The sequence below is a fragment of the Azospirillum fermentarium genome (assembly GCF_025961205.1).
Taxonomy (GTDB): Bacteria; Pseudomonadota; Alphaproteobacteria; order Azospirillales; family Azospirillaceae; genus Azospirillum; species Azospirillum fermentarium.
On record NZ_JAOQNH010000001.1, the window covers coordinates 1757368 to 1812974 of the forward strand.

58 protein-coding genes (2 of these 58 only partly in view) are annotated in these 55607 nt (G+C 68.5%); 34 read left to right on the plus strand and 24 right to left on the minus strand.

Going from position 1 to position 55607, the window contains the following annotated elements:
• A protein-coding gene (locus tag M2352_RS08415) for an ATP-binding protein (RefSeq protein WP_264665320.1) crosses the window boundary here: on the minus strand, positions 1–151 show its 5' end (the start). The gene continues 1202 nt to the left of window position 1, outside the view; the window shows 151 of its 1353 coding nt (coding positions 1–151); the start codon lies at positions 149–151; the stop codon falls past the left edge of the window.
• 53 nt (positions 152–204) lie between these two features.
• Positions 205–909, minus strand: coding sequence for a response regulator (locus M2352_RS08420; protein WP_264664047.1), 705 nt, complete (start codon positions 907–909; stop codon positions 205–207).
• A gap of 110 nt (positions 910–1019) precedes the next feature.
• Between M2352_RS08420 and hpt the strand changes: the two genes are divergently transcribed.
• From hpt to M2352_RS08445, 5 genes are all read left to right on the plus strand, one after another.
• Entirely contained in the window at positions 1020–1559 is a 540-nt protein-coding gene (hpt, locus tag M2352_RS08425) for a hypoxanthine phosphoribosyltransferase (RefSeq protein ID WP_264664048.1), read from the plus strand.
• A gap of 140 nt (positions 1560–1699) precedes the next feature.
• Positions 1700–2227: a hypothetical protein gene (locus tag M2352_RS08430; RefSeq protein WP_264664049.1), complete on the plus strand. Its 528-nt coding sequence runs from the start codon at positions 1700–1702 to the stop codon at positions 2225–2227.
• A gap of 57 nt (positions 2228–2284) precedes the next feature.
• On the plus strand, positions 2285–2629 hold the full coding sequence (locus tag M2352_RS08435) for an HPF/RaiA family ribosome-associated protein (RefSeq protein ID WP_264664050.1): 345 nt from the start codon (positions 2285–2287) through the stop codon (positions 2627–2629).
• 181 nt (positions 2630–2810) lie between these two features.
• A complete protein-coding gene (locus tag M2352_RS08440) occupies positions 2811–3383 on the plus strand; it encodes an ANTAR domain-containing response regulator (RefSeq protein ID WP_264664051.1) in 573 nt (190 codons plus the stop codon).
• A gap of 107 nt (positions 3384–3490) precedes the next feature.
• Positions 3491–3811, plus strand: coding sequence for an STAS domain-containing protein (locus M2352_RS08445; protein ID WP_264664052.1), 321 nt, complete (start codon positions 3491–3493; stop codon positions 3809–3811).
• Between the two features lie 7 nt (positions 3812–3818).
• Here the strand turns inward: M2352_RS08445 and mutL are convergent, their stop codons facing one another.
• The 12 genes from mutL to M2352_RS08505 form a co-directional block, all read right to left on the minus strand.
• Complete coding sequence (gene mutL, locus M2352_RS08450; protein ID WP_264664053.1) at positions 3819–5678, minus strand: DNA mismatch repair endonuclease MutL; 1860 nt, start codon at positions 5676–5678, stop codon at positions 3819–3821.
• A gap of 19 nt (positions 5679–5697) precedes the next feature.
• Complete coding sequence (pgi, locus tag M2352_RS08455) at positions 5698–7359, minus strand: glucose-6-phosphate isomerase (protein ID WP_264664054.1); 1662 nt, start codon at positions 7357–7359, stop codon at positions 5698–5700.
• Between the two features lie 171 nt (positions 7360–7530).
• Positions 7531–8895 carry a M16 family metallopeptidase gene (locus M2352_RS08460; protein ID WP_264665321.1) on the minus strand — a complete coding sequence of 455 codons (1365 nt, stop codon included), beginning with the start codon at positions 8893–8895 and terminating at the stop codon, positions 7531–7533.
• Positions 8896–8902: 7 nt separating this feature from the next.
• A complete protein-coding gene (locus tag M2352_RS08465; protein WP_264664055.1) occupies positions 8903–10357 on the minus strand; it encodes a M16 family metallopeptidase in 1455 nt (484 codons plus the stop codon).
• Between the two features lie 100 nt (positions 10358–10457).
• Entirely contained in the window at positions 10458–11048 is a 591-nt protein-coding gene (locus M2352_RS08470; protein ID WP_264664056.1) for a DUF3035 domain-containing protein, read from the minus strand.
• Positions 11049–11106: 58 nt separating this feature from the next.
• Positions 11107–11607 (minus strand): signal peptidase II, encoded by a 501-nt coding sequence (gene lspA, locus M2352_RS08475; RefSeq protein WP_264664057.1) that lies wholly within the window; start codon positions 11605–11607, stop codon positions 11107–11109.
• A gap of 3 nt (positions 11608–11610) precedes the next feature.
• On the minus strand, positions 11611–14457 hold the full coding sequence (gene ileS / locus M2352_RS08480) for an isoleucine--tRNA ligase (protein WP_264664058.1): 2847 nt from the start codon (positions 14455–14457) through the stop codon (positions 11611–11613).
• Positions 14458–14676: 219 nt separating this feature from the next.
• Positions 14677–15378 carry an orotate phosphoribosyltransferase gene (locus M2352_RS08485; protein WP_264664059.1) on the minus strand — a complete coding sequence of 234 codons (702 nt, stop codon included), beginning with the start codon at positions 15376–15378 and terminating at the stop codon, positions 14677–14679.
• Positions 15379–15491: 113 nt separating this feature from the next.
• Positions 15492–15677, minus strand: coding sequence for a hypothetical protein (locus M2352_RS08490; protein WP_264664060.1), 186 nt, complete (start codon positions 15675–15677; stop codon positions 15492–15494).
• Positions 15678–15715: 38 nt separating this feature from the next.
• Positions 15716–16198 carry a DUF29 domain-containing protein gene (locus M2352_RS08495; RefSeq protein WP_264664061.1) on the minus strand — a complete coding sequence of 161 codons (483 nt, stop codon included), beginning with the start codon at positions 16196–16198 and terminating at the stop codon, positions 15716–15718.
• Positions 16199–16251: 53 nt separating this feature from the next.
• Positions 16252–17217, minus strand: a complete 966-nt coding sequence (locus tag M2352_RS08500; RefSeq protein ID WP_264664062.1) for a bifunctional riboflavin kinase/FAD synthetase — start codon at positions 17215–17217, stop codon at positions 16252–16254.
• Between the two features lie 151 nt (positions 17218–17368).
• Positions 17369–17818, minus strand: coding sequence for a MaoC family dehydratase (locus M2352_RS08505; protein ID WP_264664063.1), 450 nt, complete (start codon positions 17816–17818; stop codon positions 17369–17371).
• A gap of 471 nt (positions 17819–18289) precedes the next feature.
• On the opposite strand from M2352_RS08505, the gene M2352_RS08510 reads away from it, so the two are divergent.
• Complete coding sequence (locus tag M2352_RS08510) at positions 18290–19237, plus strand: alpha/beta hydrolase (RefSeq protein WP_264664064.1); 948 nt, start codon at positions 18290–18292, stop codon at positions 19235–19237.
• A 111-nt stretch (positions 19238–19348) separates the two neighbouring features.
• Positions 19349–19801 carry a bacteriohemerythrin gene (locus M2352_RS08515; protein WP_264664065.1) on the plus strand — a complete coding sequence of 151 codons (453 nt, stop codon included), beginning with the start codon at positions 19349–19351 and terminating at the stop codon, positions 19799–19801.
• Positions 19802–19859: 58 nt separating this feature from the next.
• On the opposite strand, the gene M2352_RS08520 is transcribed toward M2352_RS08515, so the two are convergent.
• Together M2352_RS08520 and M2352_RS08525 are read right to left on the minus strand one after the other, a co-directional pair.
• Entirely contained in the window at positions 19860–20090 is a 231-nt protein-coding gene (locus M2352_RS08520) for an FmdB family zinc ribbon protein (protein ID WP_264664066.1), read from the minus strand.
• Between the two features lie 79 nt (positions 20091–20169).
• Positions 20170–20580: a winged helix-turn-helix transcriptional regulator gene (locus M2352_RS08525; protein WP_264664067.1), complete on the minus strand. Its 411-nt coding sequence runs from the start codon at positions 20578–20580 to the stop codon at positions 20170–20172.
• Positions 20581–20711: 131 nt separating this feature from the next.
• Between M2352_RS08525 and M2352_RS08530 the strand changes: the two genes are divergently transcribed.
• From M2352_RS08530 to M2352_RS08545, 4 genes are all read left to right on the plus strand, one after another.
• Positions 20712–21731: a zinc-binding alcohol dehydrogenase family protein gene (locus M2352_RS08530; RefSeq protein ID WP_264664068.1), complete on the plus strand. Its 1020-nt coding sequence runs from the start codon at positions 20712–20714 to the stop codon at positions 21729–21731.
• Positions 21732–22227: 496 nt separating this feature from the next.
• Positions 22228–22695: a DUF721 domain-containing protein gene (locus tag M2352_RS08535; protein WP_264664069.1), complete on the plus strand. Its 468-nt coding sequence runs from the start codon at positions 22228–22230 to the stop codon at positions 22693–22695.
• 74 nt (positions 22696–22769) lie between these two features.
• The gene (locus M2352_RS08540) at positions 22770–23387 is read left to right on the plus strand and encodes a DsbA family protein (RefSeq protein ID WP_264664070.1); all 618 of its coding nucleotides are present in this window, start codon (positions 22770–22772) and stop codon (positions 23385–23387) included.
• Between the two features lie 47 nt (positions 23388–23434).
• Positions 23435–26899 carry a chromosome segregation SMC family protein gene (locus M2352_RS08545; RefSeq protein WP_264664071.1) on the plus strand — a complete coding sequence of 1155 codons (3465 nt, stop codon included), beginning with the start codon at positions 23435–23437 and terminating at the stop codon, positions 26897–26899.
• A 79-nt stretch (positions 26900–26978) separates the two neighbouring features.
• Here M2352_RS08545 and M2352_RS08550 read toward each other — a convergent pair whose 3' ends face one another.
• The 4 genes from M2352_RS08550 to pdeM all read right to left on the minus strand — a co-directional run bounded on the left by M2352_RS08550 (position 26979) and on the right by pdeM (position 32086).
• On the minus strand, positions 26979–27473 hold the full coding sequence (locus tag M2352_RS08550; RefSeq protein WP_264664072.1) for a copper chaperone PCu(A)C: 495 nt from the start codon (positions 27471–27473) through the stop codon (positions 26979–26981).
• 279 nt (positions 27474–27752) lie between these two features.
• Entirely contained in the window at positions 27753–28124 is a 372-nt protein-coding gene (locus tag M2352_RS08555) for a DUF2946 family protein (RefSeq protein WP_264664073.1), read from the minus strand.
• An 85-nt stretch (positions 28125–28209) separates the two neighbouring features.
• Entirely contained in the window at positions 28210–31293 is a 3084-nt protein-coding gene (locus tag M2352_RS08560; protein WP_264664074.1) for a transglycosylase domain-containing protein, read from the minus strand.
• Positions 31294–31381: 88 nt separating this feature from the next.
• On the minus strand, positions 31382–32086 hold the full coding sequence (pdeM, locus tag M2352_RS08565; RefSeq protein ID WP_264664075.1) for a ligase-associated DNA damage response endonuclease PdeM: 705 nt from the start codon (positions 32084–32086) through the stop codon (positions 31382–31384).
• Between the two features lie 114 nt (positions 32087–32200).
• On the opposite strand from pdeM, the gene M2352_RS08570 reads away from it, so the two are divergent.
• A complete protein-coding gene (locus M2352_RS08570; RefSeq protein ID WP_264664076.1) occupies positions 32201–32587 on the plus strand; it encodes a 2Fe-2S iron-sulfur cluster-binding protein in 387 nt (128 codons plus the stop codon).
• Between the two features lie 197 nt (positions 32588–32784).
• Here M2352_RS08570 and fliG read toward each other — a convergent pair whose 3' ends face one another.
• Positions 32785–33807, minus strand: coding sequence for a flagellar motor switch protein FliG (fliG, locus tag M2352_RS08575; protein WP_264664077.1), 1023 nt, complete (start codon positions 33805–33807; stop codon positions 32785–32787).
• Between the two features lie 137 nt (positions 33808–33944).
• On the minus strand, positions 33945–36404 hold the full coding sequence (locus tag M2352_RS08580) for a ligase-associated DNA damage response DEXH box helicase (protein ID WP_264664078.1): 2460 nt from the start codon (positions 36402–36404) through the stop codon (positions 33945–33947).
• 113 nt (positions 36405–36517) lie between these two features.
• Here M2352_RS08580 and M2352_RS08585 point away from each other — a divergent pair, with 113 nt between their 5' ends.
• From M2352_RS08585 to M2352_RS08605, 5 genes are all read left to right on the plus strand, one after another.
• On the plus strand, positions 36518–36940 hold the full coding sequence (locus M2352_RS08585; protein WP_264664079.1) for a hypothetical protein: 423 nt from the start codon (positions 36518–36520) through the stop codon (positions 36938–36940).
• Positions 36941–37075: 135 nt separating this feature from the next.
• On the plus strand, positions 37076–37882 hold the full coding sequence (locus tag M2352_RS08590; protein ID WP_264664080.1) for a rhomboid family intramembrane serine protease: 807 nt from the start codon (positions 37076–37078) through the stop codon (positions 37880–37882).
• A 93-nt stretch (positions 37883–37975) separates the two neighbouring features.
• Positions 37976–38860 (plus strand): S-methyl-5'-thioadenosine phosphorylase, encoded by an 885-nt coding sequence (locus tag M2352_RS08595; RefSeq protein WP_264664081.1) that lies wholly within the window; start codon positions 37976–37978, stop codon positions 38858–38860.
• Between the two features lie 66 nt (positions 38861–38926).
• On the plus strand, positions 38927–39124 hold the full coding sequence (locus M2352_RS08600) for a DUF6898 family protein (RefSeq protein WP_264664082.1): 198 nt from the start codon (positions 38927–38929) through the stop codon (positions 39122–39124).
• 63 nt (positions 39125–39187) lie between these two features.
• Entirely contained in the window at positions 39188–39544 is a 357-nt protein-coding gene (locus tag M2352_RS08605) for a hypothetical protein (RefSeq protein ID WP_264664083.1), read from the plus strand.
• 211 nt (positions 39545–39755) lie between these two features.
• Here M2352_RS08605 and M2352_RS08610 read toward each other — a convergent pair whose 3' ends face one another.
• Positions 39756–40193 (minus strand): MucR family transcriptional regulator, encoded by a 438-nt coding sequence (locus tag M2352_RS08610; RefSeq protein WP_264664084.1) that lies wholly within the window; start codon positions 40191–40193, stop codon positions 39756–39758.
• Positions 40194–40813: 620 nt separating this feature from the next.
• Here M2352_RS08610 and rpiB point away from each other — a divergent pair.
• From rpiB to M2352_RS08665, 11 genes are all read left to right on the plus strand, one after another.
• Entirely contained in the window at positions 40814–41251 is a 438-nt protein-coding gene (gene rpiB, locus M2352_RS08615) for a ribose 5-phosphate isomerase B (protein ID WP_264664085.1), read from the plus strand.
• A gap of 32 nt (positions 41252–41283) precedes the next feature.
• Positions 41284–42573 carry a serine hydroxymethyltransferase gene (gene glyA / locus M2352_RS08620; RefSeq protein WP_264664086.1) on the plus strand — a complete coding sequence of 430 codons (1290 nt, stop codon included), beginning with the start codon at positions 41284–41286 and terminating at the stop codon, positions 42571–42573.
• 65 nt (positions 42574–42638) lie between these two features.
• The gene (gene nrdR / locus M2352_RS08625; protein WP_264664087.1) at positions 42639–43103 is read left to right on the plus strand and encodes a transcriptional regulator NrdR; all 465 of its coding nucleotides are present in this window, start codon (positions 42639–42641) and stop codon (positions 43101–43103) included.
• Between the two features lie 5 nt (positions 43104–43108).
• Positions 43109–44236: a bifunctional diaminohydroxyphosphoribosylaminopyrimidine deaminase/5-amino-6-(5-phosphoribosylamino)uracil reductase RibD gene (gene ribD / locus M2352_RS08630; RefSeq protein ID WP_264664088.1), complete on the plus strand. Its 1128-nt coding sequence runs from the start codon at positions 43109–43111 to the stop codon at positions 44234–44236.
• A gap of 197 nt (positions 44237–44433) precedes the next feature.
• Positions 44434–45021: a riboflavin synthase gene (locus tag M2352_RS08635; RefSeq protein ID WP_264664089.1), complete on the plus strand. Its 588-nt coding sequence runs from the start codon at positions 44434–44436 to the stop codon at positions 45019–45021.
• The gene (ribB, locus tag M2352_RS08640) at positions 45018–46160 is read left to right on the plus strand and encodes a 3,4-dihydroxy-2-butanone-4-phosphate synthase (RefSeq protein WP_264664090.1); all 1143 of its coding nucleotides are present in this window, start codon (positions 45018–45020) and stop codon (positions 46158–46160) included. The genes M2352_RS08635 and ribB overlap by 4 nt, the downstream gene beginning before the upstream one ends.
• A gap of 35 nt (positions 46161–46195) precedes the next feature.
• Positions 46196–46660 (plus strand): 6,7-dimethyl-8-ribityllumazine synthase, encoded by a 465-nt coding sequence (locus M2352_RS08645; RefSeq protein ID WP_264664091.1) that lies wholly within the window; start codon positions 46196–46198, stop codon positions 46658–46660.
• 54 nt (positions 46661–46714) lie between these two features.
• Positions 46715–47281 (plus strand): transcription antitermination factor NusB, encoded by a 567-nt coding sequence (gene nusB / locus M2352_RS08650; protein WP_264664092.1) that lies wholly within the window; start codon positions 46715–46717, stop codon positions 47279–47281.
• Positions 47274–48278, plus strand: a complete 1005-nt coding sequence (gene thiL / locus M2352_RS08655) for a thiamine-phosphate kinase (protein ID WP_264664093.1) — start codon at positions 47274–47276, stop codon at positions 48276–48278. The genes nusB and thiL overlap by 8 nt, the downstream gene beginning before the upstream one ends.
• Before the next feature lie 69 nt (positions 48279–48347).
• Positions 48348–48809, plus strand: coding sequence for a hypothetical protein (locus tag M2352_RS08660; protein WP_264664094.1), 462 nt, complete (start codon positions 48348–48350; stop codon positions 48807–48809).
• Between the two features lie 185 nt (positions 48810–48994).
• Positions 48995–51109, plus strand: a complete 2115-nt coding sequence (locus M2352_RS08665; RefSeq protein ID WP_264664095.1) for a sodium-translocating pyrophosphatase — start codon at positions 48995–48997, stop codon at positions 51107–51109.
• 91 nt (positions 51110–51200) lie between these two features.
• On the opposite strand, the gene M2352_RS08670 is transcribed toward M2352_RS08665, so the two are convergent.
• Positions 51201–51668, minus strand: coding sequence for an outer membrane protein assembly factor BamE (locus M2352_RS08670; RefSeq protein ID WP_264664096.1), 468 nt, complete (start codon positions 51666–51668; stop codon positions 51201–51203).
• Between the two features lie 141 nt (positions 51669–51809).
• Here M2352_RS08670 and M2352_RS08675 point away from each other — a divergent pair, with 141 nt between their 5' ends.
• From M2352_RS08675 to M2352_RS08700, 6 genes are all read left to right on the plus strand, one after another.
• Positions 51810–52370 (plus strand): ubiquinol-cytochrome C chaperone family protein, encoded by a 561-nt coding sequence (locus M2352_RS08675; protein WP_264664097.1) that lies wholly within the window; start codon positions 51810–51812, stop codon positions 52368–52370.
• Between the two features lie 88 nt (positions 52371–52458).
• Positions 52459–53037: a YceD family protein gene (locus M2352_RS08680; RefSeq protein ID WP_264664098.1), complete on the plus strand. Its 579-nt coding sequence runs from the start codon at positions 52459–52461 to the stop codon at positions 53035–53037.
• A gap of 105 nt (positions 53038–53142) precedes the next feature.
• Positions 53143–53325, plus strand: a complete 183-nt coding sequence (rpmF, locus tag M2352_RS08685) for a 50S ribosomal protein L32 (protein WP_264664099.1) — start codon at positions 53143–53145, stop codon at positions 53323–53325.
• 106 nt (positions 53326–53431) lie between these two features.
• Positions 53432–54487, plus strand: a complete 1056-nt coding sequence (plsX, locus tag M2352_RS08690; protein ID WP_264664100.1) for a phosphate acyltransferase PlsX — start codon at positions 53432–53434, stop codon at positions 54485–54487.
• Between the two features lie 2 nt (positions 54488–54489).
• On the plus strand, positions 54490–55464 hold the full coding sequence (locus M2352_RS08695) for a beta-ketoacyl-ACP synthase III (protein ID WP_319802025.1): 975 nt from the start codon (positions 54490–54492) through the stop codon (positions 55462–55464).
• Between the two features lie 109 nt (positions 55465–55573).
• Positions 55574–55607 carry the start of an integration host factor subunit alpha gene (locus M2352_RS08700; protein ID WP_264664101.1) on the plus strand. The gene runs 311 nt beyond the window's last position, so only the first 34 of its 345 coding nucleotides appear in the window; it begins with the start codon at positions 55574–55576; the stop codon falls past the right edge of the window.

Genomic DNA, 55607 nt, shown 5'->3' on the forward strand with positions numbered 1-55607 from the left:
TCATGGTGTCCCAGTGGCGGTCGTAGAAGATCCACGTCGCCACCGCCTGCGCCAGGATCACCGGCGTCACGATGATCAGCAGCGAGCGGGCGAACAGCGTGCGCGGCAGGAACCGCTTGATGCGCGACGGCGCCCGCCCGGCCCGCACCATGAGGGGGGACGAGGGCAGGGGAGACGGCGCGGGCGTGGACGGCGGGATGGCGTTCATCCGTCGGGCCTCAGCACATAGCCCTCGCCGCGCACGGTCTGGAGATAGCGGGGTTCGCGCGGGTCGGTTTCGATCTTGCGGCGCAGGCGGGTCACCTGCACGTCGATGGAGCGGGCGTTGCCCACGTCGCGGCTGCGCTCGGCCAGTTCCTCGCGGGTGAAGGTCACGCCGGGAGACGCGGCGAGGATGCGCATCAGGCTGGCCTCCGCCGTGGTCAGGCGGATCACCTCCTCGCCCGAGCGCAGCTCGTCCCGTTCGGGAATGTAGAGCAGGGGGCCGAGGCGCAGGGCCGTGGGGGCTGCCGGCGGCGGCGGCGGTTCCGCCGGGCGCGCCTGGCGCCGCAGGATGGAGTTGATGCGCAGCAGCAGCTCGCGCGGCTGGAACGGCTTGGACAGATAGTCGTCGGCCCCGGCCTCCAGCCCGGCGATGCGGTCGTCCGCCTCCCCCCGCGCGGTCAGCAGCAGGATGGGCACATCGCTGGTGCGGCGCAGCGAGGCCGTCAGGTCCAGCCCGTTTTCCCCCGGCATCATGATGTCCAGGACGATCAGGTCGAATTCCAGCCCCTCCAGCCGGGCGCGGGCGTCGGCGGCGTCCTTGGCGGCGGTGACGAGGAAGCCGTTGCTGCTGAGATACCGCCGCAGCAGTTCGCGCAGCCGGGTGTCGTCATCGACGACGAGGATGTGGGGCTGTTCGTCGGTCATGCCCCCTCTATACCGCGCCAGGCCCCCCGCTGTCACCGGAGGCGAGCCGGTTGACACGTGCGGCACCTTGGGCGGAGAAGGGGGCATCGACCGTTTCAGGAGTGTTTCCCATGCCGCCGTCCGCTCTGCCCGGTGCCGTCACCCCGCTCATTCCCGCCGATGCCCTGGCCGAACGGGTGACGGCCATGGGGCGCGAGATCGCCGCCGCCATGCCCGGCGACGTCACCATGGTGGTCCTGCTGAAGGGCGGGTTCGTCTTCGCCGCCGACCTGCTGCGCGCGCTGGGCGTGGCCGGGGTGGATGCGCGGGTGGAGTTCATCCGCCTGTCCAGCTACGGCAGCGGCAAGGAAAGCTCCGGCACCGTGGTGCTGATCGGCCCCATGCCCGAGGGGCTGGAGGGGCGCCGGGTGCTGATCGTGGACGACATCGCCGACAGCGGCCGCACCCTGTCCTATGTCCGCCAGCTCATGCTCGACGCCGGGGCGGCGGAGGTGCGCATCGCGGCGTTGCTGGACAAGCCCTCGCGCCGGGTGATTCCGGTGCCGGTGGATTTCATCGGCTTCTCGGTCGAGGACCGTTTCGTGGTCGGCTACGGCATCGATTACGCCGAGGGATACCGCTACCTGCCGTTTATCGGCGTGGTGGAATGATCGCGCCGCATGGGGTGGCGGAATGACGCATGGCGGAGGCCGCGGAAGGGGTATAGGCTTCTTTTTCAAGAACATACGACAACGCCGACGGGCATCGGACCCCACGGGAACGCCGGCCCAGAGACACGAAGGAGGTGTCCATGTCGGCAGTGATCCGTTCGGCTGAAACCGTTGTGGTGGATACCGCTGCGATGGGCACTCTGTCCACCCCGTCCGGGGTGGCGGGGCAGGGTGGTGGCGCGGATGGTGTCGAACCGTCCGTCAGCACGCGCTGCCCCGAATGCGGGGCGCTTCATCATCAGGGCCGGTGGCGCTGGGGCCTTCCGTACATCAGCGCCGAACAGCGGGTATGCCCCGCGTGCGTCCGAATGGCCGATGGAACCCCCGCCGGAATGCTGGTCGTTCCGTCCGACGCGGTGGGTGGTGACGGGGACAGCATCCTGTTCCTGATTCGCCACGCCGCCGGGGCCGAACGCCGGGACGATCCGATGCGCCGCATCATCGGCGTGACGGAAGACGCGGGGCAGGGCATCATGGTCACGGCCACCGATGCCGGCCTGCCCGCAGAACTGGGCCGCCGTCTGGCAGCGGCCCTGGGGGGTGTTGTCACCTCAGACGCGCCGGACCCTCTGGGGTTCGTCCGGGTTTTCTGGCACCGTCCCCTCTGATCCGGTGGCTCATGCGCGGGCGCCGGGTCCGTCAAGAACGATAAGGGAGAGCGCACTATGACCTTTCCTCTCCAGATTGCCTTCCGCAACATGGACTTTACCGAATCGCTGGACACCAAGGTCCGCGAGAAAGCGGCCCATCTCGACCGTATATTCGGTCCGCTCACCCGTTGCGACGTGGTGATCGAGGCGCCGCACCATCATCACGAGGCCCAGCATGGCCGCCGCTATCACGTGCGCATCGCGCTGAACACCGCCGTCGGCGAGATCGTCGTCCGCGGCGATGACGCCCACGCCAACGAAGATCCGCGCACCGCCGTGCGCAAGGCGTTCGAAGCCGCCCATGGACAGCTCGAACAGCTTATCAAACGCCGCCCCACCCGCGAGGCCGCGGCGCACTGAGGAGGGCTTGAGAGAGGCCGCACCGGCCCGGCGCCATCCCGCCGGGCCGGTGCTGTTTTTGCGTTGCCGCAATTCCGCAGCTTTTTTCGCTGTCGAAGCGATTGACGGCACGGTTGATTGACCGCACGGTGTCTTGGGCTGATAGGGTCTCATCGGCTGCCGCAGAGGGAGACGACCGACCGTGCGCATCCTGGTCATCGACGAGGATAACGACCGCTCCCACGTGCTGGGGGCGGCGCTGGCCGATGCCGGCCACACCATCGTCGCGGCCATCAGCCGGAACGACGACGTGCGCGGCAGCGTCACCCGGCACCAGCCCGACATGATCATCGTCGATCTGGAAAGCCCGTACCGCGATTTCGTCGAGGATCTGATGCGGATCCACGAGGAAAACCCGCGCCCGGTGGCGATGTTCGTGTCCCGCGACGACCCCGCCGTGGTCGCCCGCGCCATCGAGGCGGGCGTGTCCATCTATGTGGCCGAGGGGCTGGACGGGGCGCTGGTGCGGTCGGTCCTGCGCATCGCCATGCAGCATTACCGCGCGTACGCCCGCCTGAACGACGAACTGGAGCGCACCCGCACCGCGCTGAAGGAGCGCAAGCTGCTGGAGCGGGCCAAGGGCGTGCTGATGGCCAACAAGGGGCTGAGCGAGGATGAGGCGTACAAGCTGTTGCGCCGCATGGCCATGGACCAGAACCGCAAGATCGCCGACGTGGCCCAGACCATCCTGTCGGTGGCGGATCTGTTGAAGTAACCGTTTCGCCGTACGCCGGATGAAACTGTTTCGGTTACATTTTGATAAAATTGCTGTAAAAATTCCTCTTTATGCTGCTTTGCGTCATAGCGATGAGGGGGGATCCGATGATGGACAGCACCACTCCGTTCACGGTTTCGGTCACACAGGATGCCGTGCGCACGCTGTGCGCCTTGGGTGGGCGGATGACGCACGCCAGCTACGAACTGTTCCGTCCGGTTCTGGACGCGGCGGACACGGCGGACGGCGGCCCGGTGGTCCTGGATCTGGAGCGTCTTTCGTTTCTCGATTCCAGCGGCCTGGGGATGCTGCTGATCCTCAGCGACACCGTGCGGCGGCGGGGCCGCCCGCTGCATCTGGTCAACATCCCCCCGCGGGTCCAGCGGGTGCTGGTGCAGACCAACACCCATCGGCTGCTGGCGGGTTGAGCGGCCGCTACCGCCGCCCGAACAGCCGTTCGATGTCCGGCAGCTTCAGTTCCACATAGGTCGGGCGCCCGTGGTTGCACTGGCCGGAATGGGGGGTGGCCTCCATCTGGCGCAGGAGCGCGTTCATCTCGTCGATGGACAGCGGACGGCCCGCGCGCACCGACCCGTGACAGGCCATGGTGGCGCACACCTCCTCCAGCCGCTCCTTCAGGGACGCGGCGTTGCCCAGTTCCGCCAGTTCGTCGGCCAGGTCGCGGATCAGCCCCTTGACGTCGGTCTTGCCCAGCAGGGCCGGCACCTCGCGCACCAGCAGCGAGCCGGGGCCGAAGCCTTCCACCACCAGACCCAGGTCGGCCAGTTCCTCCGCGCGGGCCAGCACGCGGGCAGCCGACGGTTCGTCCAGTTCCACCACATCAGGGATCAGCAGCCCCTGGCGCTTCACGCCGCCCTCGACCAGGGCGGCCTTCATGCGTTCATAGACCAGCCGTTCGTGGGCGGCGTGCTGGTCCACGATGATGATGCCGGTGGCGGTCTGGGCCACGATGTAGGTGTTGTGAAGCTGCGCCCGCGCCGCCCCCAGCGGGAAATCGACGCTTCCGCCGGCGGCCATGGAGGGGGCCATGGGTTCGGTGACCCGCGCCGCCGGAGGGGCGGATTCCAGCCCGGCCAGGGGGGCCTGGAAACCCACCGTGCGCTCCGCCAGCCCGCGGGGCAGGGTGGATGAGCCGCCGCCGTACGATCCGCCGCCGCCGGTCCAGCGGTTGCCCCACAGGGGGCCGGGCACCGGCTGGGACGTGTCGGACGGGCCGGCACCCTCGGCGCGCAGGGCCCCCAGCGTCGCCACGCCCACGGTGGTGGAGGCGCGGTGCCCGGCTTCCGCCAGCGCGTGTTTGAGCGCGCCGACGATCAGGCCGCGCACCAGCCCGGAATCGCGGAACCGCACCTCGGCCTTGGCGGGGTGGACGTTCACGTCCACCTCCATGGGGTCGATGGTCAGGAACAGCGCCAGCAGCGGGTGGCGGTCGCGGGGCAGGAAATCGGCGTAGGCCGCGCGCACCGCCCCCACCATCAGCTTGTCGCGCACCGGCCGCCCGTTGACGAACAGGTGCTGGTGCCGGGCGGTGGGGCGGTGCAGCGTGGGCAGGCCGATCCAGCCGGCCAGCGCCACCCCCGCGCGCGCGGCGTCCACCGGCACGGCGTTGTCCTGGAAATCCCGGCCCATCAGCGCCCCCAGCCGGACCAGCCGCGCCTGCGCCTCGTCGCCCGAAGCCGCCGCCAGCCGCACGACGGAACGCTGGTCGTCGGCCAGGGAGAAGGCCACGGTGGGATGGGCCATGGCCAGCCGCTCCACCGTTTCCTGGATGTGGTCCAGTTCGGTGCGGGCGGTTTTCAGGAACTTCAGCCGGGCGGGCACGGCGGCGAACAGGTCGCGCACCTCCACCCGCGTGCCCAGCGCCAGGGCCGCCGGCTGCGGCGCGCCCTTGCGCCCGGCGTCCACGGTCAGGCTCCAGGCGGAATCGGCGCCGCGCGGGCGGCTGGTCAGCGTCAGCCGGCTGACGGCGCCGATGGACGGCAGCGCCTCCCCCCGGAAGCCCAGGTGGCGGATGTCCAGCAGGTCGTCGGAGGGCAGCTTGGAGGTGGCGTGCCGTTCCACCGCCAGCGCCAGCTCGTCCGGCCCCATGCCGCACCCGTCGTCGGTGATGGACAGCAACGTCCGGCCGCCGTCGCGCACAACCACGTCGATGCGCCCGGCCCCGGCGTCGAGCGCGTTTTCCACCAGCTCCTTGACCGCGGCGGCGGGGCGTTCGACCACCTCCCCCGCGGCGATGCGGTTGACCAGCGTTTCCGGCAGCAGGCGGATGGGCATGATGTGAGTCGTGACTGCGTTACGAACGATGCGACCGGACCCAGCGGATCAGGCCGTTGGTGGAGCTGTCGTGCCGCCCGGCGGGGATCGGCCCGTCGTGCAGTTCGGGCAGGATGGTGTTGGCAAGCTGCTTGCCCAACTCGACGCCCCACTGGTCGAAGGAGTTGATGTTCCACACGATGCCCTGGACGAACACCTTGTGCTCGTACAGTGCCACCAGCGCCCCCAGCGTGGCGGGGTCCAGTTGGGAGAAGGCGATGCTGTTGGTCGGGCGGTTGCCGGTGAACACCCGGTGCGCCTCCACCGCCGCGATCACCTCGGGCGTCTTGCCGGCGCGGGTCATCTCGTCGCGCACCTCGTCCAGCGTCTTGCCGCGCATCAGCGCTTCCGGCTGGGCCAGGAAATTGGACAGCAGGATGCGGTGATGGTCGCCCAGCGGCGTGGCGGGCAGTGGGTTGTGGGTGCGGGCCGGGGCGATGAAATCGCACGGGATCAGGTGCGTGCCCTGGTGGATCAACTGGTAGAAGGCGTGCTGGCCGTTGGTGCCCGGTTCGCCGAACACGATGGGGCCGGTGGCGTAATCCACCGGGTTGCCGTCGCGGTCCACGCTCTTGCCGTTGGATTCCATGTCCAACTGCTGGAGATAGGCGGGGAAGCGGTGCAGGTACTGGTCATAGGGCAGCACCGCGTGCGCCGTGGCCCCCCAGAAATTGCCGTACCACACCCCCAGCAGGCCGAGGAGCACGGGCATGTTGGCGTTCAGCGGGGCGGTGCGGAAATGCTGGTCCATGGCATGGGCGCCGGCCAGCATCTCCTCGAACCGTTCCATGCCGATGGCCAGGGCGATGGGCAGGCCGATGGCCGACCACAGGCTGTAGCGGCCCCCCACCCAGTCCCAGAAGCCGAACATGTTGTCGGGGTCGATGCCGAACGCCGTCACCTCCGCCGTGTTGGTGGAGACGGCGACGAAATGACGGGCGATGTGGCGGTCGTCCCCCGCCGCGTCCATGAACCAGCGGCGCGCCGTATGGGCATTGGCCAGGGTTTCCTGGGTGGTGAAGGTCTTGGACGCGATGACGAACAGGGTGGTTTCCGGGTCCATCCACTCCAGCGTCTCGGCCATGTGGGTGCCGTCCACGTTGGAGACGAAATGCACGCCGATCTGCGGGTGGAGATAGGGGCGCAACGCCTCCGTCGCCATCACCGGCCCCAGGTCGGACCCGCCGATGCCGATGTTCACCACGTCGGTGATCGGCTGGCCGGTGTAGCCGGTCCACGCCCCCTCGCGCACCGCCTTGGTGAAGCGGCCCATGCGCTTGAGCACGGCGCGCACGTCGGGCATCACGTCGTGGCCGCCCACGGTCACCGACGCCCCCGCGGGTGCCCGCAATGCGGTGTGCAGCACGGCGCGGTTCTCGGTGGTGTTGATGGGCTCGCCCGTGAACATGCGGTCGCGCCACTCCTCCACCCCCTGCTGCCGGGCGAGCGCGCACAGCAGGTCCAGGGTTTCATCGGTGATGCGGTTCTTGGAATAGTCGAGCGTCAGCCCGGCGGCGGTGAGCGAGAAGCGGCTGAAACGGTCGTGGTCGGCGGCGAACAGGTCGCGCAGGGAGGTGCCGGCCAGGGCCTCGCGGTGACGGGACAGGGATTGCCAGGCGGCGGATTGGGTCAGCATGGACATGACAGGATCACCGGATGTGGCAGGTTCACCGAAAGGCGGAACGGGTGCCCGGACGGGCGCGGAGGGCAAAGGTAACACCAGTGGCTGTGGGGTGCATACCCGGCGGTTGGCCGCAGGGTATGCACCCCCACCGTAGGGCCGGCTTTACCGCATGGCCGGCTTTCCCTGGTGTCAGCTTCCGCCTGCGATGGTGCGGGTGGCGGTCACCCCGTCGGGGCGCCCCACCAGCACGGTCAGCAGCGTGTCGGGGTTCAGCAGCCGCTTGGCCACCCGTGCCACGTCGGCGCGGGTGACGCCGTTGATGAAGCCGTTGCGCCGGTCGAGATAGTCGATGCCCAGCCCATCCTTCTTCACCTGCAGCAGGATGCGCGCGATGGCGGAGGTGGAGGAGAACTGCAACGGGAACGAGCCGGTCAGATAGGTCTTGGCGTCGGCCAGTTCCTCGTCGGTCACGCCGCCCTCGGCCATGCGGCGCCATTCGGCGCGCATGATGTCCAGCGCCTGGCCCGCGGTGGCGTTGCGGGTGGACCCCGACGCGGTGACGAGCGCCGCGTGGTCCAGCGGGTACAGCCCGCTGTAGACGCCGTAGCTCAGGCCGCGCTTCTCCCGCACCTCCTCCATCAGCCGCGAGGAGAAGCTGCCGCCGCCCAGCACGTAGTTCATCACCGTGGCGGCGTACCAGTCGGGATCGCTGCGCTTGACCCCCGGCTGGCCCATGATGATGACGGTCTGGGCGGTGGGGCGCGGGGCGACCAGGGTCTGGCCGGCCCCTTGGGCGGTGACGTCGGGCAGCGGCGGCGTGGCGGCCTTGGCCGGCAGGGTGCCGAACAGGGCGTCCAGCGCCTTGGCCAGCTCGTCGGGGGTGATGGCCCCGGCGGCGGCCACCACCAGCCGGTCGCGGGTCAGCTCGCTGTGGACGAAGGCGCGCACGTCGTCGGGGGTGATGGCGGCGAGCGTGGCGGGGGTGCCGCGGATCTCCTCGCCATAGGGATGGCCGGGGAAGGCGGTGGAGAAGAAGATCCGCCGGGCCACATAGTTCGGGTCGGATTCGTCGCGCTTCAGCCCCGACAGGATGGCGCTGCGCATCCGCTCCAGCGCCTCTACGGTCAGGTGCGGGTCGGCCATGGACAGGCGCACCAGATCGAAGGCGGCGGGGGCGTTGTCTTTGAGCGTGCGCAGGCTGCCGGTGAAGCCGTCGCGGGTGGCGTCATAGTCCAGGCTGGTGGCGAGATCCTGCAGCCGGCCCTGGAACGCCTGGGAATCGTACGGTCCGGCCCCTTCGTCCAGCAGGGTGGAGGCCAGATTGGCCAGCCCGCCCTTGCCGGCGGGATCGCGGCCCCCGGCCCCGGCGAACACCCATTCCAGCGCCACCACGGGGATCTTCTGATCCTCGATCAGCCACGCCTCGATGCCGCCGGGGCTGATCACCCGCTTGATCTCCACGGCGTCCGCCGGACGGGCCAGCAGGGTCAGGGCCATCAGGACCAGCGCGCACAGCGCGCCGGCGAAACGGTGCGACAGGAAAAACGGCGTCATCACGGGATCAGCTTTCCTTGCCGGGAACGGAGGCCGGCGCGGCGGCCGGGGCGGCGGAATCGGGGGCCGGGGCGGGCAGCAGCACGCCGGTCACATGGTCGCGCCGGCCCAGGACGGCGCGGGCGGCGGCGGTCACCTGTCCGGCGGTCACGGCGTCGATGCGCACCGGCCAGCTTTCCACATCGTCGATGCTCTGCCCGGTGGCGAGCGAGGCGCCCAGCGTCTGGGCCGGGCCGCTCAGGCTGTCGCGGGCGTAGGCCGCCTCGGCCAGCATGCGGCGCTTGGCGGTCTCCACCTCCTCCTCGGTCACGCCCTGGTCCAGCAGGATGCGGACCTGTTCCAGCAGGGCGGCCTCGGCGGTGTCCGGGGCGACGCCGGGGGCAGGGGAGATGCCGGCGATGAAGGATGTCCCGTCCCACGACACCGGGCTGTAGCCCATCCAGGCGGAGGTGGCGATCTTCTGGTCAACCACCAGCGCGCGGTACAGCCGTCCGGTGGCGCCGCCGCTCATCACCTCGGTCAGCACCTGGAGCGCGTACGCCTGTTTGTCCGCATCGGTGCGGTAGGAGGGGGCGTGCCACATCCGGTAGACCGACGGCTGGCGCACCTCCTCGTCCTGCAGAACCACCCGGCGGGCGGCGGTCAACGGCGGGTCGGACACGCGCGACCGGGCGGGCAGGGGGCGGGCGGGGATGGCGCCGTAGTATTTTTCCGCCAGCGGCTTCAGGTCGGCGGCGGTGACGTCGCCCGACACCACCAGGATGGCGTTGTTGGGGGCGTACCACGTCCTATAGAAGGCTTCGGCGTCCTCCCGCGTCAGGGCGGCCATTTCCTGCGGCCAGCCGATCACCGGGGTGCCGTAGGGGTGATGCACGTGGAAGGTGGCATCCACCTGTTCGCGCATGCGGTCGGCGGGGTCGTTCTCCACCCGCTGGCGGCGTTCCTCGATGATGACGTCGCGTTCGGGATAGACCACCTCGTCGGTGAGCTGCAGGCCGGTCATGCGCCCGGCCTCCATCCTCATCACCATCTCCAGCCGGTCGCGGGCCACGCTCTGATAGAACGCGGTGTAATCCCACGAGGTGAAGGCGTTGTCCTGCCCGCCGTTCTTGGCGACGATGCGGCTGAAGGCGCCGGGGGCCAGATCCTTGGTTCCCTTGAACATCAGATGTTCCAGGAAATGGGCGATGCCCGAGGTGCCGCGCGGCTCGTCGGCGGCCCCCACCCGGTACCACACCATGTGCGTCACCACCGGCACGCGGGTGTTGGTGATCACCACCACCTGCATGCCGTTGGGCAGCGTAAAGCTTTCGGGAAAGAACACGCCCTTTTCCACCGTGGTCTTGGCGGCGGCGGCGGCGGGCGGCGGGGCGGTGGCGCTGTCCTGCGCGGACGCGGGGGCGGCGGACAGCGCCAGCACGGCGGCGGCGGCGAGCAGGGAACGACGAACGAGAGCCGGCATGGGAATGCGGATCTTTCCTCGAAGATGGAAAACCGAGGGACCATGAAAAAGGGGGCGTCCCCGGAAAGGGCGCCCCCCTGCAACTGGGTGCGGGACCGGCTTAGAACAAGCCTTCCAGCGGCGCCTTTTTCTTGCGCTCGATGGTCGGGACGTTGCCCTGGTTGATGGGCGCGCCCTGGGCCTGGGCCTGACGCACGCGCTGGGCCTCCTTGGCGGGATCGACCACCTGATAGGGGGCCTCGTACTTCTGCCAGAACAGCAGCGAATCGACCCAGCTCCGGTCGGCCACGATCATCGACGTGGTTTCCTGGTCCACCTTGGCGCGGATGGACGGATCGGCCTTGTCCGCACCGGCGCGGTTCAGGAACGCCTGCTCGCTGGCCGAGCCGCCGCCGCTGCCGCGGGTGGTGTTGATGCGCACCCCCGACACCTGGGCGCCGGGGCCGAAGATCGACGCCGCGGCCACCTGGGACGGGGCGGCTTCCTGCGGGCGGGCCGCACCGGGGGACGGGGCGGGCAACTGGCGCATGTCGGGCGGCAGGGTCAGCGGCGCACGGGACACCACCGCGAACTCGTCCGGGCTGGTGCGGTCGAGACCCATGGAGCGGCGGACGTCGGAGCATCCGGTCAGCGCCAACGCCGCCACGGCCAGCCCCAGAAGCGGAGAGAAGGAAGTTTTGCTGAGCACCATCAGATTCCGTCGCGTGAGGGATGTCCCAATCATCAGCCGTTCCGGCCCGCCCGATGTTCTACGCCTTTTCATCGCCGGGGAACAGCCCGTCGATGAGCAGCAGCATCACGCCGACGCTGATGCCGCTGTCGGCCACGTTGAAGGCCCAGAAATGCCAGCCGAAGGCGTGGAAATCGAGAAAATCGACCACCGCCCCCAGCCGCACCCGGTCAACCACGTTGCCGACGGCCCCGCCGATGACCATGCCCAGCGCCAGCGCCACGAACCAGCGCTCCGCCCGCCACAGCCACGTGAGCAGCACCCCGGCGATGGCCAGCGCCACCGCCGTCAGGGCATAGGGCATCCACGACCCGCCGCCGGAAAAGGTGCCGAAGCTGACCCCCCGGTTCCATGCCAGAACCAGATTGAAGAAGGGGGTCACCTCCACCACCTGCGGCGCGGGCTGCATCAGGACGTTCAGAATCCACCATTTGGTGGCCTGGTCCACGGCGGCGACCACGGCCGCCGCCAGCAGGCCCAGCATCAGGAAACGTCCCTTGCGGCTTTCCACGGCGGTCATGGATCACGCCCCGACCGCATCGGCGCAGCGCGGGCAGGCACCCGGATGCGCCGTCACCGCGCCCACGTCGGGCAGGATCTTCCAGCAGCGCTCGCACTTCTCCCCCGCCGCCAGACCGGAGACCACCGCCACCCCGGCCACGTCGGGCAGGGTGAAGGCCCCCTCCGGCGCCGGGCTGTCCACCACGGTGATGGCGGACGTGATGCACACGTCCTCGAACGGCACGGTGTCGAGCAGCGCGTGGGTGTCGGCGTCCACGTGCACGGTGGGGCTGGCCTGCAACGACGAGCCGATGGTCTTGTTGGCCCGTTCCAGCTCCAGCGCACCGGTGACCACGCGGCGGACGTCGCGGACCTTGGCCCACTTGGCGGCCAGGGCCTCGTCGCGCCACGCGGATGGTATCTCGGGGAACTGGCGCAGGTGCACGCTGTCGGCGTCCCAGCCGGCCCCGGTCTTCAAGCCCTCGGGACGGGCCGACCACGCCTCTTCGGCGGTGAAGCACAGCACCGGCGCCATCCACGCGGTCAGCGCCGACAGCAGGTGCGCCATCACCGTGCGCACGGCGCGGCGGCGGTCCGACATCACCGCGTCGCAGTACAGGCTGTCCTTGCGGACGTCGAAATAGAAGGCCGACAGGTCCACGGCGCAGAAGTTGTGCACCGCCTGGAAATAGGCATGCAGGTCGTACGACTCGATCTTCTCGCGCACCAGCGCGTCCATCTCGGTCAGGCGGTGCAGCACCCAGCGTTCCAGCTCGGGCATCTGCGCCGGCTCGATCCGTTCGGCATCGGTGAAGCCGTCCAGCGCCCCCAGCAGGTAGCGCAGGGTGTTGCGCAGGCGGCGGTAGAGGTCGGCCTGATACTTGATGATCTCCGGCCCGATGCGCTGGTCGTCGCTGTAGTCGGTGCCGACCACCCACAGGCGCAGGATGTCGGCGCCGTACTGGTTGCACACCTCCTGCGGGGCGACCACGTTGCCCAGCGACTTGGACATCTTGCGGCCCTGCTCGTCGAGCGTGAAGCCGTGGGTCAGCACCGCGTCATAGGGTGCCCGCCCGCGGGTGCCGCAGGATTCCAGCAGCGAGGAATGGAACCACCCGCGGTGCTGGTCCGAGCCTTCCAGGTACAGCGACGCCGGCCACATCAGGTCCGGGCGCTGCTCCAGCACGAAGGCGTGGGTGGAGCCGGATTCGAACCACACCTCGATGATGTCGCGGACCTGCTCGAAATCATCAGCCTTGTAGTCGTTGCCGAGGAAATCCTGGGCCGGGCGGGCGAACCACGCATCCGAACCCTCGGCCTGGAAGATGTCGGCGATGCGGGTGTTCACCGTCTCGTCGCGCAGGATGGCGCCGTCGGTCTTGCGCACGAAGATGGCGATGGGCACGCCCCAGGTGCGCTGGCGGCTGACGCACCAGTCCGGGCGGCTTTCGATCATCGAGCGGATGCGGTTCTCACCCTGCGCCGGCACCCACTGGGTGTCGCCGATGGCCTTCAGCGCCTTGTCGCGCAGGCCGTTCGTCTCCATGGAGATGAACCACTGCGGCGTGGTGCGGAAGATCAGCGGCGCCTTTGACCGCCAGGAATGGGGGTAGCTGTGCTTGATCCTGTTGCGGCCCAGAAGCCCGCCGGCCTCCTTGATGGCGTCCAGCACGGCGTTATTGGCCGGGCCGGGCTTGCCCTGGTCGGTGTAGACGGCCAGACCGGCGAACAGCGGCACGGAGTCGTAGTAACGCCCGTCCTCGGCCACCGTGCGCGGCACCTCCACCCCATGGGCGCGGCCCAGCTTGAAGTCGTCCTCGCCGTGGCCGGGGGCGATGTGCACCACGCCGGTGCCGGCGTCGGTGGTCACGAAATCGCCGGGCAGCAGCGGCACGCGGAAATCATAGCCCTTGTCCGACAGCGGGTGGCGGCAATAGGTGCCCTCCAGCCGCGAACCGGGGAAGCGGTGAAGCTGCTTCCACGCCGTGATGCCCACCTCCTTGGCGACGTTCTCAGCCAGTGCCGTGGCCAGCACCAGCCGTTCGCCCACGCGGGCGAGGCTGCCGTCGGCCACCTCGGTCACCTTGAACACGCCGTATTCGATCTCCGCACCATAGGCCATGGCGCGGTTGCCGGGCAGGGTCCAGGGCGTGGTGGTCCAGATCACCACGTTGGCCTCGTCCACCTCCGGCGAGCCGGAACCGACCACGGGGAAGCGGATGAAACAGGTGGTGGAGGTGTGATCGTAGTATTCCACCTCGGCGTCGGCGAGGGCTGTCTTTTCCACCACCGACCACAGCACCGGCTTTTCGCCCTTATACAAGCCGCCGTTCATGACGAACTTGTGGATTTCGCGGGCGATCTGCGCTTCCGCCGGGAAGGTCATGGTGGTGTAGGGCACGGTCCAGTTGCCCTCAACGCCCAGACGCTTGAATTCCTCGGTCTGGACCGACACCCAATGGGCGGCGAAGTCGCGGCATTCGGCGCGGAACTGGACGACGGGCACCTCGTCCTTGTTCTTGCCGGCGGCTCGGTACTTCTCCTCGATCTTCCATTCGATGGGCAGGCCGTGGCAGTCCCAGCCGGGGACGTAGTTGGCGTCGAACCCCTGCATCTGCCGGGTGCGCACGATCACGTCCTTCAGGATCTTGTTCAGCGCGTGGCCGATGTGGATGTTGCCGTTGGCGTACGGGGGGCCGTCGTGCAGCACGAACTTGGGCCGCCCGGCGGCATCATTGCGCAGCCGGCCGAACAGGTTCATCCCGGCCCAGCGCTTCAGCAGCTCCGGCTCCTTGGCCGGCAGGCCGCCGCGCATGGGGAAATCGGTGCGGGGCAGGAAGACGGTGGGCTTGTAATCGCGGGTGGTCATGGATCGTGTCTCGGAAAGCGATGCGGATGGGGCGGGCCGCCGGGAGTGTGTCCCCCGGCGGCCGGGCATGAGGCGTCAGCGGTCCCGGCCCTCCTCAGAGAGCCGGGCCGGTAATTCGCATCGTTCCGAACAGGGGCAGGGCCGTGTCGTGCATGCCGGGGATCATAACGCCGCCGCGATGAGGGTCAAGGATGGGGGAGGGGGAGAAGCCGCCCCACCTCAATCCATGGTGGCCTTGCCGCCGTGGGCGGCGGACCAGTCCACGGGCGCGTGGAGGAACTTTTCCACCTCGTCCAGGGTCTTCACGTCGAAATAGTTGTTGTCGCGCGCCACCTTCAGCACGTCCCACCACGTGCACAGGCTGTGCAGACGCACGCCCACGCCGTCCATGATGGTCTGGGTCTGGGGGAAGATGCCGTAGAAGAAGATGACGAAGGTGTCGGTGCACTCGGCACCCGCGGTGCGCAGCGCGTTGACGAAGTTCACCTTGCTCTTGCCGTCGGTGGCCAGATCCTCCACCAGCAGCACCCGCTGCCCCTCGGTCACCACGCCCTCGATCTGGGCGTTGCGGCCGAAGCCCTTGGGCTTCTTGCGGATGTACTGCATGGGCAGGCCCATGCGCTCGGCGATCCAGGCGGCGAAGGGGATGCCCGCCGTCTCGCCGCCGGCAATGGCGTCGATGCTCTCGTACCCGCATTCGCGCAGGATGGTGGACACGCCCATGTCCATCAGCGCGGCGCGGGCGCGGGGGAAGGAGATGATGCGGCGGCAGTCGGTGTAGACCGGGCTGGCCCAGCCGGACGTGAAGATGAACGGGTTTTCGGCGTTGAAGTGCAGCGCCTTGATCTCAAGCAGCAGCTTGGCGGCAACGGCGGCGATGGCTTCCTTGTCCGCGGGCGCGGGGAGGGCGGTCGATGACATGAAACACTCCAACGGTCCAATAGGGCGTCAGGCCACCGGCACGGCGCCCGTGGTGCAAAACGGTCTTTGTGTAAACACCCCGCCGCCGCTTGGCAACGGCACTCGTGCAGGGATCAGCGGCGCGGCAGGCGCAGGGACACGCAGCGCGCCCGCACCTCCACCCCCGTCATGTCGTTGTAGACATCGGCGATCTGGGGCAGGGCGGCCTGACACTGGGCCATGGTGTCGAAATCGATGGTGGTCGGTCCGCCGCGGCCCAGCAGGAACACCAGCAGGATCACCCGTTCGATACTGTCCATGGCGCTTTCGGTTCCGTGTCGGTGGCGGGGGGGATGGGTCAGGCCAGCCCGTGGCGGTTGGGGGGCAGCATCGTCCGGTCCAGCAAATCGTCCAGGGTGTAGGGACAATGCTCGGGCAGGGTGTCGGGATCGACGCTGTCGTAATCCTGCAACGAACCGGCCGCCTGGAACCGGCCACGGTCCCAGGCGCGTGGCAACAGCTCCGACACCCGGCGGCGCAGGCTGGGACTGTCCTCCAGCGCCGCGGCAACGCGCCCGCGGTGTTCGGCCACGCTGGCACGCCATTTCCGCCGTGGAGCCTCTGCCGGCGAATGTTCCAGCTTCAGCAGATGCTCGATGATGCAGGCAAGGTCGCTTTCCAACGCCCGCCGTTCGCTGGCTCCCATGTCGTCGAGAAGCTCCGCCAGATGGTGCAGGTCAAGCTCGGTGTTGGCCCGCGCTGCCGCCATGCGGCGCAGGGCGGCGGCCTGCTGCTCGGTCCAGGCCAGGAAATCGGTGTCGTAGAGTACGCCGTCGGGCATGGGCCGATCCTCCCTTCCAACCTGCGTTCCAAGATAACGGGTGGTTGTTCCTCTTACAACGTGGTGGTGGGCAACGCGAAGGGGACGGACAGCGCCACCCGCGCGGCCTCGCCGTCGCGTGCGATCTGGGCCTTCAGCGCGTCCAACCCGTCGAACTTCCGTTCGCCGCGCAGGTGCTCCACGAACTGCACCCGCAGGTGACGGCCATAGAGGTCGCCCGCGAAATCGAACAGATGCACCTCCAGCCGCTCCGTCAGCCCGCCGACGGTGGGGCGGCGGCCCAGGTTGGCCACCCCGTCGTGCCAGACGGTGGCGGCCCCGGCGTCCACCCCGGCGCGCACGGCATAGACGCCGAAGGCCGGGCGCAGGTATTCGCCCAGTTCGATGTTGGCGGTGGGAAAGCCGATGGTGCGGCCCAGCTTGTCGCCATGCTCCACCCGCCCCTCGATCTCCCACGGCGTGCCCAGGATGTGGGCGGCATCGCGCGCCCGGCCGGCCAGCAGCGCATCGCGCACGCGGGTGGAGGAATAGACGCCCCCCTCGGGATCGGCCACCGGGCCGACGGCGGTGACGCCGAAGCCCAGCTCATCGCCCAGGCGGGTCAGCAGGGCCACGTCGCCCCCCCGCCGGTGCCCGAACAGGAAATCGCTGCCGCACACCGCGTGGCGGATGGCAAGCCCGCCCATCAGATCCTCGCGCACGAAGGCGTCGGCGGTCTTGTGCTGGAAGCCGCCGTCGAAATGACAGACCACCAGCAGGTCCAGACCCAGCGATTCCAGCTTGCGCGCCTTGACGCGGAAGGGCGACAGGCGGAACGGCGGCTCGTCGGGGCGGAACACCCGGCGGGGGTGCGGTTCGAACGTCACCACCCCGGCGGGCACGCTGAAGGAGCGTGCGATGCGCTGCGCCTCGCCGATCACCGCCTGATGACCGCGATGCACACCGTCGAAATTGCCCAGCGCCATCACGGCGCCACGGGCGTCGGCGGGTAGATCGTCGGTATGTCGGAACAGTCGCACAGCTCGTCTCGCCCCTTGATTGCGCGTCCGTCCCGCCGGCGGAAGGGCCGGCGGTCATACCGCGCGTCCGGGGTTATATAGACCGAAGCCGGCGCGGGGTAAACGCGCCGGCTTCGGGTCGTCAGCGGATTCAACGGATTTGCCGGCGGTTTCACCCGCGGGTGGGCACCATCAGCAGCGCCTCGCCGTCCAGCACCACGGTGTCGCCGACGGTGCAGGTGGTCTGGATGGTCACGCGCCGCTTGGCCGCGTTCACGTCGGTCACGGTCCCGCGGGCGACCACGGTGTCGCCGGCCCGTACCGGCGCCTTGAACTTCAGGTTCTGCGACATGTAGATGCAGCCCGGCCCCGGCAGCTTGGTGCCCAGCAGGGCGGAAATGAAGCCGGCGCTGAGCATGCCGTGGGCGATGCGGCCCTTGAACATGGTGGTGCTGGCGTATTCCTCGTTCAGGTGGACCGGGTTGGTGTCGCCCGAGATGCCGGCGAACAGCACGATGTCCGCCTCGGTGACGGTCTTGGCGAACACCGCGGTCATGCCGACCGACAGATCCTCGATGAAGTAGCCGTTGAATTCCTGCGAAGGCTTACGAACGTCGTCCATACCCGGCTCCTGTGGTGGCGCTGCTGTGGTGGGCGCTGAATGTCCTGGTCGCGCGATAATCGGCCGGTGTTGGACCGCACGGATAAGAATGCGTCCATACGCCGGTGTATAATCGCGCTGCGGCGCGAAAGATGCCGCGTTGCGGTATATGCACCGCGGCGCGATGGTGGCAATAACCATGGCGTGGAGAAACCGGATTCTTGTGAATCGGACAGAATCCATGACCTTTTTATGGCGGTGGGATGGCCGAATCATTAAAATGTGACAAAATGTTTCGCTTGTGCCTTGATAAGATTACCTTTCTATTTTGATGGCCTGTCCTGCAATGCGAAATCTACAGGACCAGCGTACCGCGCCTGCGGGGGCAGTAGGACGACTCGGTGTGGGGTTTTCCCGGCACCCGCTGTTGCCGCCGGGCCGGGGCGCTGCCATGCTTCGGTGATCCTGGGAATGAGAGGGCAGGGGGCGGGGGTGAGCGATCCTTGTTACGGCAGCATCACCGCCGCGGACGGTACGGTCCTGCGCACCGCGGTGTGGGACGGTCCGGCGGGGCCGGTGCGGGCCACGGTGGTGCTGCTGACCGGGCGGGCCGAGTTCATCGAAAAATACCGCGAGACGGCGGGCGAACTGCGGACCCGCGGTTTCCGCGTGGTGCAGATGGACTGGCGGAACCAGGGGCTGTCGGGCCGCCCGCTGCCCAACCGGCAGATCCATCACCTGCGGGATTTCACGGTGCTGCGCGACGATCTGGCCCTGTTCGTGGAGCGGGTGGCGCGCCCGGCGGCGGCGGGCGCGCCGCTGGTGGTGATGGCCCATTCCATGGGCGGGCTCGTGGCGGTGCTGCACATGGCGGCGGAGCCGGATCTCTACGCCGCCGCCGTGCTGTCGGCGCCCATGTGTGCGGTTCATCTGGGGCCGCTGCCCCGGTGCCTGGCGCGCGGGCTGGTTGCCGGGGCCCGCGCGCTGGGCCTGTCCGAACGCTATGGGCCGGGGCAGGGGGATTACGATCCGCGCAAGGGCGTGTTCGACCCCGACAATCCCATCACCGGCGACCCGCGGCGCTACGCCCTGTTCCACGACGCTTTCCGTGACCGGGCGGAGTTGCGGGTGGGCGGGGTCAGCTTCGGTTGGCTCGACGCCGCCTTCCGTGCCGAGCGGGCGGTCTTGCACACGCTGCCGCTGGAGCGGGTGCGAACGCCGGTTCTGTTCCTCAACGCCCCCAACGACCGGGTGGTGATGGCCCCGGCGGTGGAGGCGGTGGCCCGCCGCTTCCCCCACGCCACCGTGCGCCGCTATCCCGACGCCCGGCACGAGGTGCTGATGGAGACCGACGCCATCCGCGCCCGCGTGTGGACCGACATCGGCGCCTTTCTCGATCAGCGGTTTCCGGTGCGGGTGACCGGCTGTGTGGCGGAATAGGACGTTTTGCCACCTGTTCGGGTTCTGATGATCGGCGGTATAAAACCATAATAAAAGTGCGGCTATTGCGGCCGCCGATCAACAAGCCGCACCCGCGGCGAAAGGGTGGAAATGCTGACTCAAACCCGCACCATGAAGGCTGCTGCCGAACCGCGTTGGAACACCGTCGCGTGGGACGATGATTACGGCGTGGGGCACGACGGCATCGACGGCGACCACCGCCGCCTGTTCGAACTGTTCAACGAATTCGTCACCGCGGTGAACGAGAACCGCGGCGACGGCGATATCGAAACGGTTCTCGTCGAACTGCTGAAATACTGCGACACCCATTTCGACCGGGAAGAAAAGCTGATGCGCGAGCACGGCTATCCCGATTACGAACGCCACAAGGCGCTGCACGACACCTTCGTCCGCGAAATCTACGACATCAACAACGCCCTCGACGCCGGGGGCGAGCAGGGCGCCTATGTGCTGGGGATGCTGGGAAGCTGGCTGTCCGGCCACATCCTGGGCGTGGACAAAAAGCTGGGCGCCTTCCTGCGCGACCGCGGGGCGGCGGCGTAACGGGGATGGTCCGGGGAAGGGTGCCGCCCGCGGGCGGCACCCTTGTCTTATGCCGGCGTCACAGCTTGGAGCGTTCGGCCTTGCTGTAGTTGCTGAAGTGTCCCTCCTTGGCGGCGGCGGCGCGCCCGGCCTGGATGATGGCCTTGGACTTGCCCTCCGGCGCCGGCAGGGACACCAGCTTTTCCAGGGTTTCGCTGCCGCAGGACGGGCAGGCGGGAACGTCGGAGCTGCGCACCAGCGCTTCGAACGTGTTGTCGCAGCCTTGGCAGCGGTAGGAATAGAGCGGCATTCGTCTCACCCGTCGGGGATCATTCGGTCGAGGGAAACATACCATCTTTCCGCACTGCGGAAAATCCTGAAACGGATGATCACTCCGCCGCCAGCGTCTGCGCCGATTCCACACAGGCCGGCCCGGCACCGGGCGTGCCCGGCATGGGCCGCTCGGTCTGGTTCAGCCGGGCCATGCGCTCCACCCCCCAGGCGTAGAGCGCCATCAGCACGGGCCGCAGGCTTTCCCCCTCCGGCGTCAGGGAATACTCCACCTTGGGCGGCACCTGGGGATAGACGGTGCGCAGGATCAGCCCCGCTTCCTCAAGCTCGCGCAACTGCTTTGTCAGCATCCGCTGGGTGACGGCGTTCAGCCGCCGCATCAGCTCGTTGAAGCGCAGGGTGCCGTCCAGCAGGTGGAACAGGATGATGCCCTTCCACTTGCCGTCGATCAGATCCAGCGTGGCCTCCACCGGGCAGCCGGGGGCGCATTCGTAGCGGCGCTTTTTCATAAGCGAACACCGTCCACAGTATCAAAATGGGAACTACCGGCCCAATTATGCCGTATTTACGCAAACGGTGGGAACAGACATCTTTGCCCCATACCGGGTGCATCCGGTTTTTCGAAGGGGAGTGTCCGGCCATGAAAGCCGTCGGTTACCGTTCCTGCCTGCCCATCACCGCCGCGGATTCGCTGGTGGATTTCGAAGCCCCCATGCCCGAACCCGGCGCTCATGACCTGCGCGTGGCGGTCACGGCGGTGTCGGTCAACCCCGTGGATGTGAAGCTGCGCGCCAACGCCGCCCCGGCGGAGGGGGAAACCCGCATCCTGGGCTTCGATGCCGCCGGGGTGGTGGAGGCGGTGGGCGGCGCCGTCACACTGTTCCAGCCGGGAGACGCGGTGTTCTATGCCGGCGTGCTGAACCGCCCCGGCACCAACGCGGAATTCCATCTGGTGGATGAACGCATCGCCGGGCCGAAACCCGCCAGCCTGTCGTTCGCCGAGGCCGCGGCCCTGCCGCTGACCGCCATCACCGCGTGGGAGATGCTGTTCGACCGGCTGGGCGTGGCGCCGGGCAAGCCGGCGGCGGCGGGTTGCCTGCTGGTGGTCGGCGGGGCCGGCGGGGTGGGGTCGATCCTGATTCAGTTGGCCCGGCGGCTGACCGGGCTGACCGTCATCGCCACCGCCTCGCGGCCCGAGACGGCGGAGTGGTGCCATAGCCTGGGCGCCCACCACGTCATCGACCACAGCCGCCCGTTGAACGAGGAACTGGCCCGTATCGGCATTCCCCAGGTGGAGCTGGTGGCCAGCCTGACCGGCACCGCCCAGCATTACCCCGCCATCGTGGAGGCGCTGGCGCCCCAGGGCCGGCTGGCGCTGATCGATGACCCCGGCAGCCTGGACATCGTGCCGCTGAAGCGCAAGAGCGCCTCGGTCCATTGGGAGTTCATGTTCACCCGTCCGCTGTTCCAGACCCCGGACATGATCGCCCAGCACCGGCTGCTGGCGGAGGTATCCCGGCTGGTGGACGACGGTCTGCTGCGCACCACCCTGAACGAGACCTTCGGCTCCATCACCGCCGCCAACCTGAAGCGCGCCCACGCCTTCATCGAAAGCGGGCGGTCGCGCGGCAAAGTGGTGCTGGAAGGTTTCGAGCGGTAAGAACCGGCGCCGCCGGGTGGACAAACGGGGCGCGCGGGCTTATCTTTGGGCCTGAGGAGGACGGGGTTGCCCCCCCGTCCTCCCAGCCCGATCTTAGCGGCTCAGAAGATCAAGGCCCGCCCTGATCACCTTCAGCAGCAAGATCAGGAGAGTGAGGATTTCTCGCATCCTCGTGCCCTCCGTGAATGCAGCGGGGGTGACGGCCAGCCCGTCACCCCGTCTGCGCCCCCATCCAAACGCATTCAATCGTGTTCGCCCAGTGCCACCAGTGCGCGACCATGGGTCACGGCACTCGTTTTCTCGCTGCACTATGAAGGCGGCTGCTTGGCATGGTGGTGAAAATCGGGCGCTTCATCAACATCACGCCGGCCCGTGCAGATGTCGTCCCCCGTATGACAAAAGCTTCATGCGAAGGTGGATTGGCAGGGAACGGATGGTGGGCTAGACTCCCCGCCGCACCCGTTTATTGCATGACCCTTGCCGAGCGTGACAGCCCATGGCCGGACCCCGCCTTCTCAGCCAGACCGTGCCGCAGGTGGCGGGAAAGGTGCTGGGCAAGCGGGGGCTGGCGTTCGGGGCGCTGATCACTGAATGGCCCAGCATCGTCGGCCAGCAATTGGCCAGCCGCACCCAGCCGGAAAAGCTGATCTTTCCCCGCGGCCAGCGGGAGGATGCGACGCTGCACCTGCGGGCCGCCGGTGCCATCGCGCTGGAGCTGCAGCACCTGGAACCGCAGATCCTGGAACGGATCAACAGCTTCTTCGGCTACCGCGCCGTGGCGCGGCTGCGGCTGGTGGCCGGGGTTCTGGTGCCGCCCACGGGGCCGCGCCCCCCGGTGGTCAAGCCGCTGTCGGCGGAACAGGAGGACCGGCTGTCCGCCACGCTGGCGTCGGTGGACGACCCTGACTTGCGTGAAACCCTTGAACGGTTCGGGCGGGCGGTGATGGGGCGTGTCCGGCGCTGACCGGAACCGCTCTTGCCGCCGTGTGCCGGTCCCCCTATAACCCACCCCCAGATCTTGTAGCCGGAGGCTTTCCCGTGCGTCGATTTATGAAGACTCTTGCCGCCGCCCTGCTGTGCGCCGTCGCCGGTGCGGGTGTGTCCGCCACCGCGCGTGCGCAGGCCATCGACGTGCCCGCCGCCCTGGCCGACCGCGTGCTGGGCAACCCGGACGCGCCGGTGACCATCATCGACTATTCGTCGCTGACCTGCCCCCACTGCGCCGAGTTCCACAACACCACCCTGCCGCAGATCAAGAAAGAGTATCTGGACACCGGCAAGGCCAAGCTGATCTTCCGCGACTTTCCCTTCGACCAGTGGGCGCTGAAGGCGTCGGCCCTGGCCCGCTGCGCGCCGAAGGAGCGCTATTACCCGCTGCTGGACGTGCTGTTCAAGCAGCAGAACGTGTGGAGCCGCGCCGCCGACCCCGCCAAGGCGCTGAAGCAGATCGGTGCGCTGGCCGGCGTGCCCGAAGCGGCGGTTGACGCCTGCTGGGCGTCGAAGGAGCTGACCGACGGCATCCTGCAGATCCAGATCGACGGCTCGGTCAAGGACAAGGTGGAGGCCACCCCGACCTTCGTCATCAACGGCAAGGAAAAGATCAGCGGTGCCCAGCCGTTCGCCGCCTTCGCCAAGGCCATCGACGCCGCCAAATAAGCATTCTGTAGCCTCGTGTTCATGAGCAGCACTGCGGGAGTCCGGCGGTGATCTTCACCCGTCTGAAGCTGTCGGGCTTCAAATCGTTCGTCGATGGCACCGAACTGGTGATCGAGCCGGGCATGACCGGCATCGTCGGTCCCAACGGCTGCGGCAAGTCCAATCTGGTCGAAGCGCTGCGCTGGGTCATGGGGGAAACCTCGGCCAAGCGCATGCGCGGCGGCGACATGGACGACGTGATCTTCGGCGGCACGTCCAACCGCCCGGCCCGCAATCTGGCGGAGGTGTCGCTGGCCGTGGACAACCGCGGCCGCACCGCCCCCGCCGGCTTCAACGAGGCGGACGAGCTGGAGATTTCCCGGCGGATCGAGCGCGGCTCCGGCTCCGACTACCGCATCAACGGCAAGCTGGTGCGCGCCCGCGACGTGCAGTTGCTGTTCGCCGACAACGCATCGGGCGCGTCGTCCCCCGCCCTGGTCAGCCAGGGGAAGGTGGGACAGATCATCAACGCCAAGCCCCAGGAACGCCGGGTGCTGCTGGAAGAGGCGGCGGGCATCACCGGTCTGCATTCCCGCCGGCACGAGGCGGAATTGCGCCTGAAGGCGGCGGAAGCCAACCTCGTCCGTCTGGACGATGTGATCGGCGCCATGGACACCCAGCTCGTCAGCCTGCGCAAGCAGGCCAAACAGGTGGCCCGTTATCACAGCCTGTCCACCCAGATCCGCAAGACCGAAGCGGCGCTGTGGTATCGCCGCTGGCTGGAAGCCCAGGAGGAGGAGGCCCGCGCCCGCCAGGCCTTCGCCCAGACCGAGGGGCAGGTGCGCACCCTGCTGCTGGCCGTCAAACAGCGGGAAACCGAACGGGAAACCGCCGCGGCGGGCCTGCCCCAGCGGCGCCAGGACGAGGCGGCGGCAGCGGCGGCGCTCCAGCGGCTGGTCATCGCCCGCGAACAGTTGGACGCCGAGGAAAAGCGCGTCACCGAACAGCGCCGCGCGCTCCAGCAGCGGCTGCAGCAGATTGCCGGCGACCTGGGCCGCGAACAGGCGCTGGCGGCGGATGCCGATCAGGCGCTGGCCCGGCTGGACGCCGAGATGGACCATCTCCGCGCCGAGCAGGACGACGAGGAGATGCTGGAGGAGGCCGCCGGTGAGGCGCTGGCCCAGGCGCGCGAGGCGGTGGACGAACACGACCGGGCGCTGGCCCGCCTGACCGAGCAGGTGGCCGCCGACGAGGCACGGCGCAACGCCCTGGTCCGGCAGGTGGCCGATCTGGAAAACCGCGTGGCCGTCCTGACCCGGCGCATCGGCGAGCAACAGACCCAGCGCGCCGTGCTGGAACAGGAGATCGCCGCCCGCACCGATCTGGCCGAGGCGGACATGGCGGTGGAACTGGCCGAAGGCCGCCTGGACACCGCGCGCGAAGCGGCGGAGGCGGCGGAACGGGCCAAGGCCGATGCCGATCCCGCCCTGTCGCGGGCGCGCGATGCGGTCCACACGGCGGAGGCTGCCCGCACCAAGCTGAAGGCCGAGGAAAAGGCGCTGGCCGACCTGCTGCGGGCCGGTGGCTCCAGCGACCTGTTCCCGCCCTTGATCGACGCGGTGACGGTGGCGCCGGGGTACGAAGGGGCGCTGGCCGCCGCCTTCGGCGACCCGCTGACCGCCCCGCTGGACGCGGCGGCCCCCATCCATTGGCGGGAATTGCCGCCGCTCGCCGCCGTGGCGCCGCTGCCGGCGGGGGTGGCCCCCTTGTCGGCGGTGGTGCAGGGGCCGGCGGCGCTGGCCCGCGGGTTGGCGCACATCGGTGTGGTGACGGACGCCGCCGCCGGGGCGGCGCTGGCGCCGTCCCTGCTGCCGGGGCAGAGCCTGGTCAGCCGCGACGGCGGGGCGTGGCGTTGGGATGGGCTGACGGTGCAGGCCGGCGCCCCCACCGCCGCCGCCATCCGCCTGCAGCAGCGCAACCGTCTGGCCGAAGTGCGCGAGGAACTGGACGCCGCCGAGGAGGCGGTGGAGGCGGCGCGCGACGCGCTGGATTCCGTGCGTCTGGCGGCGGAAGAGGCCACCGCCCGCGACCGCCGCGCCCGTGATGCGGTGCGCGAGGCCTTCTCCGCGCTCAATCAGGCCCGCGACCGTTACACCCGTTTGGCCCGCGAGGCCGATGCCGCCATTACCCGCCTGAACGCGCTGGTGGAGGGGATCGACTCCCTGGCCGGCGACCGGCGGGAGGTGGAAACCCAGCTTTCCGAAGCACAGGAGATGCTGGAGGCTCTGCCCGACACCCACGGCGGGCGGGACGAGGTGAACGCGCTGCGCGCCACCCTGGCCGAACGGCGGGTGGAGTTGGCGGCCAAGCAGAACGCGCTGGACCGGCTGACCCGTGACGCCGCCAGCCGGCGGCAGCGGCTGACGGCGATTGCCGAGGAAAAGAACTCGTGGCTCAACCGCTCCAACGGCGCCGGGGGCCGGGTGGAGGAGTTGCGCGAGCGCGCCGCCGCGGCGGAAGAGGAGCTGGAAACCCTGGCCGCCCGCCCGCTGGAAATCCACGAGGAGCGGCTGGAGCTTCAGGACCGCATCGCCGACGCCGAGCGCGCCCGTGCCGCCGCCGCGGCGGCGCTGGCGGCGGATGAGGAGGTGCTGGCCACCGCCGACGAGGCGTGGCGCACGGCGGAAGAGGTGCTGGCCGATGCCCGCGAGGCTCGCGCACGGGCCGACGCCGCGGTGCTGGCCGCGCTTCAGGCGATCCGCACCCTGACCGAACGCATCGCCGAACGGCTGGAATGCACGCCCGACCAGACCCGCACCCTGGCGGAACTGGCCGACGGCGACCCGCTGCCGGACGTGGCGGTGATGGAACAGAGGCTGGAAAAGCTGAACCGCGACCGCGATGCGCTGGGGCCGGTCAACCTGCGCGCCGAGATCGAGCTGCAGGAGATGGAAGCGCAGGTGGAGTCCCTGCGCGGCGAGCGCGAGGATCTCATCAGCGCCATCGCCCGCCTGCGCCAGGGCATCGCCAGCCTGAACCGGGAAGCACGGGAGCGGCTGACCGCGGCGTTCGACAATGTGAACCTGCAGTTCCAGGAGATGTTCACCCGCCTGTTCGGCGGCGGCAAGGCGCATCTGGAACTGGTGAACGCCGAAGACCCGCTGAACGCCGGCCTGGAGATCTACGCCAGCCCGCCGGGCAAGAAGCTGCAGATCCTGTCGCTTTTGTCGGGCGGTGAACAGGCGCTGACGGCGCTGTCGCTGCTGTTCGCGGTGTTCCGTTCCAACCCCGCGCCCATCTGCGTGCTGGACGAGGTGGACGCGCCGCTGGACGAGGCGAACGTCAACCGTTTCTGCGACCTTGTGGACGAGATCGCGCGGGAGGGCCGCACGCGGTTCCTCATCATCACCCACCACCGCCTGACCATGGCCCGCGTTGACCGGCTGTTCGGCGTAACCATGGCCGAACGCGGTGTGTCGCAACTGGTCAGCGTGGACCTGGGCCGCGCCGTGGAATTGCGCGGCGCCGCCTGACCGGACGGGTTCCAAGGGCCGCCGGCCCTTGGCCGGGGAAGTCCGAAGGGGGCCGGCGGCCCCCTTCGTCATGACATCGTCACTGGGCCTTGTGCTCCCCGCCGTGCTGGTGCCCCTGGGGCTCCCCGCCGGCCCCGGCGGCCTCCACCTTCACATCCACGGTGATGGTGCCCGCCTGCTTGAAGGTCAGGGTGAGCGGGAAGCTCGATCCCGCGGCCAGCGGCTTTTCCAGACCGAACAGCATGATGTGCAGCCCGCCCGGTTCCAGCTTGGTGGGGGTGCCGGGGACGACGGGGATGTCGTCCACGGGCCGCATCTTCATGACGCCGTTTTCGTGCAGGTGGGTGTGCAACTCCGCCTTCTTCGCCGCGGGGGTGGCGGCGGACACCAGGGTGTCGGCAGGGCCGGTGGTGCTGAGGCTCAGATAGGCGGCGGCGGTGGGGGCCGAGGGGGCGGTGGCCCGCGCCCACGGATGGCCGATGTGGACCGGACCCTGGTTGTATTCGTGGGCGAAGACGGGGGCGGACAGGGTGACCAGGGCGCCCACCAGGGCGGCACCGACGGTGCGGATCATGGGACGATCTCCGTGTGACAAAATCTCGAAGGGGGTATGCGGGGTGCGGCCTGCCATCCTTTCCGCTTGCAGATCCGCGTGGGCGGACTCCCGGCGTGGAGGAGGCTTGGTTTGCCCGGCCGGGCCGCGCAGCCGCGGGAGAGCCGGGATCATGGGGGGAAGACGGACACCCGGCCCCATGACGCAACCCGGACGGTGTTCCGGTCCGGCCGCTCTTCCTCAAAAGCGGCCGGGAACACACGCACCTGTGACGTCGAAGAGAAAAACGCGGATGTCCGTTCAGGCCACCGGTGGTGCCCGCGCCTGGACGCTGGACAGGAACCAGCCGGCTGCGACGAACGCACCGGGCAGAGCCACGGGTGTGTGGCGCCCGATGCCGGCGGGCAGGGGTTCGGCGGGTGGGGCCGGCGGCGGCGCCATGCCGGCGACCAGCGGGCACAGCGGACAGGCCATGGCGGAGACGGTGCCGCCGTCGGGCTTTTTGGCGCCGTTGCCGTCAACCGCGGCCAGGATCAGCCCCTCGGCGGTGCAGATGGGCACCAACCCGGCCTGGGCCGAGGCTGCGGGCATCATCAGGGTCCAGGCCATCACCTGACACAGGAACGCCAGCGCCCCGGCCAGAAGGCCGAAGCGGCGAACGCGCTGGGTCATGGGACGGGAGAACACGGGGGCCGATGCCTTCGCCGGTGTGAAGGACATCAGCCTACCGCAGGTTCGTATGCGCCGCCAAGGGGGTTCACAGTTCCGCGGCGGGGCGGGCCGCCTCTTCGCCCACACGGGCAGGGGCAGGGGCGGGCGCGGGGGCGGACGGGACGGCGGGGGGCGGGGTGACCAGCGGCTCCAGCGCCGGGGCCAGGCTTTTCAGCAACTGGGCGGGCAGGGCGCTGGTGAAATGGAAATTGTCGGCCTCGGCGCCTTGAACGAAGGCGGTCATGGTGCCGAAGAAGCGGTCGCCGATGTAGAAGACGAAGGTTGCGGTGCGGGCCACCGCGCGGGATTCCAGCAGCACCCCGCCGGGGCCGAAGCGGTCGAAGCGCTGGTCGCCGGTGCCGGTCTTGCCGCCCATGGGCAGCGGCTGCCCCTGGGCGTCCTTGAAGCTGCCCCACACCCGGCGCGCGGTGCCGTTCTGCACCACGTCGGTCAGCGCCCGGCGCACGGTGGCGCAGATCTCCGGCGACAGCACCCGGCGGCTGTCCAGCGGCCCCAGCCCGACCACGGTTTCATAAGGCGTGCCGGCGGCGAAATGCAGCGCGCGCACCCGCACCGTCGGCACCCGCAGCCCGTCGTTGAGGATGATGCCCATCAACTCGGCCAGGGCGGCGGGGCGGTCGGCGGAACTGCCGATGGCCGTCGCGTACGACGGGACCAGGGTTTCGAAAGGATAGCCCAGCTTCTGCCACGCCGCGGTGATGCGGCGGAACGCCTCCTGCTCCATCTCGATGCGGATGCGGGTGTTCTGGACGGCGGCCCCCTTCTTGAACAGCCAGCGGTAGCTTTCCTGGCGCGAGTCCGACGACGCGGCCAGCACCTCGGCCCGCGTGGCGGCGGGGTGCTTTTGCAGATAGGCCGCCACCCACAGTTCCAGCGGGTGCAGGCGGGCGATGTAGCCCAGATCGTTCAGATTGAAGCGTCCGGGGCCGTACTTGCTGTACAGGCCGGCAAGGTCGCCGTCGCTCAAGGACGCCGCCGGCAGCCGGCTGCGCATGAAGGCGCTGAATTCCGCCACCCCGGCCTCGGGGCGCACGCTGCGGAAGATGGTGGCCAGCCGGTGCGGCACCGGGCGGGACCGGCTGGCGATGCGGGCCAGCGCATCGTCGGGCGTGCGCTTGCGGTAATCGTTGTAGAAGCGGGTGAGGAACTCCGTCCCCTCCTTGTCGGCGAACCGCTCCAGATAGGCTTGGCGGGCCGGGTGGCTGGGGTTATGCAGGATCTCGGCGGTGTCGTCGCCGCCGTCGGCCATGATGAACTGCACCACGTCGCGCATGAGCCGGATGAAGGGCAGGTTGACGGAGTTCCGCAGCGCCTCCGTCAGCGTCATGATCCGCCCGTTGTCCTGGGGGTTGAAGTTGACGAAGGTGTGCTGCCCGCCGCCGGTGAAGAAGGTTTCCCACGGGCTGGCGGAATAGCGCCGGTCCATGGCCGCCGCCAGCATGGCCGGCAGCCCGCGGTCGGGGGCGGTGGTCAGCCATTGCGCCGCCCAGCGGGTCAGGGGGTCGCTGGCCTCGTCCTCCACCTCGGCCAGCAGGGGGCGGGGCAGGTGGGCGTAGCGCCCATGCAGTTCGCTGACGATCTCCAGATAGGTGATGAGCGTGCGCAGCTTGGCGGTGGAGCCGAGGTCGAGCTTGGCCCCCTCGTTGATATCCAGCGGCTGGTCCAGATTGTCGGCCTGCACCCGCAGCAGGTTGGCGTCGGTGCCGCGCTCGTACAGGGTGAAGCTGTAGATGATCTTCGACAAATCGTCGCCGCGGACGTTCAGCAGCCGCTCGCCGGTCAGGCCCAGTTCCTGCGCCACGGCGGGGTCGTTCAGCTTGCCCAGCACCTCCACCACCCGCTGCTGGGCGCCGTTGTCGAGCGTGGTGTCCACGGTCAGGTCCAGGCGGTCGAGCTGGTAGAGGTTGGTCACCCCCAGCATGGACAGGAGGCGGGCGCGGATGGCGTTGGGCGCCTTCTGCTCGATGAAGCTGGCGGATTCGGTGGCGGGGATTTCCGGCGTCAGGGCCAGGGGCAGCGCCAAGGCGGCGTCGCGCAGGTCCGGCCCGATCACCCCCTCCGCCGCCAGCAGGCGCAGGTGGGAATCGGCCAGCCGGTTCAGCGCCCCCGGATCGGTCATCAGATAGAACGCCGGGCGGCGCTGGGCCAGCAGCAGGCTCAGGATCTGCTTGTAGGCCAGTGCCTTGACCTTCAGCCCATGGTCATCCGTGGGGGTGGAGGAAAGGGCGGCCATGGCGGCGGCGAAATCGGTGCCGAACCACGCCCACAGCCCGTCGCCCAGGCCATTGATCTCCCCGAAGCCGGCGCGGGCGGCCAGCGGGGTGGAATTCAGGTAATCCACCAGGATGCGGCGGCGCGCACCCGTGGTGTCCTCCCCGTCCCGATAGGCGCGGACGCTGGCCGAAATCATCTGGCGCAGCTTTTCCGGCGCGCTGTCGGTCAGCCCGTCGGGGGAATGGCGGTATTTTTCGATCTGGGTCGCCAGGGTGGACCCGCCCGCCGACCGCACGCCGGGCACGATGTGCTTGAGCGGCTGGGTCAGCACGGCGGCGGCGAAACGGTCCCATTCCACCGCCGGGTTGGTGCGCGGCTCGTCCGCGTCCAGCAACTCGCGGTTCTCGATGAACAGCAGCGTGTCGGCCACCAGCGGCGGCACCGAATCGAACCCGTCGAAGGTGCGCGCCGGATAACGGGACGAGAACAGCGCCTCGCCCGTGCGCCCGCGCACCAGCAGCCCGCCGGTGGTCTTTTCCTCGTACGGGGGAAAACCGCCCAGCGCCACATAGGCGTCCAGAACCGGGCTCAGCACCGCCTGACGCTCGACGGTGTAGAGCCGTTCGCCCGCCGGGCCGCTGCGGGTCAGGGCCGTCAGCATCTCGGGCAGGAAGGCATAGCCCAGCCGCTCGTCATAGGGGCCGTGGCCGGGGGTGCGGAAATCGGGGTTGGGGCCGTCGCGCAGCGAAAAGTCCATGTGCGCGGTCAGCAGCGACAGCAGCCGCGCCTGAAGCCGGGACGTGCGCATCTCCGCCTCGCCCGCATAGGCGAGCAGCCCCAGCCCGAACAGGAGCGAGACGACGACGACAACCCGCCGCAACCGGCTGAACGCCATGACCGTTCGCTTCCCCCCTCACGCGCGCTGTGGCTGTCAGACCATAGTTTATGGTTCGTTAACAAGAGGTGTAATCACGGCCCCGCGCCTACCGTCCGGGCGCGAGCCGGGAGGAGGGGAAGCGGTGGACCCGCCCGCGGGCGATCAGATGCACCTCGAACACCGGCCCCAGCACGGCGCGGCACGCGGGATCGAACACGTTCAGCCCGCCGGCATAGGCGCCGAAGGCCGGAAGCAGCATCCGCTCCGCCCCCACCGCAAAGCAGCGCTCCCGCACCGTGCGGCCCGGCAGGCGCAGGGTGGCGGCGGGGTGCAGGTGGCCCGACACCTCCCCCGACGCGCCGTCATGGGACTCGTGGCGGAACACCAGCGGGCCGATGCGCTCCTCCGCCACCGCCCGCCCGCCCAGCCCCGCGGGCGGGTCGGGGTCGTGGTTCCCGGTGATCCACACCCAGTCCACCGCCGCGGTCAGGGCCGCCAGCCGCTGCCGGTCGTCACGGTCCAGCCGGTCCGCCGCGGTGCGGTCGTGGAAGCTGTCGCCCAGGCACAGCACGCGGGCCGGCTGATGCCGCTGGATGGCCTCGGCCAGCCGGTCCAGCGTGGCGCGGGTGTCATAGGGGGGCAGGAAGCGCCCGCGCCCGGCAAAGGCCGATCCCTTTTCCAGGTGCAGGTCGGCCACCGCCAGAACCCCGGCATCGGCCCACACCAGCGCCCCGGCCGGATCGGCCAGAAGAGCGGTGCCGCAAAAGCGCACGGGCGAGGAGTCTGTCGTGGGGGCACTGATTGCTGTCATAACCATACTGATTGTGTGGCAAACAATTCTGTGGCAGTTGAGTTTCCCCATGGCACCGCACCCGCGGCGCCATGACCCCGCGATGACATCCATCCGACGTAAGGAGCGTCCCTCATGGCGAACGTCACTTTCTCCGGTCCCACGCTCAGCAAGGACATCACCGTGTACGCCGTGGCCGGCGATACCGGCACCCTGCTCAGCCTTGCCAAGAAGCACGAGATTGCCATTCCGTTCCAGTGCCAGGACGGGGCCTGCGGCTCGTGTCTGGTGAAGGTCACCAACCTGGATACCAACAAGGCGCCGCTGGCCGTGGACCTGACCGAAAAGGAAAAGGTCACGCTGTCGGTGAACGGCAAGCTGAACAAGGACCGGCTCCAGGCGGCGGAAAACGACCACCGCCCGCCGCCCTACCGTCTGGCGTGCCAGTACATCGTGCGTGACGAAAACATCCTGGTGCAGTTCACCGGCGAACCCGGCGTCGAGATCGACCTGCGCAAGTGATGCACGCCCCTCCCGCCGTACCTGTGCGGGGGGAGGGGCTTTTGTACGGGTTTTGCCCCCTCTCCCCCCGGGGAAAGGGGGAAACCGGGTGTTCTTAGAGTGTGATCGGTTCAAACGGAATCGTTTGAAGCGTGAATCACACGGGAAAGCCAAAAGCTTAGAGTCCTTCAGGTGCTTCAATAAGCACCTGAAGGACTCTAATAAATGAGGTCGTTCTCGCCGCTGCCTTCGGCGATGACGATTTCGCCGCGGGCGGCGAGATCCTTGGCAAGCTGGACCATGTACATCTGCGCCTCGTCCACGTCGCGCACGCGCACCGGCCCCATGGCCGCCATGTCTTCGCGCAGGATCTTGGCCGCGCGTTCGGACATGTTGGAGAAGAACAGATCCTTCAGCGTTTCCGACGCCCCCTTCAGCGCGGTGCCCAGCTTGGTCTTGTCCACCACGCGCATCAGCGCCTGCACGCCCGACGGGTCCAGCTTGGACAGATCCTCGAACGTGAACATCAGCGCCTTGATGCGTTCGGCGCTGTCGCGGTTGCGTTCCTCCAGCGCCGCCATGAAGCGGTGCTCGGTGGTGCGGTCCAGGTTGTTGAAGATTTCCGCCAGCAGTTCGTGGCTGTCGCGCCGGCTGGTGCGGGCCAGGTTGGTCATGAATTCGGTGCGCAGCGTGCGTTCCACGTCGTCCAGCACTTCCTTCTGCACCGCCTCCATGCGCAGCATGCGCATGATGACTTCCATGGCGAAGCTTTCCGGCAGCAGCGACAGCACACGGCCCGCGTGTTCGGAGCGGATCTTGGACAGCACCACCGCCACGGTCTGCGGGTATTCGTTCTTCAGGTAGTTGGCGAGCACCGTTTCGTTCACGTTGCCCAGCTTGTCCCACATGGTGCGGCCGGCGGGACCGCGGATCTCTTCCATTATGGAATCGACCTTGTCCTTGGGCAGCGTCTTCAGCAGCAGCCGTTCGGTGCTGTCGAAGGTACCGACTAAAGAGCCGGTGGCCGACATCTGTTCGGCGAATTCCACGAACAGGCGTTCGATCAGGTTGGCCGACACCGTGCCCAGGTTGGCCATCACCTGGGACAGTTCCTTGATCTCTTCGTCGTCCATCATGGAAAAGAGCTTCGACGAATGCTCTTCGCCCAGTGCCAGCATCATGATCGCCGCTTTCTCAGGCCCCGTAAGGGTGCGGTAATCCTCGCGCACTTTGAGCGCCATGCCCCAACCTCCAACAGAACGACAGCCGGCGGCGGGCCTTGCCCATGACCGCCCGGCGGGCATGGATTATTGCGAAAACGGGTCCGCCCGTCCATGCCCCGCCCGATACCAATGGGAAATATGTGTGGGGCGGGTGGCTAGAGGTCCAGCCGCCTTTGCTGTTCTTTCGGAGATGGAGGGGCCAGTTCCGGCATCGCCTCGGCCACCAGCTCGGCGGCGGCCTGCTCCAGAAGCTCGTCGGTGGCGCTGCCCGCCACCCGTTCCCGCCCGATCTCCAGGATCACCGGCACGGCCAGCGGCGAGATGCGGTCGAGATCCTTGGTCACGATCCGCCCCCGCACGCGGGCCAGGAAATCGCTCAGGCGCCGCACGTCGGTCAGCCCGCCCGCCGCATCGGCCCGCGTGGCCCGCAGCAGCACATGCCCCGGATCGTGCCGCCGCAGCACGTCGTAGATCAGGTCGGAGGAAAAGGTCACCTGCCGCCCGGTCTTCTCCTGCCCCGGATGGCGGCGGTCGATGACGCCCGTGATCAGCGCCACGTTGCGGAAGGTGCGGCGGAGCATGGAGGATTCGTCCATCCATTCCTCCAGATCGTCGCCCAGCATGTCCTGGTCGAACAGCGCGTCCATGTCGGGAGGGGTGCGCAGGCTCCACACCGCCAGCACGTAATCGGTGGCGACGAAGCCCAGCGGCCCGGCGCCCAGGCGCTCCATCCGCCGGGTCAGCAGCATCCCCAGCGTCTGGTGGGCGTTGCGCCCCTCGAAGGCATAGGCCACCAGAAAGCGCTTGCCCCGGTGGGGGAAGGTTTCCACCAGCAGCCCGTCGCGTCCCGGCAGCACCGACCGCCAGCGCTGGAGCCGCAGCCATTCCCGCACCGCCTCGGGCAGCCCGTCCCACGCGGCGGGGTCGGCCAGCAGACCGCGCACCCGCTCCGCCAGATGGGTGGACAGCGGCAGCCGCCCGCCGGCATAGACCGGCACCGCCGGGTCGCCGCTGCCGCCCTTGGACACCACCGCCTCCATCTCCCGCACGCCGACGAAGGTGACGATCTGGCCGGCAAAGGCGAAGGTGTCGCCGGGCGTCAGGCCCTGGATGAAATACTCCTCCACCTCCCCCAGCACCGGGCCGCGGTTCAGGCGCACGCGCAGCATGGGTTCCTGCACGATGGTGCCGGCGTTCAGGCGGTATTGCCGCGTGACCTGCACCGACGCCACCGCCCACCGCCCATCCTCGCGCTGCGCCAGCCGGCGGAACCGGTCGTAGCTGCCCAGGGCGTAGCCGCCGGTCGCCACGAAATCCAGCACGTCGTCGAAATCGTCGCGGGGCAGGCCGGCGTAGGGGGCGGCGCTCACCACCTCCTCATACAGGCCGTCGGCGTCGAAGGGGGTGGCGCAGCCCATGCCCAGAATGTGCTGGGCCAGCACGTCCAGCCCGCCGGGCCGCGGCGGGTCGCCGTCCAGCGTGTGGTCACGCACCGCGTCCGCCGCCGCCCGGCATTCCAGCACCTCGAAGCGGTTGCCGGGAACCAGCAGGGCGCGGCTGGGGTCGTCCAGGCGGTGGTTGGCCCGCCCGATGCGCTGGACCAGCCGGCTCGCCCCCTTCGGCGCCCCCATCTGCACCACCAGATCCACCGACGCCCAGTCGATGCCCATGTCCAGCGAGGATGTGGCGACCACCGCGCGCAGATCGCCCCGCGCCATGGCCGCCTCCACCTTGCGCCGCTGTTCCGGGGCCAGCGAGCCGTGGTGCAGGGCGATGGGCAGGGTGTCGTCGTTGATCCGCCACAGGGCCTGGAAGACCAGTTCGGCCTGGGCGCGGGTGTTGACGAAGACCAGCACCGTGCGGTGGCGGCGGATTTCCTCGTAGACTTCCTTCAGGGCGTGCATGGCCATGTGCCCGGCCCACGGCAGCCGTTCGCGGGTGTCGAGGATGTCCACCCGCGGCTCGGCCCCGGCCCGGCCCTGGATCAGCCGCACATCGCCCCCGTCCGCATGGCCGGTGCGCGACAGCCACGCCAGCAGGTGCGCCGGCTCCGCCACCGTGGCCGACAGCCCCACCCGCCGGGCCGCCGGGGCCAGCCGCCCCAGCCGCGCCAGCCCCAGCGCCAGCAGGTCGCCGCGCTTGGTGCCGGCCAGCGCGTGCAGTTCATCCACGATCACGGCGCGCAAGGGGCGGAAGATGTCGCCCGCGTCGGGGTACGACAGCAGCAGCGCCAGGCTTTCCGGCGTGGTCATCAGGATGTGCGGCGGGTGGGCGCGCTGGCGCCGCCGCTTGGCCTCCGGCGTGTCGCCGGTGCGGGTCTCGGCGCGGATGGGCAGGCGCATTTCCGCCGCCGGGATCTCCAGATTGCGCTGGACGTCCACCGCCAGCGCCTTCAGGGGCGAGATGTAGAGGGTGTGCAGCCCGTCGCGGGGCCGCTCCGACAACTCGATCAGGGTGGCGAGAAATCCCGCCAGCGTCTTGCCGCCGCCGGTGGGGGCGATGAGCAGGCTGCTGGCGCCGTCGGCGGCGGCCTGGACCATGGCGATCTGATGGGCGTGCGGCTCCCACCCGCGGGTGCGGAACCAGCCGAGGATGTTGGGGGGGATCAGCGTCATGATGCTATTCGGAAGGGGTACACCCTCACCTTACGTGTTTCAGAGCTGTTCATGTCACTGATTGTCGCGCTATCGTTGTGGCTGGTCGGGGGTGGCATCCTGAGGAGAGGCAGATGTACTCGAACAAGGAAATCAACGATATCAATGGCGTGAGGCGGCATGGGAGCAATTATACCCCGACCACGTTCGTCGGGCTGGTCGAAATGCAGACCCAGATGGCCCATAGCCGTACCTCCTCTTTCCCCAGCACGAGCGGCGGGGGAGGGCCTATGTTCAACGACGGTGAATTCGGGATCTTCGCCCGGATTTTGCTGTTCCTCAGCCGCCTTGCGACCTTTCCCGCCTCCCTCTACGCGGCATGGCTGTTCTGGTCGTACATGGTGAAACATGTGACGGTCGGGCAGGGGTGGGCGTTCTTCAACCTGTTGCTCCTGCCGGTCCTGTCCGGCATCGTCGGCCTGGGCCTGGTGATGATTCTGGGCGATGCGCTTATCAAAATGGTGATGCGCCGGTTCCCCCGGGTGTTTCTGGCCTGATTGGGGCTGCACCGGGGGCATTGCTGCCGGAAACATTTTCCCGCTCCCCGCCGGACCCTATATCAGGACGGATGCCACTGTTGCGCCGCGGCGCGCACCGGTCCGGCAATTTTCGGGGAGGCGAGGGAGCAGCCCATGGTCTGGGTGGCGGTCGGGGCCGGCAATCCGCTGCGCCATATCCCTGTGGCCTATGTCAACCGCGGGCTGATCATGCTCTGCGTGGTGGCGTTCGTGCTGGGGCCGCTGCCGGACAAGTACGCCTTTCTGCCCGCCTATCTGTTCGGCACGCCCGAGATGCCGGGGCTGATGTCCTTGGGGGATGGGCTGCTGGGGCTGGCGGGCCATGTGTTCATCCACGCCGACCCCATCCACATCGTGACCAACATGGTGGCGCTGTGGATCTTCGGCGACAATGTGGAGGACGCGCTGGGCCATGGGCGCTACCTGCTGTTCTTCTTTCTGTGCGCCGCCGCCGGGGCGCTGGCCGAAGGGGCCATGACGGTGGAGCCGCTGCGCCCGTTGGTGGGGGCCAGCGGCGCCATATCGGGGGTGATGGGGGCCTATCTGCTGCTGCACCCCCACGCGCGTATCCTGGTGTTGCTGTTCCTGCGCATTCCGGTGCTGTTGCCGGCCTCGGTCCTGGTGGGCGGGGATCTGGCGGCCAACGTGGCGATGGTGCTGCTGCGTCCCCACGGCGCCGCGGTGGACGATGTGGCGTGGTGGGCGCATCTGGGCGGATTCGCCGCCGGCATGGCGCTGGTCACGGTGATGCGGCGGGCGGGGGTGCCGCTGTTCCATCCGCCCGGCGCCTATCCCCCGGTGCCGTTCCCGCGGCTCCAGCGGATCGTGCCCGATTTCTTCGGCCCCCACGGCCCCCGGCGGGCGGCGGGAAAGGCGGCGGTCTATCTGGGGATCGTGGCGCTGCTGATCTGGACGCTGTAGCCGCAACCGCTTGCACCCGGACGCCCAAGCTGGAACACTGCGGCCCACGAACGGCGCCCGGCGCCCCCTTTTTCGACGTGAAAGGCAGAGACGATGACGGAACCCGGCACCCCCCCCGTTCTGGGCGTGATCGGCGGCAGCGGCGTGTACGACATCGACGGGCTGACCGACACCGCGTGGGTCACGGTGGACTCACCCTTCGGCGAGCCGTCGGACCAGTTGCTGACCGGCGTGCTGGGCGGGCAGAAGCTGGTGTTCCTGCCCCGCCACGGGCGCGGCCACCGTATCCCCCCGTCGGAGGTCAACTACCGCGCCAACATCGACGCGCTGAAGCGGCTGGGGGTGACCGAGATCCTGTCCGTCTCGGCGGTCGGCTCGCTGAAGGAGCATCTGGCCCCCGGCACCTTCGTCATCGCCGACCAGTTCATCGACCGCACCTTCGCCCGCACGAAGTCGTTCTTCGGCACCGGGCTGGTGGCGCATGTGGCGCTGGGCCGTCCCGTCTGCGCGCGCCTGGGCGACCGGGTGGAAGAGGTGCTGAAGGACCAGGGCATCGCGTACCAGCGCGGCGGCACCTATCTGGTGATGGAGGGGCCGCAGTTCTCCACCCTGGCCGAATCCAACCTCTACCGGTCCTGGGGCTGCGACGTCATCGGCATGACCAACATGCCCGAGGCGAAATTGGCCCGCGAGGCGGAGATGTGCTACGCCACCGTCGCCATGGTCACCGATTACGATTGCTGGCACCCCGACCACGACGACGTGACCGTGGACGCCATCATCACGGTGCTGCTGGGCAACGCGGAAAAGGCCCGCGGCGTGGTCAAGGGGCTGGCGCCCACGATCGGCCGGCGCACCGCGGCATGCGAGAAGGGATGCCACCACGCCCTGGACAACGCCCTCATCACCGCCCCCGACAAGCGCGACCCGGCCATGATCGCCAAGCTGGACGCGGTGGCCGGGCGGGTGCTGGGCTGAAGGGAAACGTTCCGATCCCGAGGGCGTTGGGATAAGCTGGAACCCTCAGGAGGGATGGTGGGTGCTATGAGCAAGGATGGCGAAGTGCTGATGGAGTTTCACCGCATCGGCACCTACATGAAGGCGGTGGCGATCGACCCGGTAACCGGAACCGAGGTGTCGGTTGTCGGCCCCGCCACCGGGGGGCAGGAGATGCTGCGCCGCACCGCCATCAACAAGCTGCGCTATGTGCTCCAGAAACAGGCCGGGGCCAAGCCCCGCTGACCGGCGGACCCTCTCATTTCGGTTCCGGTCAAGGCATCAAGACTGAAATCAAGGAAGAACGCGATGCGTCGAACGGTCTTCGCACTGGTTGTTGTGTCCCTGGCCCAGGTTCTGCCGGCGGCGGCGGGAAGCCTGTCGTCCCCCACCAATCTGGTGGGCGGGGCGGCCCCCGGGGGGGCTGCATCCATGGCTTCACCGGCGTGTGCCAAGCCCGGCATGCCGGCGTGCATGAACGACGCGGCCACCTTCACCAACGCCGACCGCATGACGCAGTGCCAGGGGGAAGTGCGCGACTATGTGGACCGCTCCATGGCCTATCTGCAGTGCCTGTCCAACGAGCATCAGAACGCCGGCCAGGAGCTGAGCCGGAACGTGGACCGTTTCAACTGCCGTCTGTCGGGCAGCCGCACCTGCGGTTGAGGTGCGGGGGCGGCGCCGGACGCCGCCTCCCATATAAGACGCCGCCTCCCATATAATAGGTGTGCGAATCAAAAGGGCCGCCCCGGCAGAGAGGGCGGCCCTTTTTGATGGTGGCGGCTTATGGGACCGTGCTGCTTGTTCCGGTCCCGCCGGCTATCATCTTTCAGTGGCAAATCCGGCGCGATGGACAGCCGGAAACGTAGGCGGTGCCTTAATCGTCACGCCCCGAGCGCCCGGAGCTGCGGCCCAGGCCGATGCGCTTGGCGAATTCCGACCGCTGCGCGGCGTAATTGGGCGCCACCATCGGGTAATCCGCCGGCAGACCCCAGCGGGCACGGTATTCGTCGGGAGACATGTTGTAGGTCGAGCGAAGATGACGCTTGAGCATCTTCAGCTTCTTCCCGTCTTCCAGGCAGACAATATATTCGGGCGTCACCGATTTACGGATCGGAACCGCCGGTTTCAGCGGTTCGGGAGACACTTCACGCGGCGCAGCGCTCAACCCGGTCAACGACGAAAACACCGTGACAATAACCTCGGGAATCTGCTGGGCCGGCAGCACGTTTTTGCTGACATAGGCCGAAACGATATCGGCCGTCATGCGCAGCAGCGCGTTGTCGGCGACATCGGGGCGGAGCTGGTCACTCATTGCCTAGTGTCCTGGGTTTTTCGTTTTGGCAGTCTGAACCAAATTGCATACCGTGATTTTAGTGTCAATAAAATTTCTATGGGGCTCCAGATATATTGATTATTCTGACCAGAACTAAGGCGTCATCGGCAAATCAGACGTTTCTCAATATGGTACGGGGTGTCTCCTCGTAACGGAGGGATAATGCCTCAGTAGTGGCCGGTGACACGGCTTCTGCGGCCTGCACGGCAGCGGTAATTACCGGAAAACGGCTTGAACGGCGAATCGTCGTGATCCTATTTCGTATAACCGGCCCGCTATTTTCACACGCCGCGGGATGGAGGCGGCCGTGGTTTCCCTGATGGGTTTTTCTCGCGGTGCAACACGGTGTTTTGCGGGTGCTTCGGCGGCTTTGCTGCAGCTCTGCGGGGCTGGTCTGCGCCTGCGTGGGGTGCCCGCCGCCGTGGTTCCCGTGTAGGGAATGTGTGTCGAACTGGTGAACGGGGGCGACATCTGGTAGTCTGCGGCCACTTTTCCGGCGTATACGGCCGTTGCGCCGAAGAAACCGGTGCCCCCCGTGCCTGCCTGTGCCCACGAGCCCCGAGCGTCTTTCGTTGTGATGAGTCTGGAGTAAGAGCGAGATGAGCGAGAAGACCGTTGCCCTGGCGTCCGACCACGCCGGCACCGCCCTGAAGGCCGAGCTGAAGGACTGGCTGGCCGCACAGGGCTATGCCGTCGCCGATCTGGGCACCCATGGGCCGGAATCCGTGGATTACCCCGATTACGCCGATGCCGTCGCCGCCGCGATTCGGGATGGCAAGGCCGAACGCGGCGTCTTGATCTGCGGCTCGGGCATCGGTATCAGCATCGCCGCCAACCGGCACCGCCACATCCGCGCGGCGCTGTGCGGCGACGTCACCTCCGCCCGGCTGTCGCGCGAGCACAACGACGCCAACGTTCTGGTGCTGGGCGCGCGGGTGACGGGGCCGGAGGTGGCCCGTGACTGCCTCAGTGTCTTCCTCGCAACCGCCTTTGCCGGCGGCGAGCGCCACGAGCGCCGCGTCGCCAAGCTGGGCTGAGGACCGTTTCGTATCTCCAGGAGCCGCCACCGATGACCGCCCTCAACCCCACCTTCTTCACCGCCTCCCTGGCCGAGACCGATCCCGAACTCGCCCGCGCCATGCGCGACGAGTTGCTGCGCCAGCAGGACCAGATCGAGCTGATCGCCTCGGAAAACATCGTCTCCACCGCCGTGCTGGAGGCTCAGGGCTCGGTCCTGACCAACAAGTACGCCGAGGGCTATCCCGGCAAGCGCTATTACGGCGGCTGCGAATTCGTGGACGTGGCGGAAAAGCTGGCCATCGACCGCGCCTGCGCCCTGTTCGGCGCGTCGTTCGCCAACGTCCAGCCCAATTCCGGGTCGCAGGCCAACCAGGCGGTGCTGCTGGCGCTGCTCCAGCCCGGCGACACCGTGCTGGGCATGTCGCTGGCCGCCGGCGGCCACCTGACCCACGGTGCCGCCCCCAACCTGTCGGGCAAGTGGTTCAAGGCCGTGCAGTACGGCGTGCGCCGCGACGACCACCGGATCGATTTCGAACAGGTCGAGGCGCTGGCCCGCGAGCACAAGCCCAAGCTGATCATCGCCGGCGGTTCGGCCTATCCCCGCGTTCTCGACTATGAACGCTTCCGCGCCATCGCCGACGAGGTGGGGGCGTACTTCATGGTCGATATGGCCCACTATGCCGGGCTGATCGCCGGCGGCGCCTATCCCAACCCGCTGCCCTATGCCGACGTGGTGACCACCACCACCCACAAGACCCTGCGCGGGCCCCGTGGCGGCATGGTGCTGACCAACAGCGAAGAGATCGCCAAGAAGATCAATTCGGCGGTGTTCCCCGGCCTGCAGGGCGGCCCGCTGATGCACGTCATCGCCGCCAAGGCGGTGGCCTTCGCCGAAGCGCTGCGCCCGGACTTCAAGCAGTACGCCCAGGCCACCCTGGACAACGCCCGCGCGCTGGCCCGCGTGCTGATCGACGGCGGCCTGGACATCGTGTCGGGCGGCACCGACAGCCACATCGTGCTGGTGGACCTGCGCCCGAAGAACCTGACCGGCAAGGCGGCGGAAGCCAGCCTGGAGCACGCCGGCATGACCTGCAACAAGAACGGCGTGCCGTTCGACCCGCAGAAGCCGATGGTCACGTCCGGCGTGCGTCTGGGCAGCCCGGCGGCCACCACCCGCGGGTTCGGCGTCGCCGAATTCGAGCAGGTGGGCCGCATGATCGTGGAAACGCTGGACGGTCTGGCCGCCAGCAACTCGGGCGACAACACGGCGGTGGAGCAGGCGGTGCGGGAAAAGGTGCGGGGCCTGTGCCAGCGCTTCCCCATCTATCCGACGCTGTGAGTTGAGGTAAGGACCGGCATCCCGACGCCATCGGGGTGCCGGCCCGATGAAAGTGAGGGGTTGGAATGCGCTGTCCGTTCTGCGGCAACGAAGACACCCAGGTCAAGGACTCCCGCCCGACCGAGGACAGCTCGGCCATCCGGCGGCGGCGCTTCTGCCCCGGCTGCGGGGCGCGCTTCACCACGTTCGAACGGGTGCAGTTGCGTGAACTGACCGTGGTCAAGAGCACCGGTGCGCGCGAGCCGTTCGACCGCGACAAGCTGCTGCGGTCCATGCGGATCGCCCTGCGCAAGCGCCCGGTGGACGCCGACCGGCTGGAGCGGGTCATCAACAGCCTGGTCCGCCAGCTTGAATCGTCGGGGGAAAGCGAAATTCCCTCCAAGCAGATCGGGGAGATGGTGATGATCACCCTCCAGACCCTCGATCCCGTGGCCTACATCCGCTACGCCTCGGTCTACAAGGATTTCCGCGAGGCGGCGGACTTCCACCAGTTCGTGGACCAGCTGGCCCCGGAACCCACCAACGATTGATCCCCATGACCACGCCGCCCTCCGCCTTCTCCGCCCAGGACCGCCGCCACATGCTGGCGGCCCTGGCCCTGGCCGAACGGGGGCTGGGGGCCGTGTGGCCCAACCCGGCGGTGGGGTGTGTTCTGGTCCGTGACGGGCAGGTGGTCGGCCGTGGCTGGACCCAGCCCGGCGGCCGTCCCCATGCCGAGACCGAAGCCTTGCGGCGGGCCGGCGAGGACGCCCGCGGGGCCACCGCCTATGTCACCCTGGAACCCTGCAGCCATCACGGCAAGACGCCGCCGTGCGCCGACGCGCTGGTCGCCGCCGGGGTGGCGCGGGTGGTGGTGGCCTGCGGCGACCCCGACCCGCGGGTGGCCGGCAACGGCCTGCGCCGGCTGGCCGACGCCGGGGTGGTGGTGGAAACCGGCCTGTGCGCGGACGAGGCGTACGAGGTCAACCGCGGCTTCTTCAACCGCATCCTGCACGACCGGCCCCTGTTCACCCTGAAGCTCGCCACCACGCTGGACGGGCGCATCGCCACCCACGGCGGCGAGTCGCAATGGATCACCGGCGAGACGGCGCGCCACTGGGGCCACGGGCTGCGGGCGCGCCACGACGCCATCATGGTCGGCATCGGCACCGCGCTGGCCGACGATCCCGAACTGACCTGCCGCCTGCCGGGGCTGGACCACCGCTCGCCCGTGCGGGTGGTGGTGGACAGCCGGCTGCGGCTGCCGCTGACATCCCGCCTGGTGCGCGGCGCCCGGCGGGTGCCCACCTGGATCGTCACGCGGTCGGATGCGGAATCGGTGCGGCTCAAGGTCTTCCGCGATTGCGGGGTGGAGGTGCTGCCGGTGCCTCCCGACGCCGCCGGCATGCCCGACATGGTGCAGGCCGCTGCCGTCCTGGCCGGTCACGGCATCACGCGGGTGCTGCTGGAAGGGGGGGCACGGCTGGCCGCCTCGGCGTTGCGCGCCGATCTGGTGGACCGTCTGGAGTGGTTCCGCGCCTCGCGCATCATCGGCGGCGACGGGCTGCCGGCGGTGGCGCCCTTCGGTGTGGACCGCTTGGCCGATGCCCGCGGGTTTGCCCGCACCGGCATCCGCCGGGCCGGCGACGACGTGGTGGAAAGCTACACCCGGCAACGGCTGTAGGGATCTCCCGGGGCGGGAAAGGGAGAGAAGGGGAGGGGAGAGTTTTCCCGGCTGGTGCAAGGGAATTCTCCCGAATTCACACGGGGTGCGGGCGGCATGACCGTTGCCGTGCCGGGCATGATCGGTTAATCCTTGTTTTCCCATCGGTTTTGATGGACGTTTTTCGTCCGTTTCAAGAACTGTCAGATTGGCGAACCATGTTCACAGGAATCATCACCGACATCGGCCGCGTCCGTTCCGTCGAGAAGCAGGGCGACACGCGCTTCACCATCGAGACGGCCTTTGACATGGACGCCGTGCCCATCGGCGCGTCCATCGCCAACAACGGCGTCTGCCTGACCGTGGTGGAAAAGGGGCCGGGCTGGTTCGCCGTGCAGGCGTCCGCCGAAACCCTGTCCAAGACCACGCTGGGGGGCTGGGCCGCCGGCACGCGGGTCAATCTGGAACGCTCGCTCAAGCTGGGCGACGAGTTGGGCGGGCATCTGGTCTACGGCCATGTGGACGGTGTGGCCACGGTGGCGGAGGTGCGCCCCGACGGCGAGTCCCTGCGCCTGACGTTCGAGGTCCCGGCGGGGCTGGAGAAATACGTGGCGTCCAAGGGGTCGGTGGCGCTGGACGGCGTGTCGCTGACCGTCAACGAGGTTGACGGCGCGCGCTTCGGCATCAACATCATCCCCCACACCCAGACCGCCACCACCTTCGGCGATCTGAAGCCCGGCGACCGGGTTAACCTGGAAGTCGATATGCTGGCCCGTTATGTGGCCCGTCTTGTGGGGCAGGAATGACCTCGGAACACCACGCCTATCTCGCCTCCACGGAGGAAATCCTGGAGGAGGCCCGCCAGGGCCGCATGTTCATCCTGGTGGATGACGAAGACCGCGAAAACGAGGGCGACCTCGTGATCCCCGCCCAGGCGGCGACGACCGAGGCCGTCAACTTCATGGCGAAGTACGGCCGCGGCCTGATCTGCCTGGCCATGGACCGCGACCGGATCGAGGCGCTGAACCTGCCGCTGATGGCGCAGCAGAACGCGTCGCGCCACCAGACCGCCTTTACCGTGTCCATCGAGGCGCGGGAGGGGGTGACCACCGGCATTTCCGCCGCCGACCGCGCCCGCACCATCGCGGTGGCCATCGACCCCACGGCGGGGCCGCAGGACATCGCGACACCGGGCCACATCTTCCCGCTGCTGGCCCGCGACGGCGGCGTGCTGGTCCGCGCCGGCCACACGGAAGCCTCGGTGGACATCGCCCGGCTGGCCGGCCATTCCCCGGCGGGCGTGATCTGCGAGATCATGAACGACGACGGCACTATGGCCCGGCTGCCGGATCTGGTGACATTCGCCCAGTTCCACGGGCTGAAGGTGGGCACCATCGCCGACCTGATCGCCTACCGCCGCCGCACCGAAACCATCGTCGAACAGCGGCTGGCCGGCACGCTGGACAGCGCCCACGGCGGGCGGTTCCAGATGTACGTCTACACCAACAAGGTGGCGTACGCCGAACACATCGCGCTGGTCCGCGGCGATATCTCGGGCGACGAGCCGGTGCTGGTGCGCATGCACGCGCTGTCGGTGCTCGACGACGTGCTGGGCGACCGCTCCCAGGGGCGCGACGGCGAGCTGCAGGCCAGCATGGAACTGATCGCCCGCGAGGGCCGCGGCGTCATCGTGCTGCTGCGCGAACCCCTGCCCACCAGCCTGTCGGCCCAGGCCAAGGCGCGGTTGGAGGGGGTGAGCGGCGGGGCGCCGGAGCTGCGCGATTACGGTGTCGGCGCGCAGATTCTTCTGGACCTCGGCGTGCGGAAGATGACTCTGCTGTCCAACCGCAAGCGCTCCATCATCAGCCTGGAAGGCTATGGCCTGACCGTCACCGGCCACCGCGCCATCCCGCTGCCGGGCCGGGCCGAGGGCGCCGGGGATTGATGGGACCACATAGATAAGGTGTAAGGCGAGCCTCCATGACCGATGTTCCGCATATCATGGTGGTGGAGGCCCGCTTCCACGACGACCTCGCCGAGGAACTGGCCCGCGGGGCGGTGGGGGAACTGCACCGGTCCGGGGCCACGTACCAGCGGGTGCCGGTGCCGGGAGTTCTGGAAATTCCCGCCGCAATCCTTTACGCCGTGCGTTCGATGGATTATTACACCGCCCGGCGGCGCTTCGACGGCTATGTGGCGCTGGGCTGTGTGATCCGGGGTGAGACGACGCAGTATGACGTGCTGTGCGCCGAGAGCATGCGGGGGGTGCAGGATGTCGCCCTGCGCTACACGCTGGCGCTGGGCAACGGTATCCTGACGGTCGAGAACCGGGAACAGGCCTGGATCCGTGCTGCCGTCGGCAACCGCAACCGGGGCGGCCACGCGGCGCGGGCCTGCCTTGACATGATCGACCTCAAGCGCCAATTCCGCCTGTACCCGCGGTGACAGCCGTGGTTGCGGGCTTTCTTCTTTTCTCTGACCGACAGTGTTGATTGGACCATGAGCAACCACGACGCGCCATCCTCCCCGCCTGCCAAGCGCGGCCCCCGCAAGGGTGCCAACCGGACCGGAGGCGGCTCGGCCAAGGCGCGTCGCAAGGCGGCCCGGCTGGCCGCGGTCCAGGCCCTGTACCAGATCGACCTGTCGGGCGCCGGGGCCGAATCGGTGATCGGCGAATTCGTCGCCCACCGCCTGGGGCATGAGGTTGACGGCGACCGCTATGTGGCCGGCGATCCCCAGCTTTTCGCCGACATCGTGCGCGGCGTCACCTTCCGCGGCACCGAGGTGGACGGGGTGGTCAGCGCCGCGCTGGACGCCCGCTATCCGCTGGACCGGCTGGAGCTGCTGCTGCGCGCCATCCTGCGGGCCGGCGGCTACGAGCTGTTCGCCCACGCCGACCTGCACCCGCGCATCATCATCAGCGAGTATGTGGACGTGGCCCACGCCTTCTTTGCCGGGCGGGAGCCGGGGATGGTGAACGGCGTGCTGGACACCGTGGCCCGCACGCTGCGCGCCGACGAAATGGCGCAGCCGGTGCCGGCCTCGTCCCCGAAGCAGGGTGGCTGACCCGGCCCCCCATGCCGCGGGGGAATTCCGCCGAATCGACCGTTATTTCAAGCCGCTGGCGGCGTCGTTCCCCGGCTCGCTGGGGCTGATCAACGACGCCGCCGTCTTTGCCGTGCCGCCGGGGCAGGAACTGGTGGTGACCAGCGACGGCATGGTGGCCGGCGTCCATTTCTTCCCCGACGACGCCCCCGCCGACATTGCCGCCAAGCTGATGCGGGTCAACCTGTCGGATCTGGCCGCCATGGGGGCCGACCCGCTGGCCTACACCCTGGTGACCGTCCTGCCCAAGACCCTGCCGGAAGCCTGGCTCGCCGCCTTCGCCGCGGCGCTGGGGGAGGAGCAGCGATGGTCCGGCATCGGGCTGGCCGGGGGCGATTCCGTGTCCACACCCGGTCCCGTCACACTCAGCCTGACCGCCATGGGGCTGGTGCCGGCAGGCATGGCCTTGCCCCGCCGTTCACCCCGCCCGGCGGGCGATCCGGTGTTCGTCACCGGCACCATCGGCGATGCCGCCCTGGGGCTGCTGCTGGCCTTCGGCACGCTGACCGGCGTGGCGGCGGCGGATGGGGCCGTGCTGCTGGACCGGCTGCGCCGCCCGTCGCCGCGTCTGGCGGTGGGGCGGGGGCTTCGCGGGCTGGCGGCGTCGTGCCTGGACGTGTCCGACGGGCTGGTGGCCGATCTGGGGCATCTGGCGGAGGAATCGGGCTGTGCCGCGGTGATCGAGGCGGCACGGGTGCCGCTGTCGCCCGCCGCCCGCCGGGTGGTGGAGGCGGATCCGGCGCGCCTGTCCACCGTGCTGACCGGTGGCGACGATTACGAGCTGCTGTTCACCGCGCCTGCGGAATGCCGCGGGGCGCTGGCGGATCTGGCCGCCGCCGCTGGAGTCGCCATCACCGAGATCGGGCGCACCCTGGACGGGCCGGCGGGCATGGTCCATGTTCTGGACGGGCAGGGGTGCCCGATGACGCTCGCCGCGGCGGGCTGGTCGCACTTCTGACCTTTCCATTCCGCCCGGCCGCCGGGGCCGGCAGCGCCACGCCCGGCAGCGTCATACGAGGCACCGCCCATGAAGATCGTCATCCTGCTGATCGTCGGCCTGTTGCTGCTGGCCGGGGCGGCGGCCGGGGGGCTGTGGCTCTATCACCAGTACACGGTGCCCAAGGAAGAGAACGCCGCCCCGAAACCGCCGCCCCCGCCCCCACCGCCGGGGCCGCCGGCCTATATCCGCGTGAGCCCCATCGTGGTGCCCATGATCGGGGCCAACCGGGTGCAGCAATTCATCACCATCGTCGCCACCGTCGAGATCGAAGCGGCCAAGCAGCCGCAGACCATCGGGCGCCAGACCCAATTGATCGACGCCTTCATCACCGCGCTGTACGCCGCGGTGGACGATCGTTCGATCATGATGGGAAATATCGTCAATATCCCGGCGGTGAAAACCAAGCTGACCGAGGCGGCGGCCAAGGTTTTGGGCAAGGATGTTGTCCATGATGTGCTGGTTCAGGTGGTCACCCAACGGAATCTGTAGCAGATAAGTCAGTATCCCAGACCCAAACAGGCCAATTCGCCGCGCCGCTTTCGCCTTTGCGGATATTGCAAAGGAACTGCCGGTTCGGCATCCTTTTTCCTGAAAGGCCGACGGGCAGAAACTGCGGGCCGTAAAATAGGTCAACGGAACTGCCGCGTTGACAATAATTACTTTAGGGGGATGGGATGGCGCTAGGGTTCTTAGTCATCATTGCCTGCGGCTTGCTTGCGCTGGCCTATGGCGCATACGCCGGAAAACAGGTCATGGCCGCGTCCGCGGGATCGCCGCGGATGCAGGAAATCGCCGCCGCCGTGCAGGAGGGGGCGCGCGCCTACCTCAACCGGCAGTACACGACCATCGCGGTGGTCGGTGCCGTCATCCTTGTCATCCTGGGTGCCTTTCTCGGCCTGCACGTGGCGATCGGGTTCCTGATCGGCGCGGTGCTGTCGGGCGTGGCCGGCTATGTCGGCATGAACGTGTCGGTGCGCGCCAACGTCCGCACGGCCCAGGCCGCGACCGAGGGGCTGCACCGGGCGCTGGACATCGCCTTCAAGGCCGGGGCCATCACCGGCATGCTGGTGGTGGGGCTGGGCCTGCTGGGCGTGGGCGGCTATTTCGGCATCCTGTCCATGGTCTACAAGGTCACCGACCCGGCGCAGGTGCGCTCGGTGCTGGAAGCGCTGGTGGCGCTCAGCTTCGGGGCCTCGCTGATCTCCATCTTCGCCCGTCTGGGCGGCGGCATCTTCACCAAGGGTGCGGATGTGGGCGCCGATCTGGTGGGCAAGGTCGAAGCCGGGATCCCCGAGGACGACCCCCGCAACCCGGCGGTCATCGCCGACAACGTGGGCGACAATGTGGGCGACTGCGCCGGCATGGCCGCCGACCTGTTCGAAACCTATGCGGTGACCATCGTCGCCACCATGCTGCTGGCCGCCATCTTCTTCACCGGCGACGTGGTGCGCAGCCTGCTGATGTACCCGCTGGTGATCGGCGCTGTGTGCATCGCGGCGTCGGTGGCCGGCACCTTCTTCGTCAAGCTGGGCTCGTCCAACAACATCATGGCGGCCCTCTACAAGGGGCTGATCGTGGCCGCCGGCCTGTCGCTGGTGCTGGTGCTGATCGTCACGGCGGTCATGTTCGGCTTCAAGACGCCGATCCCCATGGCCGCACCCGGCGGGGCCGCGGTGACGATCACCGGCGGCAACCTGTTCGTCTGCGCCCTGGTGGGGCTGGCGGTCACCGGCCTCCTGGTGTGGATCACCGAGTATTACACCTCCACCGTCTTCCGCCCCGTCCGCAGCGTGGCCAAGGCGTCGGAGACCGGCCACGGCACCAACGTCATCCAGGGGCTGGCGGTGTCGATGGAATCGACGGCCCTGCCGGTGGTGGTGATCTGCGCCGGCATCCTGATCGCCTTCAACCAGGCGGGCGTGTTCGGCATCGGCGTGGCGGCGACGACCATGCTGGCGCTGGCCGGCATGGTGGTGGCGCTCGACGCCTATGGCCCGGTGACCGACAACGCCGGCGGCATCGCCGAAATGTCGGAAATGCCCAAGGACATCCGCGTAACCACCGACGCGCTGGACGCCGTGGGCAACACCACCAAAGCGGTGACCAAGGGCTATGCCATCGGCTCCGCCGGTCTGGCGGCGCTGGTGCTGTTCGCGGCGTATGTCCAGGATCTGAAGCACTACTTCCCCAACGTGCCGGTTGAATTCCGCCTGGACGACCCGTATGTGGTGGTGGGGCTGCTGGTCGGCGGTCTGCTGCCGTACCTGTTCGGGTCCATGGGCATGACCGCGGTGGGCCGTGCGGCCGGCTCGGTGGTGGTGGAGGTGCGCCGCCAGTTCCGTGAAATCGCCGGCATCATGGAAGGCACGGCCAAGCCCGACTATGGCCGGGCGGTCGATCTGCTGACCCGCGCGGCGATCAAGGAAATGGTGATCCCGTCCATGCTGCCGGTCTTCGCCCCGGTGGTGCTGTACGTGGTCATCAGCGCCATCGGCGGGCAATCCGCGGCCTTCTCGGCTCTGGGCGCCATGCTGCTGGGCACCATCGTCACCGGCGTGTTCGTCGCCATCTCCATGACCTCGGGCGGCGGCGCCTGGGACAACGCCAAGAAGTACATCGAAGAGGGCAACCACGGCGGCAAGGGCTCCGACGCCCATAAGGCCGCGGTGACCGGCGATACCGTCGGCGACCCGTACAAGGACACCGCCGGCCCGGCGGTCAACCCGATGATCAAGATCATCAACATCGTGGCGATCCTGCTGCTGGCGATTCTCCACTCGCTGGGCTGAGCCGGGGCGTCTGTGCAAACGAAAACCCCGGCAGGGTGACCTGCCGGGGTTCTTTTTGTCTGCTGCGCGGGGAAAGAAGGGGGAGGGGTGGTCAGCTCCCCGGACCCTTGCCCTTGCTGTCCTTGGCGGAGAAACGGCCCACGTTGCCGATCATCTGCTCCATGAAGGTCATTTCGCGGCCGTGGGTGGGGGTGGAGCGCTCCACGATGTCGATGTCCTGGCCGGCGGATTTGTCGAGTGTCTTCAGGTCCGACACCACGCCCTGCGGGTCGAAGTGGACGACGACCACCTGCCGTTCCACCACCTCGGGCTGGAAGAAGGCGGTCTTTTCCGTCTTCTGCCCGATGTAGTACCACACGGAGCCGTCGAAGGTGCCGACGGCGGTGGGGGTGCCGAGGACGGAGGCGACATCCTCCCGCCGGCTGCTGCCGGCATGGATCTCGGCCAGACGGTCGGCCTCCACCATATGGCCGCGGGTGGCGACCGTGGGGGAGCAGGCAGACGCACCGATCCCCAGCAGGGACAGGGCAAGCAGCTTCGGAAGAGTCGATCTTGTCATGGTGCTCGGCTAGGATGACCGGCAAGGACGGACGGCGCCGCACCCATGGGCGCCCCGGCCTTTGACCGCTGGACGGCTTCAGGGACATTGGCACCCTGCGGTTCGTTCTGTCAACGACTCCTGATATGGGGCACCCGACTCGTGTTCGCTCGTCTGCTCGCCCGCCTGCTGCCGGGGCGTGGCCGGGACCGCCGTCCCGCCTTCGACGCCTTTTCCTGCCTGGTGGTCCAGGCCCGCCACCCGGAATTCTTCCGCGGCTGGGGGGTGCCCGACACCATCGACGGGCGGTTCGACATGGTGGCGCTGCACGTCTTCTTGCTGATGCACCGGCTGAAAGGACAGGGGGTGGCGGCGGAAGCCTTCTCCCAACAGGTGTTCGAGGTGATGGTGGCCGACATGGACCACAGCCTGCGCGAACTGGGGGCCGGCGACACGGGCGTGGGCAAGCGGGTCAAGCGCATGGTCCGCGGCATGGCCGGGCGGCTCCAGGCGTACGACCGGGCGCTGGCCGCCGGCGGCAACGCCGCATTGGAAGCGGCGCTGGACAACAACGTCTATGGCACCGTCGCCGACTCCGATCCCGTTGCGGTGGCGTCCCTGGCCGCCTATGTGCGGGATCAGGCGGCGCATCTGGCGGCCCAGGACGTGGACGCGCTGATGGCCGCCCGCTTTACCCTGGCCCCGCCGCCGGTGCGGGGCTGATGCCCCCGCGGATCGGAGTCGCCGCCGGGGCGAAGCGTGCTATCTCTTTGTGCAACACCGGGAACGAGAACGGCGGAAGGGCCGCAGCATGACACAACACACCGAACCGGCACCGGAATTCCCCCGCCCGGAATTCTCCCGCATGGTCAACGCCGACACCGTTCAGCGGGGGGAGATGGTGCAGACCATCGAACCGACCGAGGCGGAGCGGGTGGCGCTGGCCCGGCGGCTGGAGCTGGAATCCATCGGCTCCCTGACCGCTACCGTGCGGCTGCGCCGGGTGCGCGGCACCATGATTCGCGTGTCGGGCACGCTGGAGGCCGACGTGGTGCAGACCTGCGTCGTCAGTCTGGAGCCCGTCCCCGCCCACGTCAGCGAAACGTTCGAGGCGGTGTTCGCGCCCGAGGACTTGGTGCCGGACGATCTGGACGAGATCGATATCGACCCCGACGCCCTGGACGAAGATATTCCCGAACCGATGCACAACAACCGAATCGATATCGGAGAACTGACGGCGCAATATTTGTCACTGGGGCTTGATCCCTACCCTCACGCGGCGGGGATCGAGTTCGAAACCATTGATGAGCCCGAGGAGGAGGAGGAAGAGGTGCCGGAACAGCGCCCCAACCCCTTTGCGGCATTGCGTCAACTGAAGAAGCCCAACTGAATGGGTTCTTGCTTGCTCTGAACAGGGCATTGGTTTATTGAATGCCGCTCGCATCGGGCGGCCCGGTTTCTGGGCCGCCCTTTCCAATGAAGAGAGTGTAGGGTCATGGCCGTTCCTAAGAAGAAGACCTCCAAGTCCCGCCGCAACATGCGGCGTTCCCACCACGCCCTGTCGTCGGCCTCTTATCATGAGTGCCCGAGCTGCGGCGAGCTGAAGCGCCCGCACCACGTCTGCGGCAGCTGCGGCTCCTACGACAAGCGCGAAGTGGTCAAGAGCACCGCGGCGTGATGACGGTACGGCCGGCTCGCCCGGCCCATCCGGCCTCGGGGGGCCGGCTTGCCCGGCCCGTTCGAACCGAGGGGCCGGGTTCTCGAGTTGAGGGAGCTTGCTTGCGGTGAGCCAGCGCTTGATCATCGCCCTTGATGCCATGGGCGGAGACCACGCACCCGACATGGTGATTGCCGGTGCGGACATCGCACGGGAACGCCATCCTGACGTGCGTTTTCTGCTGGTCGGCGATTCCGCGCGGATCGGGCCGTTGCTTGCCAAGCATCCCGCCCTGGCCGCCGTGACCGAGGTGATCCACACCGAGGACGCCGTGGCCGGCGATGCCAAGCCTTCGGTGGCCTTGCGTGCCGGCCGGCGGTCCAGCATGCGGCTGGCCATCGACGCCGTTGCCGACGGCCGCGCCGCCTGCGTGGTGTCGGCGGGCAACACCGGTGCGCTGATGGCCATGGCCAAGTTCGTGCTCAAGACCCTGCCGGGCATCGACCGCCCGGCCATCGCGTCGTTCTTCCCCACCTTGCGCGGGGAAAGCGTGATGCTGGATCTGGGTGCCAACACCGAATGCTCGCCCGACAATCTGGTCCAGTTCGCGCTGATGGGGGCGGTGTTCGCCCGCACGGTGCTGGGCCTGCCGGAACCGAGCATCGGCATCCTGAACATCGGGTCGGAAGAGGTGAAGGGCAACGACACCGTCCGCAACGCCGCCCAGCGGCTGCGCGAGATGACCTTGCCCGGCCGCTTCCACGGCTTCGTCGAGGGCACCGATATCGGCGCCGGCACCACGGACGTGATCGTCACCGACGGTTTCACCGGCAACGTGGCGCTGAAGACGGCGGAAGGCACCGCCAAGCTGTTCACCGAATTCCTGCGCCGCACCTTCGAATCGTCGCTGATGGCCCGCATCGGCTATCTGCTGGCCCGTTCCGCCTTCAAGAAGCTGAAGGCGCGCACGGACCCCCGGCGCTACAACGGGGCGATGTTCCTCGGTTTGCGCGGGATTTGTGTCAAAAGCCACGGCGGCACCGACGCGCTGGGCTTCGCCAACGCCATCGGCGTGGCCGCCAATCTGGCGATCAACGGTTTCAACGAAACCATCGGGCAAGAGATGTCGCGGCTGTCGGCGGGTGGCCCGGATCTTCCCGACAGCAAAGCGGCGGCGGTTTGACGATGATGATACGCTCTCGAATCGCCGGCTGCGGGTCGTACCTGCCGGAACGGGCGGTGTCCAACGTGGAACTGGCCGAGCGTGTCGAGACCTCGGACGACTGGATCGTCCAGCGTACCGGCATCCGTTCGCGCCATCTGGCCGCCGACGGCGAATTGACCTCCGACCTTGCCGTTCACGCGGCGCGCGCCGCGCTGGAGCATGCCGGGGTCGATGCCGGAAGCATCGATTGCCTGATTCTCGCCACCACCACGCCCGACAACACCTTTCCGTCCACCGCGACCAAGGTGCAGGCCGCGCTGGGCATGACCCGCGGCTTTGCCATGGATGTGCAGGCGGTGTGCGCCGGCTTCATCTATGCCCTGTCGGTGGCCGACAACTTCATCCGCAACGGCCAGGCCCGCCGGGCGCTGGTGATCGGGGCGGAAACCTTCTCCCGCATCCTGGATTGGGAGGACCGCACCACCTGCGTTCTGTTCGGCGACGGTGCCGGGGCGGTGGTGCTGGAAGCGGTGGAGAACGAAGGCACGTCCGCCGATGCCGGCGTGCTGTCCACCCACCTGCATTCCGACGGGCGGTTCTATGACCTGCTCTATGTGAACGGCGGCCCGTCGTCCACCGGCACGGTCGGCCATGTGCGCATGCACGGCCAGGAAATCTTCCGCCACGCCGTCACCAAACTGTCGGAGGTGGTGGACGAGGCGCTGACCGCCAACGGCCTGACCCCGGCCGACATCGACTGGCTGGTGCCGCATCAGGCCAACCGCCGCATCATCGACGGCATCGGGCGCAAGCTGAAGCTGGCGGCGGACAAGGTGGTGCTGACCGTGGACCGCCACGGCAACACGTCGGCGGCGTCCATTCCGCTGGCGCTGGCCGAAGCGGTCGCCGACGGGCGAATCAGGCGCGGCGATCTGGTGCTGATGGAAGCCATCGGCGGCGGCCTGACCTGGGGGGCGGCGCTGATCCGCTGGTAGGCAGCGTGCGGTGACGGACTGTCGCACGCCGCGCGCCGCAACCTTTTGAATTGACGGGCTTATCGGAGCACATTACCGTTCCTCTCATGCTTCTCGGGGGAGGAGTCCGATGGTCGATAACACTGTTACCCGCGCCCAATTGA

Coding starts and splice junctions, on each gene's coding strand:
- M2352_RS08420 (WP_264664047.1), bottom strand. CDS start 909: ATGACCGACGAACAGCCCCACATCCTCGTCGTCGATGACGACACCCGG.
- hpt (WP_264664048.1), top strand. CDS start 1,020: ATGCCGCCGTCCGCTCTGCCCGGTGCCGTCACCCCGCTCATTCCCGCC.
- M2352_RS08430 (WP_264664049.1), top strand. CDS start 1,700: ATGTCGGCAGTGATCCGTTCGGCTGAAACCGTTGTGGTGGATACCGCT.
- M2352_RS08435 (WP_264664050.1), top strand. CDS start 2,285: ATGACCTTTCCTCTCCAGATTGCCTTCCGCAACATGGACTTTACCGAA.
- M2352_RS08445 (WP_264664052.1), top strand. CDS start 3,491: ATGATGGACAGCACCACTCCGTTCACGGTTTCGGTCACACAGGATGCC.
- mutL (WP_264664053.1), bottom strand. CDS start 5,678: ATGCCCATCCGCCTGCTGCCGGAAACGCTGGTCAACCGCATCGCCGCG.
- pgi (WP_264664054.1), bottom strand. CDS start 7,359: ATGTCCATGCTGACCCAATCCGCCGCCTGGCAATCCCTGTCCCGTCAC.
- M2352_RS08460 (WP_264665321.1), bottom strand. CDS start 8,895: ATGACGCCGTTTTTCCTGTCGCACCGTTTCGCCGGCGCGCTGTGCGCG.
- M2352_RS08465 (WP_264664055.1), bottom strand. CDS start 10,357: ATGCCGGCTCTCGTTCGTCGTTCCCTGCTCGCCGCCGCCGCCGTGCTG.
- M2352_RS08470 (WP_264664056.1), bottom strand. CDS start 11,048: ATGGTGCTCAGCAAAACTTCCTTCTCTCCGCTTCTGGGGCTGGCCGTG.
- lspA (WP_264664057.1), bottom strand. CDS start 11,607: ATGACCGCCGTGGAAAGCCGCAAGGGACGTTTCCTGATGCTGGGCCTG.
- ileS (WP_264664058.1), bottom strand. CDS start 14,457: ATGACCACCCGCGATTACAAGCCCACCGTCTTCCTGCCCCGCACCGAT.
- M2352_RS08485 (WP_264664059.1), bottom strand. CDS start 15,378: ATGTCATCGACCGCCCTCCCCGCGCCCGCGGACAAGGAAGCCATCGCC.
- M2352_RS08490 (WP_264664060.1), bottom strand. CDS start 15,677: ATGGACAGTATCGAACGGGTGATCCTGCTGGTGTTCCTGCTGGGCCGC.
- M2352_RS08495 (WP_264664061.1), bottom strand. CDS start 16,198: ATGCCCGACGGCGTACTCTACGACACCGATTTCCTGGCCTGGACCGAG.
- M2352_RS08505 (WP_264664063.1), bottom strand. CDS start 17,818: ATGGACGACGTTCGTAAGCCTTCGCAGGAATTCAACGGCTACTTCATC.
- M2352_RS08515 (WP_264664065.1), top strand. CDS start 19,349: ATGCTGACTCAAACCCGCACCATGAAGGCTGCTGCCGAACCGCGTTGG.
- M2352_RS08520 (WP_264664066.1), bottom strand. CDS start 20,090: ATGCCGCTCTATTCCTACCGCTGCCAAGGCTGCGACAACACGTTCGAA.
- M2352_RS08525 (WP_264664067.1), bottom strand. CDS start 20,580: ATGAAAAAGCGCCGCTACGAATGCGCCCCCGGCTGCCCGGTGGAGGCC.
- M2352_RS08530 (WP_264664068.1), top strand. CDS start 20,712: ATGAAAGCCGTCGGTTACCGTTCCTGCCTGCCCATCACCGCCGCGGAT.
- M2352_RS08535 (WP_264664069.1), top strand. CDS start 22,228: ATGGCCGGACCCCGCCTTCTCAGCCAGACCGTGCCGCAGGTGGCGGGA.
- M2352_RS08550 (WP_264664072.1), bottom strand. CDS start 27,473: ATGATCCGCACCGTCGGTGCCGCCCTGGTGGGCGCCCTGGTCACCCTG.
- M2352_RS08555 (WP_264664073.1), bottom strand. CDS start 28,124: ATGACCCAGCGCGTTCGCCGCTTCGGCCTTCTGGCCGGGGCGCTGGCG.
- M2352_RS08560 (WP_264664074.1), bottom strand. CDS start 31,293: ATGGCGTTCAGCCGGTTGCGGCGGGTTGTCGTCGTCGTCTCGCTCCTG.
- pdeM (WP_264664075.1), bottom strand. CDS start 32,086: ATGACAGCAATCAGTGCCCCCACGACAGACTCCTCGCCCGTGCGCTTT.
- M2352_RS08570 (WP_264664076.1), top strand. CDS start 32,201: ATGGCGAACGTCACTTTCTCCGGTCCCACGCTCAGCAAGGACATCACC.
- fliG (WP_264664077.1), bottom strand. CDS start 33,807: ATGGCGCTCAAAGTGCGCGAGGATTACCGCACCCTTACGGGGCCTGAG.
- M2352_RS08580 (WP_264664078.1), bottom strand. CDS start 36,404: ATGACGCTGATCCCCCCCAACATCCTCGGCTGGTTCCGCACCCGCGGG.
- M2352_RS08585 (WP_264664079.1), top strand. CDS start 36,518: ATGTACTCGAACAAGGAAATCAACGATATCAATGGCGTGAGGCGGCAT.
- M2352_RS08590 (WP_264664080.1), top strand. CDS start 37,076: ATGGTCTGGGTGGCGGTCGGGGCCGGCAATCCGCTGCGCCATATCCCT.
- M2352_RS08595 (WP_264664081.1), top strand. CDS start 37,976: ATGACGGAACCCGGCACCCCCCCCGTTCTGGGCGTGATCGGCGGCAGC.
- M2352_RS08600 (WP_264664082.1), top strand. CDS start 38,927: ATGAGCAAGGATGGCGAAGTGCTGATGGAGTTTCACCGCATCGGCACC.
- M2352_RS08605 (WP_264664083.1), top strand. CDS start 39,188: ATGCGTCGAACGGTCTTCGCACTGGTTGTTGTGTCCCTGGCCCAGGTT.
- M2352_RS08610 (WP_264664084.1), bottom strand. CDS start 40,193: ATGAGTGACCAGCTCCGCCCCGATGTCGCCGACAACGCGCTGCTGCGC.
- rpiB (WP_264664085.1), top strand. CDS start 40,814: ATGAGCGAGAAGACCGTTGCCCTGGCGTCCGACCACGCCGGCACCGCC.
- glyA (WP_264664086.1), top strand. CDS start 41,284: ATGACCGCCCTCAACCCCACCTTCTTCACCGCCTCCCTGGCCGAGACC.
- nrdR (WP_264664087.1), top strand. CDS start 42,639: ATGCGCTGTCCGTTCTGCGGCAACGAAGACACCCAGGTCAAGGACTCC.
- ribD (WP_264664088.1), top strand. CDS start 43,109: ATGACCACGCCGCCCTCCGCCTTCTCCGCCCAGGACCGCCGCCACATG.
- M2352_RS08635 (WP_264664089.1), top strand. CDS start 44,434: ATGTTCACAGGAATCATCACCGACATCGGCCGCGTCCGTTCCGTCGAG.
- ribB (WP_264664090.1), top strand. CDS start 45,018: ATGACCTCGGAACACCACGCCTATCTCGCCTCCACGGAGGAAATCCTG.
- M2352_RS08645 (WP_264664091.1), top strand. CDS start 46,196: ATGACCGATGTTCCGCATATCATGGTGGTGGAGGCCCGCTTCCACGAC.
- nusB (WP_264664092.1), top strand. CDS start 46,715: ATGAGCAACCACGACGCGCCATCCTCCCCGCCTGCCAAGCGCGGCCCC.
- M2352_RS08660 (WP_264664094.1), top strand. CDS start 48,348: ATGAAGATCGTCATCCTGCTGATCGTCGGCCTGTTGCTGCTGGCCGGG.
- M2352_RS08665 (WP_264664095.1), top strand. CDS start 48,995: ATGGCGCTAGGGTTCTTAGTCATCATTGCCTGCGGCTTGCTTGCGCTG.
- M2352_RS08670 (WP_264664096.1), bottom strand. CDS start 51,668: ATGACAAGATCGACTCTTCCGAAGCTGCTTGCCCTGTCCCTGCTGGGG.
- M2352_RS08680 (WP_264664098.1), top strand. CDS start 52,459: ATGACACAACACACCGAACCGGCACCGGAATTCCCCCGCCCGGAATTC.
- rpmF (WP_264664099.1), top strand. CDS start 53,143: ATGGCCGTTCCTAAGAAGAAGACCTCCAAGTCCCGCCGCAACATGCGG.
- M2352_RS08695 (WP_319802025.1), top strand. CDS start 54,490: ATGATGATACGCTCTCGAATCGCCGGCTGCGGGTCGTACCTGCCGGAA.